The organism is Mesorhizobium sp. B2-6-1 (assembly GCF_006440475.1).
Classification (GTDB): Bacteria; Pseudomonadota; Alphaproteobacteria; order Rhizobiales; family Rhizobiaceae; genus Mesorhizobium.
Genome location: NZ_VFUH01000018.1, coordinates 57,672 through 109,668, shown reverse-complemented (window position 1 = coordinate 109,668; position 51,997 = coordinate 57,672). Strand labels below are relative to the sequence as shown.

The following is a 51,997-nucleotide window of genomic DNA, read 5'->3' as shown; positions in this document are numbered from 1 at the left end:
CGCGCTGATCAGCCCGGCCCATGCCGGAGAGCACGGCGACCAATGCCGTCAGCTACACCACTCCCCGGGACACGATCTCGCTTGGGACGCCCCAAGGAGCAATCATGATGCCTCGATCACGCTCGTTCAGATACTCTTTGGATGGACATCGACGTCCGACCAATTCCTGAAGTCGGTCGCAGAGCGAGTTCACGGTCGTCTTGAACTAGCCGAATGAGCAGGCGAAGCTGCCTATCAGTCACCTTGGAGCACCGCGGCTGCCGCTCAGGGCCAGCGTAGATCAAGCCCAAACACAACCGACGTCCGGTCCCAATGCAACCCAGCAATCTCAGAGATCGCGACCACTCTCGAAAGGTGCCCCGACGCATCGCCTACGATTTAGTCGTCCGACTTTGCCACAAGATCGGCGATACGGGATACATCAGGCACGTAAAGCTCTTTGGCGTGGCGCAGCACGAGTCCGATGTTTTGCAGGTAGCTCAGCTCGCGTGCCACCGCCTCGCGGTGGGTGCCAATGCGGTGGGCCAGATCCGTATGGGTCGGGATAGGAGAAATCCTCGCCGAACCGTCGGCTCCGATGTCTTCAGCGCATAAGCGCAGCAACTCCTTATGCACCCGGGACCGAACGTTGAGCGTCGAAAGCTCAACGATGTGCTCGACAAGCACCTGCTGACGTTCCACCAACAATTGTACAACCGCATGCAGGGCTTCAGGATCCTGCTTGACTATGTCCAGAAAGGCACGACTGCCGATCGAAGCGATAGTGCATGGTCCCGCCGCTTCGACCGAATATGGCATCTGGATGTCGCCGCTCAAGGCAATTCCGTTAACAAGCGAGCCACGATGCGCAGGGGGGAGCGACACAATCTTGCCATTGCGGGTATAAACGAGCGCTCGAAGCTCGCCCTCGAGCAGAAAAAAAAGCCGGTCGACACTTTCGCCGGCCGGGACCAGGACGTCCCCTTCATTGAGATGCAACCAACGACAGCGGCGGTCTATCTCGATCAGCGTGGACGACTTAACATTGCTGAAATGCTCGATATTTTTCAAATCCGGCCCGTGCATATGGTTGGCATCAGCTACGGAGGTGATCTCCCCGTCAGTCTGCGGGCCTGGATATCGAACGGGCGGTTGTTTCATCCTGGGTAGCGCCCCCTTGCAAAGGTTCGCAGCCGCTTCCGTTGCGGCTGCTCCCCAAACTCAAGCAAATCACATCTACTAAAACGGTCCGTCAAGAACCATTACTCGTTGAGTGAGGCGGCACCCATATTTCAATTCCGTATGGCAATCCCTTCATACGGCGTTGTGTTGAGTATGTAGGCGACTTCGGTACGGTTTCTCGCACGAAGTTTTTTCATGACATTCCGAATGTGTACCTTGACCGTACTTTCACACATGTTGAGCTCGTACGCGATGACCTTGTTCGCCTTTCCTCGACGCAATGCCTCGATGACAGACATCTGACGCGAGGTAAAAGTGTTGTCTCCGTGCGGCTGCTGCTTGGTCGCGGACTGACCGTCGGTGACGGCGCGTCCTGAATGAAAGAGAACACTGGGCGGGACGAAAGTTCCGCCCGCCGCGACAAGCTGGATGGCCTTGGCGGCCACCTGCAACCTGACGCTGGTAGGAATATAGCCACGCGCGCCGTTTTCGACCACTTTGAGAATGTCCTCAAAGTTCTCGATATCCGATAGGATGACCACCCCTACCTCGGGCCTGGTCGCTTTCAGATGGCCTATCTGGGAAAGATGATAGTCCGCCTGGGAGTTCGACCACATCACACACATCAGGACCGTCGAAACTCTCTGCGTTTCTTCGGGATCCGCCATGTCGAACGCTTCGACCGACGCGTAATGCTGGATATGAAATGATGGCTCGATGATTTCGAGGCTTCTGCTGAAGCAGTCACACATCAAAGGCCGGCCATCGATGATTGCAATCTCGATTCCCTCTCCCGAGGACGGTGAGAGACGATTGACGTCGAGAATAGATGGATATTGATCAAGATCAGTTTTGTCCGTCCGATCATTCGCAGGCAAAAAACTTGTCATGACTCACCCCCGCGCAAATCTCGCCCCAACGGAGATTTCGCTTTTAAACCCATACCTTAACACTTTAGTAATAGCTTGTGGACCGGAGGTGGTGGTGTGACAAAACGCACAGCGCGGCCAAAATTTCGGTTTCCCCAAGCAATCAAAGTGAAAAAGTCGTGGTTGCAGTATTATAGTTGGCTTCGAAGTCCATGCGCTTACCAATAGGGGGTAGCTACGGAAGTAGCGGTCATCCAGAATCGTTACGACAAAGAGCTGAACAGGGGTGGCTATGTGAGCCGTTGGTCAGACCTTCGCTCAAAACGCGCACACTTTCTCGGCAAAGCGTAAAATTACATTCAGGAGCCGGCATATTCCATATGGCGGACCTGCGGCATGAGACGTCGCAGCCTGCTCCCTTTCCTCGTCGATTGACCGCTTTGGCGAAGGTGGAGGCGAGCTTATTCGAGGCTTTGCCGCAAGTGCTGGCCCAGTCTGATAGCGAGCGCGACAATGGTGAGGGTGGGCATGTCGTTGCCTCCGGTCGGGAAGACCGAGCTGCCGGCGACGAACAGATTTGCGAGGCCGTGCACCTGGCACGAACTATCGACCACGCCGGTTCGCGGGTCGTCGCTCATCCTCGTCGTGCCCATGTGGTGTCGAACCCAGTGATATGGAATGTCTCGCTCCCCCGCCGGGTTTTTGTCCTGGCCTGGATGAATGGCGCTTCTATGCCCCAGCCGCTTCATCTCTTCAGTGATGATCGCCTGGACACGCTCAAGCGTCCGTCGGACGAGAGGCCCCACGTTCCATTGCAGCTTCACACGGGGCAGACTGAACTCGTCGAGCCTTGTATCGAGCGTGACGCGGCTTGCCGGATCCGGTTCTTGTTCCAGTATCGTGTCAAAATGAAAATGCCTTGCACGCCGACGTGAGTGCCAGATCCGTTCGAAACCTGCCGATATTGCTCCCGCCGGATGCATCAGGATAGTTCGGCCGCATTTGATAAGGTCGCGATGCAGCCGGCCTCTCCGCAGCCAGAAGGCAAGATACTGCAAAGCTTCGGAACCATCCATGTGATTGACGCAAGGCCCAGGCTTGATCCATGTGCGGGAATCGAGGAGGCGCTCGCTTGCACGTATTTCGGGCCGCAGCGCCAGTCCGAATGCATCATTGGTGCCGCGGTTTTCAGGCGACAATCCGGTCGTGCGGGTCCAGGGCACGTGGAGGTCTATCATGTTGTCGGGCTGGCTGACTTGCAGGCTTCCCCATTTTACCCGGGGATGCTCCATGAAATAGCGGCCAACCAGGTCATACTGGTTTCCTATGCCATTCGGCGCCTGTCGGTTTGAAACAAGGAGCAGGCGCGCGTTTTCGATACCGCCGCAGGCCAGCACGAAAAATCGCGCACCAATCTGGAATCGTTTGTTCGGCGTACTCGCTACCTCGATGGAGCGAACCCGCCTTCCGCAGTCGTCGGTGTCGAGCCGCAGCGCCGTGGCATGCAGCACGACCTGGACGTTTTTTGCGTCCTTAAGCTTCTTGCGAAGCGTTGCTCCGAGATCCGGAGTGGGACTGAGAAAGCAGCGTTCCGAAAAGAGCGGCCCGTTTTCAGGCATGACCGCGGAAGTCGGCCAATCGGTCAGCAGGTCGTCGATTCCGAGCAGGCGGGCTGCGGTCTCATAATGGGGTAGTAATGATTTATGGGCGACGGGCCAACCACTCAGGGGTATCCAGGGCCGATGCTCGAAATCGCCATGATCCAACATCTTGCACCATCCGCCCCAACCAGCCTTGCCTGTGCTCCCGCCGAACTGACGAAGGCGGCAAAGATCAAGAGCTTCGTAAGGTTGACCCACGGACAGCCCGCGCGACAGCCGTTGGCGCCAGTGCTCGTACGTCATGCCACCGCTTTCGATGACGCATATGCGATGCCGCGTGCCTTCTAGTTGTGATGCTATCGCCAGGCCTGCGGCACCCGCTCCCACGATGCACACATCCGCCTCCAGGCGCATGCCTTGCGGAAAGGCGTTGCAATCTTCAATCATGGCGTCGATCGGGCATGGTGTCGATCGGGACCAGCAATTGCACGCCTGTGAGAATAGCGTGGCCATTTGCGCCTTGCCCCCAGCCCCATTTGGCTGTTGGTCCCGCTGGCATCGGGCGGGCACGTCAAATTTGTGATCCGAAGAAAACAAATGTCACGATACGAGCAACGGCGCGAGGACTGCCGGAGCCTCGCCCTGTGCTCCATTCGGTTAGCCTCTGGAAGTTCGGCCACTGGCATTCCGTTGTCCAAGCCTGATCCTCTTGGCTGCCTCCGAGCGCAACGCAGTTAAATTTGGCGCCACAATCGGATAATCCGGCGGCAAGCCCCATTTCTGGCGATATTGCGCTGGCGTCATGCCGATGGATGTAAGATACCGCTTCAAGGATTTCATGCGGCGCCCGTCCTCCAGGTTGACGATGAAGTCAGGGGTCACCGACTTGCGGATCGGCACGGCTGGAACAGGTTTCGGTTCGGGCTGGTGATCGCCCACGGCAAGCTTTTGCAAGGCACGGCCGACATTCTGGATCAGGTCAACCAGATCGGAAGGCGACGTCCGGTTTTTCCTGACATAGGCCGAAACAATATCAGCGGTTAGCTCAATGTGGTCGGCGGGGTCAGAGTCCATGAGTCCGCTCATTGCCTGAAGAAGGCTATCTTCCGTGGCCGAGGCGCGGAGCACGTTCTGCATCGCTCATTGAAGGATTGCCCACCGTCACAGGAGAATGCTCCTGATGCCCCGCTCCTTGCATGGCCCAATGCCATCCCCAGGTGCCGTTTGTGTCAATTGTCCCTTGGCGGCAGCCGATCCATCCAAAAGTGGTACCGCTTGGCAATCCCGATCCCGTGATGGCAGCGGCGAAACCGGCAGCACCGGCGGCACAGCTAAGCCGGCAAGACCGCACTGATCCGCGCACATGTCGCGTACCGGTATCGACCGTCAAATCGATATCCAGCGCCGCCTCTCTGCGACGACTCGACTTGTTCGCGACGGCTCGACTTGTTCAAGGCTGTCGTGTCTGGAGCTTCATGGCGCGCTTAAAGTCACGATTGTCCACGCGGACAGCGCAAGACATCTCCAGGCCCGTAAGCCTTGAACAATGCTTGCGCCTTGCACTGCGCATGTGCGCTTGGACCTGAGCGGCGCGGCTTGACGAACCGCTCTTTCTACCACTCCGAGCCGGTATAGCCCGCAGCTTCCTTCCACAATGCGAGTGCGATGCTTGGCGAGCGGCCTTTCACTTCAATGTCTTTGCCGCGGTACTTTCCAGCCGCAATCCACACTGTCTTTGAACGCTGATAGATGTTGATGTCGAGGGCGCTGGCTAGAGCTTCCCAGTCCCTGCGTCTCGAAAAATCCATCCGACCCCCATCTCTCCATAATGTGGAGCAGTAACGAACATGGCGGATGAGAGTTCCCAGATCGTGAGGACTTCACCATTGGTTTGCGCAAATGGGTCGCACAGCGGTGAAAACTGCCTCCGCTGGCTACGCCAGCGGAGTATTGAATTGGGCGATATCCCCAGGCTGGAGCTATTTGGCCGCCTTTGCCGTCCTCTCCGCACCCGCCAGACTTGCCAGCGGTTTTTCGCCAGATCCGCTGGTGCCACCCGACCGGCCGGCCTCGGACGGCCCGACCTTTGTCCGGAATCGGCAAAACGGCGAGATGAAAGAAGCCACTGAAGCACTCAGCGAGATTGTCAAAAGAATGTGTTTGATCATGATAAACCTCCAAAAGAGGGCATTGCTTATCCCGTGGAGATGGATAGTTTTTCCCGAAAAAATTGCGTATATCTCGATTAATTCTTTTCACCCTTTAAATGAGATGGGACTCTGCGTGTATGTACCTATTATATAAAGAGAACCCTCACACGCTGATCTTCGTCTTGGCCCCGAACTGCAGACTGGCCATCAATGGATCGGCATGCGGGTAAGGGAAAACGTGATACAAATTGTTGTGAACGCCCGTCCTCGTAAAATGGGTCTACATTCTTGGATGCGCGCGCATAGGTGAGGTCTTTGGCATGGGGCCGTTATCGCGAAGGACGTTTGCACAGGGAACGGTTCTGGGCCTGTTACACTGGCTTGGCTTTACCAACCCTGGCAAAGCGGCCACTCAATCCTCAGCTGGCGTAACGCTTATCGCCCGCGGCAGACCTGCGGCAACGCTCGTTACTTCGGATCAGCCGAGTGGCTCTGTTCACTACGCCGCCACGGAACTCGGCTGGCACATAAAAAAAGCGACCGGCATCCAACCTGCCATCACAACTGAAAACCATGTCTCGCCGGCTGGCCTGCGTAACGCCGCCCATATTTTTCTGGGCGACACCCGGTTCGCCCGGGCAGCCGGAATCACATTCGGCGCATTGGCGCGTGAAACCTGTATCATCCGAACCGTCGGCAACCATCTGTGCATCGCCGGCCTCGATCATCCCGGCAGTGCGCTCGACCAAAACACGTCCGCGGGCACCCTCTTCGGCGTGTACGAGCTCCTTGATCGCTATTTCGGTGTCCGATGGCTATGGCCAGGTGAGCTGGGAACGTTTGTCCCAAAGGCACAGTCCTTGGTGATCCCCGCGCTTGATTACGTCGTTACGCCCCGGTTCATGCAGCGTCGCGTGCGCGCTGGGGCTGGCTTCACGAGCGAAGAACATCCCGAAATGGGTTTCACCGCAGCAGCGGCGAAAGAATATATGAAAGCCCAGGCCACGTTCCTGCGTCGCCACCGAATGGGCCGCAGAGTACCCACGAACTACGGTCACGCTTTCGTCGACTGGTGGCAGCGGTATGGTACCGAGCATCCCGAATGGTTTCAATTGGTCAGAGGCAAACGGGGCCCGGTGAGGCTGGGCGCTCGCTTCTCGATGTGCATTTCCAATCCGGGCTTGCGAGAAGAGATCGTCTCGCAATGGCGTGAGCATCGGAACGCCTCTGCGGGACAGCCAACTTTCGTCAATGCGGTCGAGAACGACATCCCGGGGCAGTGCGAGTGCGAAATATGCAAAGCGCTGGATGGCCCAGAGCCGCCTGACTATCGAAAGTTCATTCCGTCGAAGTCGAAGATCGCCAGCAAGCCTTTCGTATCGGACCGCTATGCGCGTTCATGGCAAGCCATTCAGCGGATAGCCGCGAAAGACGACCCTAACGCGGTCGTGGTGGGATACGCCTATATGAATTACTTCGCGGCACCGACATCGGGAATCAAGTTGAACCCGAATATCCTGATCGGGTTTTGCCCATCGGCCTGGTACTATCCACGCAGCGGCGAAGAGCAGGACTGGATAAAAGACCAGTGGCGCGGATGGGCGGCAACGACTGCCCAGGTGTTCATGCGCACCAACTACTTCCTGGATGGCTACTGCATGCCGCACATATTCGCCGGCCAGTTCGCCGACGAGTTTCAGAACGCGGCGCGAAACGGGATGGTCGGAACCGATTTTGACTCGCTGACAGGCCATTGGGCGACGCAAGGTCCAAATCTCTATTTGTTGATGCGCCTGCAGACACATCCTGAGACTGCCGTGGAGTCATTGTTGTCGGAATATTATTCAGCCTTCGGACCTGCGGCCGACGACGTCAAAAGCTATTTTGATTATTGGCAGGCGTATACTTCGAACGCTCGCGCCCAGCTGCGGGAGGGGTTCGAGGCTCTTGGAGCATCTCGTTGGCGAAGCTGGGCGAAGGCGGCGCACGCTGTCTATCCAGAGGAGAGTTTCGCGCCGGCGGAAGCCTTGCTTGACAGGGCGGTAGCCTCCGCAATCCAAGATCCGGAAGCCTCGATGCGGATGAAGTTTCTTGAGCTGGGATTGCAGCATGCGAAGCTGTGCTCGCGAGCGGCCAGCAAGCTCACGCTCGGCGATCCGCAATCCGCCTATGAGCGCGGAAAGCCGGAACTGGAAGCGTTGCTGCAATTTCGGCGATCATATGAGCATATGTGGATATCCAACATGAATCACTGCGCGTGGGTAGAGAGCCAGAGTTGGATCCTGCCGGGCTTTGCGATTCAATCTCCGGACCTTGATCCGGAATGATCCATCTATTTTGAAAGAAGGTTTGCGGGAAGCTAGCTGGCCGAGCCGCACGATATCGCGCCCTGGCCAGCTAGGGAGAGGTGGTCGGCGTTGTGCCAGGCACTGCCGACTGTGCTCGGTGCAGTTGCGGGAGCGCTTCTGTCCATGAACGGGGGGACTGCGTCAAGACAGGCGACAGACGCGACAATCACCTCGCAATTTTTCCTCAATCGCCGGAGAGGACACGTCGTGCTGCGCGGAAGTCGGTGCCTGGCTCTGGTTTCCCGATGTGAGGCCGAGACTTGCCGGACTGCATTTTTCCTGTCGGCTTTGAGCTGTGTTAACGTTGCCCTTGAACCGGTGGATCGGACCGAGGGGACTAGGGTCCGAAACCCGATTTTCATCCTGTTTGGCTGACACCTCCCATTGTTTTGGGAGTTGTGAACCACCTGGGCATTTCGCGACTCGAAGGCGAACCGTCAACCGCGCACTATTGTTAGGCCCAGGTACTTCCCACCTCCCTTTATAGAACACGGGAAGTCTGTAACCTATGACTGCAAATTGTAAGCTGACAGTTTGGGGCTACTCCGTTCGGATACCGTGTGTTGCCGACGGCAAGGGCCGCGGCACCGATGGCAGCGGCAATGGCCATGCTCAACCGGCGTTCATCGGATCCCCGGTACCCAAGGTCAACGTCACAAGAGTCCGCAAAGTGTAGCCAGGAACATGGAACAACCGCTCTCAGCAGCAGTTGTCCGGTTCAGGAGGCAATATGAGCGCGACGATCGAGTTCTTTCGAACTTGGCTGCAGGAGAATGTCGGAAACCTGGCGACCGACACGCAAGTCAGCGTCGCGGTGTTGGCCCAGCAATTCGAGCAGGATGCGGACGCCGCAGGATACGGGCGCGAGGTTCGCGAAGAAGATATCGGCAACATAGAGGACGCCATCCAGCAGGCCCTCGACAAGGCGAACGCAGCCAACGGCCGGCAACCAGTTCCGGAGGAAGATGGCTCGCTTACGCCGATTATCGAAGGTCTTGAGGCTGCGGAGCCTGAACACTCAGCGTCTGCCGCCGGTGACGGCCGTAAGGAAGGAAGCTGACGAGCGCGTACAGCCGAATACCGGATCGTTAGTCCGGCGTATCGGGCTGGGTCGATCAGCGAGGGAAGTCGCGCACAGGATGATCTTCTTCACGAGCGATACTCATTTCAACGATCCACGCATCCTGCGAATTGATCGGCGGCCGTTCGGCTCGCTGGCAACGCATGACGCGGCGCTGATGAGCCTCTGGAACGAGACCGTCGGCTCGGACGACGAGATCTGGCATCTGGGTGATTTTGCCCGCCCGAAGGCCGGCATCGAAAACATCCTGTCGCAGCTCAATGGGCGCAAGCACCTGATCATCGGCAACAATGACGGAAGCGATGCAACGCTCGCATCTGGCTGGGCCAGCATCCAGCACTATGTGGAACTGGTGGTGGACGGTACCCTCCTCGTCCTGTGCCATTATCCGTTTCGGACCTGGAATCAGATGGGCAAGGGATCGGTGAATTTGCACGGCCATTCGCATGGCAAGCTGAAGCCGCTTACTCGCCAGCGTGATGTCGGCGTTGACGTGTGGAATTTCCGGCCGGTTTCCCTGCCGATCCTGCTCAACAAGCACAACCGTCGATCAGGCTGAGCGTGGCCCGTCGCCACTGACCGCAGTCGTCCTTTATACAGTTCTGGATGTGCTTCGCTCAGCATCAAAGCCGGACAAGAATGAAGATCGATCACGATTTTCCGTTACAGGAACAACAAGGACGGCGCTCCGTTGGGAAAGTGATCGCAACAAGCGATTTAACCAATGGAGGCACTTATGATGAAAACGATCTTGGTCGCATCCGCCCTGTCCTTAGCGCTCGCCACATCCGCCCTGGCCCAAACGAGCGGCTCGGGCAATGCCGGCGGTACCGCAGGCGGCGGCATGAACAACAGCGGCACGAGCGTCAACGGCTCCGGCAGCACCACGGGGACCGTCACAACTGATCCGAATGCGACGAACTCGACCACGACAACACCAAACGGCATGAATGACCGTTGCAAGGACACTGCGGGCAATGACGTCGACACCAATACCGCCAGCGGCACTGCCACCTCGCCGTCCCAAAATTGCAACAAATAGTTCCGCCAGCAGAATTCAGCTCAGGCCCGGCGATGACCGGGCCTGAGACATCATGTCGAATCGCAAGGCTGGGCCTATCGAAAGACGGAGTGCATGACCGCTATAGCGTCTTGGAGCACAAAGTCTTGAGCCTCTCAGTCGCACCCGATCGGCAGCGGTTTCGTTTTGCCGGTCAACCTGGCTCCCAGCGTCAGGCTGTTCGGGAAGCCGCTCACGAACGTGTTCATCGCGGCAGCGGACATGGGATGGGAGGCAAGGCGTGCCAACAAGGCAGCCACGCGAATGCGGGTGGCAAATTGGCTGTTCCAGACCTTCGAATAGCGGCGGCCAACAGCAATCCTCGCCGCCCGGTCCCAACGGCCGAACCTGGCCAGTTCGTTGGCTAGCAACCAGCCTGACTGCAGGGCCATCGATATGCCTTCAGCGATGATGGGATGGGACTCACCGGCGAGGTTGCCCACCCGAAATATGTCGTCGGCAAAACGTGGACGAATGCCAGGCCGTATGGGACCTGTGGCGAGCCATTCGCCATCGAGCGTGGCATTCACGATCGTGGAGGCGACACGGGGACACGAAGCAAGGATATGGGCATGAACAGCTTGGGCTGCCGACGAGACGTTGCCTTTTTCGCGTAGCCTGATCAAGACGTCGCGGCGCATGCAGCACGACAGCGACATCCTGTTCCGGTCGGCCCAGACCATGCCGCCATAGCCGCCCGGAAATGCCAGCAGGGGCATGAGGTCGCGGTCGAGCTCAGCGCCGGTGAAATGAGCCTTGAATCCGAAAAGATCGTGCGGCGCGTTGGTTTTCGGCAGGTTCGTCGGAAGCCTTCCTTGTTCCCACGAGCCATGCGCGGCAATAACGACCGGCGCAACGAGAACTCCCTGATCGTGCTTGCTTTCGATCCGAACCATAGCGTTGTCACCATCGGTGGTGATCTCCGCCGCCCGCCAAGGCTGGAACACGTCGGCTCCGGCATCGCGAGCCGCATCCAAAAGCATGCCATCCAGAACGTCGCGCCCGAGCGCGCGTCCAAATGCATCTCCCGCGGCCCGCGGCATGCCCGCATCCGTGCCGGGACCCGATGCAAAAAGTGCAACCCGCTTGACCTCCGGACCAGCTTTGGCGCGAACCGCGGCGCCTCCGCCCAATCTATCCAATAGATCCAGATTGACCGCAGACATGAATTCCCCGCAAACTTTGCGGCGCGGGAATTCACTTCGCTCGACGATGGCAACGGCGCGCCCCTGGCCGCTCAAAGCCAAGGCCACCGAAGAACCACTTGGCCCGGCGCCTATGACGATGGCGTCGTACATCATGGCAAACCTTCCGAAGCGCGGTCGACGGCAAGGAAGGCATGGGTAAACGGTCCAATTCTGCGTTCTGCACACTGGCGCCTGAAATCCGGGGGCCATAGGCTGGAAAGCTCATCACCCGCAAAACCGGCGCGGACGCTTGCCGCCGCATCGTGCAAAGTCACCTCGTTCGCGCCGATGACATGCAGAAGCGAACAGGCTCTTAAGGCAATGGCGTTTCGGCTCGGCTCGGTGGCGAGAAACACTGGCGCCAGAGGGCGAATCGCCAAAAACAGGCGTTTCAGGGCTGCGTCCGGAAAATGGTGCAGAAACAAGTTGGCCGATACCACATCGAAGGCGCCGGCTCGGGGGCTTTCGATCCATTCGAAGACATCATCGATGATGGTTTCGACCCGCCAACCAAGTGCGTAGAAATCAGCGAACCGCCTGTCTGAAATGAGGTTGAACTGGTCAAGCATGACCAGGTCGACATCTGTCCAGCGCCGGGCGAGGCGCTTTGCGACGGAAAGCATGAATGCTCCATCGCCGGAACCAATTTCCAAAAATCTGGTCGGGCTTTTGCGCACGCTTGCCTTCAACAGGCTGGCCATGATCGCGCTCTGAAACATCAGTGCGTTTATCCAGGCGAGATCACGCCGCGAACCGACGGCCCTTGGATCGTCGGGAGGCAAATTGTCGAGCAGTTCCCGCTCGATCCGACGATGGTCGAGATCATTGGCCATTCAGGTATCGCCGGCTGTGTGGAACATCATCGTCTCGGTCGTCAGGCCAGGTCCGAATGCCATGGCACAACCCACACGGTCTTCCTTTGTGGCCTCGCGCAGCATTCGCTCGAGTACGAACATGACGGTAGCAGAGGACATGTTTCCGTTTTCACGAAGGACCTCGCGGGAGGTCGACAACGCATCGGAACGGAGATTCAGCGCGCGCTCCACTGCGTCGAGAACGGAGCGGCCGCCCGGGTGGACGGCCCAAAGGTCGACGTCTGAAACGCTCCTGTTTCCCAGAATGCTGCCTATGTGTGTGCCGAGTGCATGGTGGATTGCGGCGGGAACCTCTCCCGACAACACCATGTCGAAACCGTCGTCGCGTATGTTCCAGGTCATGAGGTCGCGGCTGCCGCCATCGACGAGCGCGTGAAAACTATCCAGTCCTATGCCAAAAGGACTGGCGCTTACCGACGCAGCCGAGCAGCCATCGCCCCACAGGCAGAACGAGAGCAGCTTTTCAAGGTCGGAGGTCTCCTTGAGGTGAAGCGTACAGAGTTCGATGCTGACCACCAGAACCCGGGCCTCGGGTTCCGACCGGATGATGTGTCGTGCCTGCTTGAGTGCGTTGATCGCTGCATAGCAACCCATGAAGCCGAGGATTGTGCGCTCGATGGAGGTCGGCAGGTTGCACCGGGCAATTATTTCCAGATCCAGGCCGGGGGCGGAAAACCCCGTGCAGGTGGTGACGATCAAATGTGTGATACGGCTCCTGTCCTGACCATGAAGGAGCTTCTCCACGGCCTGTTCAGCCAGAGCGGGCGCTGTGGCCGCGAACATCTCCATGCGCTTTGCCGTGCCTGGAAACGCGCCGCGTTTGAAAACACCCTCCAAATCGACACTTGGGCCTTCAGGATCATCGGCGGGCGCAAAGCACGAATAACGATGCTCTATTCCGCATCTGTCCGCCATGCGATCAAAGATCGCCCGGCGACGGGGATTTGCCGTCAACTGGGAACCGGCAAATTGAAGAAAGAAGCGGTGAACGCCATTCTCCGGAACGGCTGCCGCAATCCGGTTGATGAAAGCTTGAGCGGGCATTTTTTCCTCGGCCTACAGCTTTAGGCTGGTGTACCGCGGGCGGTGACTACGAACCCGACCGGGTCGGGACCAGCCCCTGAGAGGTGGTAAACACCCTCGTAAACGTTCGGGACAGATGAAAGCTTCCCTCGTCCTCGACGATTTCCAAGGTGCCGGCCAATGGCGGCACCAAGCGCAATTGGAGGCATCCTCGGCGGCGCAGGCGGGCGAGCGTCGAATGTGGCACCGTACGCAACGGATGCCGCATTCGCATCAGGATGGATGGCACCGCGGCCGCCATATAGCCAGACGAGTCATCCATTCCTTGACCGGCCAAGGCCTTGGCCAGTCGACCGCGATCTCGGTCGGACCGGCGGGTTCCCCGGACCACCAGGGATCGTCAAGGCGGCTTAGCTATCATGGCAGCGGGGACAAACCGCTGTCGAATGGCCGTGCGCGGAGATACCCTATTTGGCGTTTTTGGCCCCGCCGATCTCCTTGTCCCACTTCTCGAACATGGCAACCAGCGGTTTGGCGTCGAGCGGCGGTTCGATCGGGTTGTCGGCGATCATCGCGGCATATTCGGGCCGGCCGAAACGCTTGATCGTGTCCTGGCTGTCCTGCGGCGCCATCTCTATCGGCACGTCCCTGATCGACGGGCCGGGGTACATGTAGCCGTGATCGTACATGAATGCCTGCTGCTCGGGCTCAAGGATGAAGGCGATCAGTTGCAGGAGAACGCCGAGCTTTTCGTCGGAAACGCCCTTTGGGATAGCCACATAGTTGGCGTCGCTGACCCAGTGGAAGCCCTTCAGGGTCGCAATCTTGTAGTCTTCGGGAACGATGCCGAGATAGCGCGGATTGATGTCCCATCCGGTGGTCGTGGCGATGATGTCGCGCGTGCCGTCACCCAGTTCCTTCATGGTGACGGTCGTGCCGGAGGGATAATAGTCGATGCAGTCGTTCAGTTCCTTGAGATAGGCCCAGGTCTTCTCCCAGCCGTCGATAGGATCCAGCGGATCCTTGTCGCCGAGCAGGTAGGGAAGGCCCATGACGAAGGTTCGGCCGGGGCCGGAATTCGCCGGGCGCGCATACATGAACTTTCCCGGATGCGCCTTGCACCAGGCAAGCAACTCTTCAGCGGTCCCAGGAAGGTCCTTGACCCGATCCGGCGCATATTCCAGGAGCGGGCCTGACGGATACCAGCTATCGACGAAGGCTTGGCCCTTCGCCATCTGCTGCATGGCATAGGCGCCCGGTAGGTAGCGCTCGTCGAGCTTGGGAAACATATCGGCATAGTCAGGCAGGATCTGGGTCCACAATCCCTGGTCGATGCCCGCGGCAAGGGCGTCGTTACCGGTGAGCACGAAATCGATGTCCAACCGGCCTGCCGCCTGCTGGGCCTTGAGCTTGGCGGCAAGTTCGGGCGCGGGCGCCTGCGTGTAAACGAACTTCGAGATCAGTTCCGGATGGGTCTCGGCGAACTTTTCAAGCGCCCGCTGGCTGAGTTGCAGGTCGCCGGCAACGTCGACCACATTGATGACCAGCGGTTCCTTCGGCTTCGGGAACTCCTTGGCAAGCACGAAAACCGGCCTTGCCGCCGCGGCAACGCCAGCACCCAGGATCGTTAGAAGGGCATTGCGTCGGGTTGTCATTGGTGTCTCCTCCCTTTCTAGGTTGCGTGGACGGTTATTCGCCCACGGTGTCCGGCACTTCGCGAAGCAGAGCAGCCGATTGCGGATCGAGAAACAGGTGGCAGTCGGCATGCCTGCGCAAGATACCGGCCGGCACCATCGGCGAGATCGGCGCTTCGACCGTATCGCGCACCGCCTCGGCCTTGCGGCGGTCCGGCACCGCCAGCACGATCAGACCGCTTTTCATGATCTGGTTGACGGTCATGGAGATCGCCCTGTGCGGAACGTCTTCCAGCGTCGGAAACCAGCCTTCGCCGAACTGCTGGCGGCGGCAGCGGTCGTCCAGCGTTACCAGGTGGAACGGTGCGGTCGTCTCGAAGTCCGCGGGCGGATCGTTGAAGGCGAGGTGGCCGTTCTCGCCAATGCCCGCGAAGGTCACATCGATAGGGTGCCGGGCAATCAACGCGCTGATGCGCGCCACCTCGGCACCTGGATCCGGCACGTCCCCGTCGATGAAATGAAAGGCCCCGAGCGACGGCAGCAGCGCGGTGAAGCGCTCCTTGAGATAGTGCCGAAAACTGGCCGGATGCGTATCCGGCATGGCGACATATTCATCGAGGTGAAAGCCGGTGACGCGCGACCAGTCGATGTCATCCCGCTTCACCAGCGCGGCAAGCACCTCGAACTGGCTGGCGCCGGTGGCGACGACGATATTGGCCGCGCCGCGCACCTCGATCGCGGCGCGGATCGACTGCGCCCCCAGTTCAGCGGCAGCGGCGCCCAGCAGCTTTTTGTCCGGTTTCACGTAAATTCGCATGATCACTCCGTGGTTGTAAGTCGATCGAGCCCCGCCGTGGCTCGCTGCGAGCACGGGGCCTGGGTTGTCGCCCTGATGACGAATTCGGTGACGAGATTGATGCGCTTGTGAGCGAGCGGCTTGCCTTGCAGCATAGCGACGAGAAGCTCGACCGCCTGCCTGCCGGCCTCCGCGCAATGAGTTGCGATGGACGTCAGGGGCGGGAAAAGGGTCGGCGCGAGTATGCCGTCGCAGCCGATCACGCTGTAGTCGCCCGGCACCGACAGGCCGCGCGCGGCAAGCCCGGCCATGATGCCTTGCGCCATGACATCGTCGAATGCGAGTACGGCGGTCGCGCCCGTCAGGACGAGTTCATCGACGCAGGCCTGGCCGGCCTCGAAGCTTGGCCGCGAGGTCGGAACCCGTACGATCTCAACCCCAAGCTCGACGGCCCTCCTGGTCACGGTGCCGTAGCGCTGGCTGTTCGACCAGGAGAATGCCGGCCCGGCAACATAGGCGATCGATCTATGGCCCAGCGAAACCAGATGCTCCAGCGCCTGCCCATAGCTTGGCCCGCTATCGACCAGAAGCCGTACCATGCCGGGAATGTCGCGGTTGACGAGGACGCAAGGCCGCCTCCGCGCATGTTCAAGGATCTGTTTCGTGTGCAGGCGCGAAGAGGCGATGATGAAACCTTCTACCTGCGCCGACAGCTTGGTCAGGAGAATGTCTTCCACATCCGGCGTCTCATCAGAATCGCCGATAAACGTCGCATAGCCACATTCGCGGGCCGTCGCCTGCCCCCCACGCATCATCGCCGCGAAGAACGGGTTGGTGATATCGGGCACGATTAGCGCGATGTTGCCCATCCGGCCGGTGCTTAGTGCGCGCGCGGCATGATTGGGGACATAGCCGAGCCGCGCGGCGACCGAGTGAACCCGCGCGACCGTCTCGCGACTGAGAAGTTCCGGCCGGCTGAAAGCACGCGAAACGGTAGCCGAAGAGACGTTGGCAGCGTCCGCCACCTCGCTCAGCGTCGGTGTTGAAGATGAATTGTTCCGCTTTCGGTCAGGCATGCGCGCCCCTATGCAAGCGCTTGCATGAAAGCGCTTGCACGAAGTCGTGTCAAGGATTGATTGGCCTAGAACAGGTCGGATAGTCGGGCTGTCCCCCGAGGCACTCCTCCACAGGCGGAAACCGACCTAATGCCGACCGACGTCAGGGATAGGGCAGGATCGGCGCAGGCGGACCGAAGCCGCGCCGATCACGGTAGGCATTGCCGCGCTGTCAACCCTTCGACTGGAGCGCGTGGATCACGCCGCGCAGTTCCGCCAGACCGCGCAGGCGACCTATCGCCGGATAGCCGGGATTCACCGTTTTTGTGAGATCATCCAGCATGCGGTGGCCGTGGTCGGAGCGGAAGACGATGGTGTCGTGCGGTTCCCGTTTGCCGTCTTCGGCCAACAATTCGCGCAGTACCGCAACCATGTCCACGTCGCCGTCCAGATGCGCCGCTTCATGGAAGGTGCGGCCATCGCCTTCGCGCTTGGTCGCCCGCAAATGTGCGAAGGGGATGCGCGACGCGAAGTGCTTCGCCATCGCCGGAAGATCGTTGTCGGCGCGCACGCCAAGGCTTCCGGTGCAAAAGCACATGCCGACGGCCGGCGACGGAACTGCCTCGAAGAGCGCGTTGTAGTCGGCGGCGGTCGAGGCCACCCGCGGCAGACCAAAGAGCGAGCGGGGCGGATCGTCCGGATGCAGCGCAAGCCGGACGCCGCTGCTCTCTGCGGCGGGCGCGATCGCCGCCAGGAATTCGGTGAGATGGTGGCGCAGCCGGGCGGCATCGATGCCCGCATAACGCTCCAGCCGGTCGCGAAACTGCGGGACCGTCAACGGCTCCGTGGTCGAGCCCGGCAGCGCACTGGCGATGTTGGCGACGAGGGTCGCGGCCTCCTCTTCGCTCATCGCCTCGAAAACAGCTTTCGCCCGCTCGCGGTCCTCGTTCGAATAATCGGCTTCGGCTCCCCTGCGCTGCAGGATGTGGAGGTCGAAGGCTGCAAACCGGTCCTGGTCGAAACGCATCGCGGTCGCGCCGCTTGGCAGTTCGTAATCGAGATCGGTGCGGGTCCAGTCCACCAGGGGCATGAAATTGAAACAGATGATATGGATGCGGTTGGCCGCAACCGCTTCCATGCTGGCGATCCAGGCCTCGATCTCGGCTTTCGCCTCGCCGCCGTGGCGCTTGACAGCGTCAGGGACCGGTATGCTTTCAACGACCGACCAGACAAGCGGCGAGCGGTCGGACGGCGTATCCTCGATCATCGCCTTGCGCGTCGCCACCTCCGCCTTCGTCCAGGCACGCCCGATCGGGACTTCGTGCAACGCCGATACGATATCGGTGGCGCCGGCCTGACGCACGGCATCGAGCGGAACCCCCGCATCCGGCCCAAACCATCTCCATGCCTCGCGCATTCGTCATTTCTCCAACTATTTCAGGGCTGGTCGGCTCAAATAAACCAGTCGGGGTAGGCGTCGCGCAGTTGCTCGACATCGGGAATGACAGCGCCCAGATGGATTCGCATGGCCTCGCAGGCAGCCTTAACGTCATGCGCCGCTATAGCGTTGCGGATGACCGTATGCTCGCCAATCACATGGTCCATGCGGCCGAGCGCGGGCAGCGTCATGCGTCGCGCCCGGTCGATCTGCACCTTGACCGGCTTCAGATAGTTCCAGATGCCGGAATAGCTGGCTATTCCGGCAATCGCCTCGTGAAAGGCCTCGTCGGCCTCGTGAAAGCCGTTCATGTCCTGTCGTTCGGCAAGGAACCGCTGCCGCGCCAATATGTCGTCGAGCTTTCCCACATCGTCGCCGTTTGCGCATTGCGCGGCCTTTTCGACCGTGGCGCCTTCCAGCGCCTTACGGATGACGACGGCTTCAGGAATGAGCGAGATCGGTATCGGCGCGACGAAGGTTCCCGACTGGGGATAGATATTGACCAGCCCGTCCTCGACCAGGCGAATCAACGCCTCGCGAACCGGCGTGCGGCTGACACCGAAACGCTCAGTCAGGACCTTTTCATTCAAGGCGTTGCCGGGCTTAAGCTGCATGGATACGATCGCCTCGTGCAGTTCGCGGTATACTGCGGACGCAGCCGTCGTACGCACGATGCCCGGCCGACGCATCTTCGTTCGAACGGAGACGGCGTCGCGGTCGGAGCCCGCAATGCCCGCATGCGCCTTTGCTGATGTCATTTCTCGATCCCCGATCTTCAATCAGTTGACATATTAATATATTATTCCTTACTGTTCGCCAATATCGGAACGCCGCTTCATCCCAAATTATGATCGCGCGCATTCAATCGCCCCTCCCTTCCGAACGCCGCTTTCGCGGCTCGACCGCAAGGATTTTGCAATGCCGCTCCATCCCGACAGGCTTTTTTCGCCTGATCCTACCGTCCGTTCCATCGCCAGGCGCCTCTATGAAGGCGTGCGTGCCTTGCCGATCATCTCCCCGCACGGCCATACCGAGCCGGATTGGTATGCGTATGACCTGCCGTTCCCGGATCCGGCCACGCTGTTCGTCAAGCCCGACCACTACATTTTGCGCATGTTCTATTCCCAGGGAATGCGCATGGAAGATTTCGGCGTCCCACGACTGGATGGGGGCCCGATCGAAACCGATCCCCGCAAGATCTGGCGCCGCTTCGCCGAGAACTACGCCCTTTTCCGCGGCACGCCGACACGGCTGTGGTTCGAGCATTCGCTGGCAACGGTCTTCGGAATCGAAGAGCGGCTCGGCGCGAAGAATGCCGACCTTCTTTATGATCGCATCGCCGAACAGCTCGAACGGCCGGAGATGCGCCCGCGCGCGCTCTACAAGCGTTTCAACATCGAAGCCATCTCAACGACGGACGCCGCCACCGATGCGCTTGCCGCGCATGATGCGATCAAGGCTTCCGGCTGGGACGGCCAGGTTGTACCAGCCTACCGGCCAGACGCCGTCGTCGACCCTTCGCGCAAGGGTTTCCATGCCGAGGTGGAGCGGTTCCTGGCGTTGGCCGGAACGCCGACCAGCTATCCCGGCTATCTTGAGGCGCACCGCATCCGCCGTGCCTACTTCAAGCAGCGCGGCGCGACGTCCACCGACCACGGCCATCCGAATGCCCGCACCGCCGACCTTTCGAAGGCGGAAGCAACGGCTCTGTTCGACCGGGTGCTGAAGGCCGATGTCTCGCCCGAGGATGCGGACCTGTTCCGCGCACAAATGCTGACCGAAATGGCGCGCATGAGCGTCGAGGACGGCCTGGTCATGCAAATCCATCCCGGCTCTTTCCGCAACCACAACCCGCAGATTTTCGCCGAGTTCGGCTTCGACAAGGGCGCAGACATTCCCACCGGCACCGATTATGTCCACGACCTCAAGCCGCTCCTCGACGCGTTCGGCAACGACACGCGCCTGACATTGATCCTGTTCACACTGGACGAGACGGCCTATGGGCGCGAGCTTGCGCCGCTTGCCGGGCATTATCCGGCGCTGCGCCTCGGCCCGCCCTGGTGGTTTTTCGACAGCCCCGAAGGCATGTACCGGTTTCGCAAGCTTACCACGGAGACAGCTGGCTTCTATAACACGGTGGGCTTCAACGACGACACCCGTGCCTTCTGTTCGATCCCCGCGCGGCACGACATGGCGCGCCGCGTCGACTGCAATTTTCTCGCGGAATTGGTGGCTGACCACCGGCTCGACGAGGACGAGGCGCAGGAAGTGGCGCACGATCTCGCCTACCGCCTGGCCAAGAAAGCCTATAGGCTCTGACCATGGCGCAGCGGCTTTCCAATCGGACCTGGGTGACCTGCCGGCCGGGATCGGGCGCGCGGACCGCAGAGGTCGGCTCGGCTGCCGAACTGGCCGCCGTCTTCCTGCGGCTGAAGCAGGTCCTCGGCACCGATCTCTCGGCCAGCCCCCATCTCGCAAGGCTAGGAACCGCATTGACCGATCTTTTGAACGACGGCGCCGCAACCACCGTGGCATGATTGGCGCAGCGGTTCACGCACGAAGCAGAAAGCGGTTGTTTTTGAGGACTGGTAGATTAATATATCAAAATTGAAATCCTGCCGGACAAGACAGGACCCCAGCGGAGGAGATGAAGATGATCAAGATCACTCGGCGACAGGCGGTCGGCGGACTAGCCGGCATGGCGGCGCTTCCGGTTGCGCGCGCGTTTGCCCAGACCGCCAAGCTGCCGACCGCGCCCGTCACCATCAATATCGTCGATGTCGCCGGCAATCTGGCGCTAACCCAGAAGGCGATCGAGAATTACAAGACGGCCAAGCCGGAACTGATCTCGAACATCGTCTTCACCAAGGCGCCGGCCCCGGAGCTTCCGGGCAAGATCAAGGCGCAGCAAGCGGCGAACCGCGTCGATATCGACCTCGTGCTTACCGGAACGGATGCGCTGTCGGCAGGCCTCGAGATGGACCTGTGGGTCAAGCTGCTTCCTGACGATTCGGGCGCCTTGCCGAAGCTGGCCGATATCTATCAGGAGCCGGCAGCGCGGATGCAGACGCTGGCCAAGGACCACGGCGTCGTCGTCACCTACTACCCGTCCGGGCCGCTGCTCGAATACATGCCCGACAAGGTCAAGACGGTGCCGACCACGGCGGAGGAGCTTCTGGCGTGGGCCAAGGAGAACCCGAACCGGTTCCTCTATGCGCGCCCGGCCAATTCCGGCCCCGGCCGCACCTTCCTGATGGGTCTTCCCTATCTGCTCGGCGACAGCGATCCGAAGGATCCGGTCAAGGGCTGGGACAAGACCTGGGCCTATCTTAAGGAACTGCACAAATACATCGAATATTATCCGACCGGCACCGGTGCGCTGATGAAGGAACTCGGCGAAGGCACGCGCGACATGACTGTGTCGACGACTGGCTGGGACATCAACCCGCGCGTTCTCGGCGTCGTGCCGAAGGAAGCCAAGGTTGGGGCGCTGAAAGGCTTCCATTGGGTCGCCGACGCCCATTACATGTGCGTGCCGAAAGGGGTCAGCGACGAAAAACTGGCCGTGCTCAAGGACCTGATGGCATTCCTGCTGACGCCTAAGCAGCAGGCCTATACCTATGACGAGGGCTATTTCTATCCGGGCCCGGCGGTCAAGGATGTCACCCTCGACATGGCGCCGCAGGAAAGCCAGGATGCGATCGCCGAATTCGGCCGCACCGAATATGCCGACCTGATCGCCAACAATCCGATCGAACTGCCGCTGGAGCCAGCTTCGATGGTCACGGCATTCCGAACCTGGGACGAACAGGTCGCCGCCGCCGCGAAATGACAAACCTTTGAGTTTCAGCGCATAATAGGAACCGGGCATGCCGCCCGGTTCGCCTACAACAATGGGGCTACGAACGGATGCTGCTCGCCTCGTCGAAATTCGACGAACTCCGCCTCGATCATATGAGTCGAAAATTCGGCAGTATGAGCGCGCTGAGTGACGTTTCGCTGACCGTGCGCAAGGGGGAATTCATCGCCCTGCTCGGACCTTCGGGCTGCGGCAAGTCGACCGCCCTGAACTGCATCGCCGGACTGCTTTCCACCACGGGCGGCAGCATCTATCTCGACGACAAGCGTATCGACCAGCTTAAGCCGGAAGACCGCGGCTTCGGCATGGTCTTCCAGAACTATGCGCTGTTCCCGCATATGACCGTCAAAGCCAATATCGGCTTCGGCCTGAAGATGCGCGGCACGCCCAAGACCGAGATCACGCAACGCGTCGACGAGGCGCTGGGACTGGTGCGGCTGGAAACGCAGGGCCACAAGCTGCCGGGTCAACTGTCAGGCGGTCAGCAGCAGCGGGTCGCCATCGCCCGCGCCATCGTCATCGAGCCGCCGCTGGTGCTGATGGACGAGCCGCTCTCCAACCTCGACGCGAAATTGCGCATCGAGATGCGTGCGGAAATCCGGCGCATCCACAACCAGCTCGGGGCCACCACCCTTTATGTGACGCATGACCAGGATGAGGCCTTGTCGCTTGCCGACCGCATAGTCGTGCTGCGCGATGGCCGAATCCGGCAGGTCGGCGCTCCGCGGGACCTCTATGAGAGCCCGGACCATCTCGACGTCGCCGAATTCATGGGCTACCGCAACCGGCTAACCGGCAAGGTCACCCGGCGCGACGGCGACATTGCCACGGTCGAGGTCGGCGGCGTCAGCCTTTCGGGCAGAGTGCGCGACGATCTCGCGGTTGGCGCGCACGCCGTGATCGCCGCCAGGCCGGACGATGTCACCGTGAGCGACAAGGGCGTCGGGACGCTCGATGCGAAGGTCGAAACCATCGAGTATCGCGGCCGGGAATTCGTCGGCACGGCACGCACCGAGGGCGGCCTCGAGCTGATTTTCCATGCCAGCCAGGCCGCGTCGGTCGGGAACACGGTTTCGCTCTCGATCGATTCTGCCCATGCCCTGATCTACGCGGCCTGAGGATGGCGATGTCGACGCTCGATCATACGCCCTCTCCTTCTCTGCGCCAGCGGCTGGCCTTGCACGGGATCGACGGCGTCACCCTTCTGGTGCTTCCGGCCGCCTTGTTTACGCTGGCGATCTTCGTCTATCCCTTTGTCTACGGCCTGCTCCTGTCCTTCCAGCCGAAGGAAGGGGGGCTCCTCGCCAACTACCAGCGTTTCTTCACCGACCCGTTCCTCTACAACACCATTGCCACCACGCTGTGGCTGGCGGTGCCGGTCACCGTTATCAGCCTGGCGCTGGCGCTGCCCATCGCATTTCGCGTTCGCCTGATGACGCACCAGCGCATGCTGACCACCATCCTCGTGCTGCCGGTAACGCTCGGCACGGTGCTGGTAGCGGAAGGCCTGCTCAACTATCTGGGACCGCAGGGCTGGTTCAGCCGCACGCTGATGTTGTTCGGCGTCATCAGCAGTCCCGTGAAACTCACCAACAATTACTGGGGTGTTTTCGCGTCGCTGATCATCACCGGTTTCCCGTTCACGTTCCTTTTGACGCTTTCCTATGTGACAGGCATCGATCCGGCACTGGAACAGGCAGCGGCGACCCACGGCGCGCGCTCCTGGCAGCGGTTCCGCTATGTGTTCCTGCCGCTGCTGATCCCCGGCCTGGCCATCGCCTTCCTGCTTTCATTCGTACAGGCCTTCGCCGTCTTTCCGTCGGCGGTTCTGCTCGGTGCGCCGGCCGGGCCGACCCGGGTCATCTCGATTGCGGCCTACCAGGCCGCCTTCGAGCAATATGACTACTCGATGGCCTCGGCAATCGCGATGATCATGGCCGGTGTGCAGTTGGTCATCGTCGTCGCCATCCTGATGCTGCGCAACCTGTTCTATCGTGGCAGCACCGCAGGCGGAAAGGGCTGACATGATCCGCGACACAACCATCGCCGCCAAGCTCTGGATCACCGCCATCTGGGTGGTGGTGGGTTTCTTCGTACTCAACCTCGCGGCGATGATTGCCACGGTCATCCTGTCGTCCTTCGGCACGCGCTGGCTGGGCACATGGATTCCTGCCGGCTTCACCACCCGCTGGTATTTCGCCGCCTGGGCGGAATTCCAGCTCCACGATATCCTGATCGTAACCTTCCAGATCGCCTTCACCGTGGTCGCGCTTTCAGGCCTGCTCGGCGTGACGGCGGCCTATGCGCTGGCGCGGCGCGATTTTCCCGGCAAGAAGCTGGTCATGCTTCTGTTCCTGCTGCCGCTTCTGGTCCCGCCGATCACCTTCGGCATTCCGCTGGCTACCGTGCTCTACCAATCGGGGGTCGGTGGCACCTTCTGGGGCGTGGTGCTGGCCAATCTCGTGCCGACGGTTCCTTTCGTCATCCTGGTGATGATCCCCTTCATCGAGCAGATCGATCCCAAGATCGAGGCGGCCGCGCGTGTCTTCGGCGCCAACACGTTCCAGCTCTTTCTCCATGTTCTGCTGCCGATGCTGATGCCGGGCATCTTGGCGGCGCTGCTGCTGGTGCTGGTGCGTACCATCGGCATGTTCGAACTGACCTTCCTGACAGCCGGGCCGACCAGCCAGACGCTCGTCGTGGCGCTGTACTATTCGGTCTTCGCCTCGGGCGTTCGCGCGGTGCAGTCGATCGACGCGATGGCGGTGGTGTATATGATAACGACGCTGGTCTGGCTGCTGATCGCATTGCGCTTCGTCAATCCGACGCAGATTGTAGCGCGGGCAAAGCAGCAGCCCGCCTCCGCCTGAAACAGGCTTTTCTTTCCGCCGCATGATGGCGGCGGAAAGCCACTCTCCAGGAATCCTGGAGCGTTCGAGGTTCGAAGGAAGCGCTCTTATACGGGTTGGTTGCTGGCCGGATCCGCACGGATGAGGGCTGCGATCAGGCGCTGTGTCTGGAGCGCCTCCTCACCCGTCACGACCGGATCGCGGTCTTGCGAAATCGCATCGGCGAAATCGTCAATCAGCGCACGATGCGCGTCGTGGGGGAAGTCCATGATGGCTGCGCCGCTGCCTGTCTTCCCCTCCGCCTCGACGCGCTCTTCGCGCCCGTCGAGCCAGTCGACGCTCAGCGCCCCGCCGGTCAGCGTGGCCGTGCCGAGCGAGCCGACAATCTCCATGGTTTCAGGCGAGCCCGGATAGGCCGCCGTCGTGGCGAGCAGCGAGGCCGGTGAGCCGTTGCCGAGCCGCATCAGGGCGGTGACATAATCCTCAGCCTCCATCCGGTGCAGGCCGGTCGTCCGCACCTGCGAAGCCAACACCTCTACCTCTCCCAGCAGAGAGCGGAAAAGGTCGATGGCGTGGATGGCCTGCGACAACAGCACGCCGCCCCCGTCCCGCGCGAAGCTGCCGCGGCCGCCGGTGTCGTAGTAGGCCTGCGGCCGCCACCACGGAACCCGAAGACTGGCCGCCTCCACCGTGCCGATGGCGCCGGAAGCCAGCAGTTGGCGCAGCCGCAGGCTGGCCGGCCGGAAACGGTGCTGCAGGACGACGCCGAGGCGCAGGCCGGCCCCGCGGGCCAGCGTGACCAGCTTCTCGGCGCGCGCCAGCGTCGTTTCGAGCGGCTTTTCGACGAGCACGTGCTTGCCGGCGGCAAGGGCCAGTTCGGCCACCGCCAGATGCGCGTTGGCCGGCGTCAGCACCAGCACCGCCTGAACCTCGGGATCGGTAATCGCGGCCGCAATATCGGTCGTCACGGGAAAGGAAAACTGGTCGGCAAAGGCTTCTGCCGTCGCCTGGCTGCGGCTGGCCGCCCATTTCACCTCGATCCTGCCCGCAAGATCGACGAGGCTCTTCGCATGCGGCAACGCCGCCGGACCCAAGCCGATCATGGCGATACGTAGCCTGCTCATCGCGCGTTCCTTTCCTGCCCCGTCACGACGACCGCCGCCGCCTGCGCCTCGAGCGCCAGCCGGCAGACCGTGAAGACATGCTCCTGCGTCATCGCCGTTTCGGTACGCTCGCGCACGTCGGCAAGCAGGCGCTCGAAATAGGATATCTTTTCGCCCGACGCATCGAAATGGCGCGTGCCCTTGCCATCGACGAGGAATACGTGGTCCGCGCCAGGTTTGCCGGCTATGTCGACATATTTCCTAAGCTCGATCGTGCCCTTGGTGCCGAGCAGGATCAGCCGTCCATCCCCCCAGGTCGGCAGCCCGTCGGCGGTGAACCAGTCGACGCGGATATAACCGCTCGCTTTGTCTCCCCGCAGGAGGATGTCGCCGAAATCCTGAAATGCCGGAATGTCAGAAGCGCCAAAATGGCCGACCGCACTTGAAACGACATTCGCGTCGGCGCAGCCAGTATAGAACAGGAACTGATCAATTTGGTGCGAGGCGATATCGACCAGGATGCCGCCGTAATTCACGGGATCGAAAAACCACGCCGGGCGTAGCGCACGGTTGAGCCGGTGCGGCCCCAGGCCCGTCACATGGATGACTTCGCCGATGGCGCCCTCCATCGCCAGCTGCGTCGCCAGCGTCGAGGCTCGGGTCAGGAGGCGCTCCGAAAAGCAGATCGAAAAGATGCGTCCCGTCTCACGCACGGTCTGCCGCACGGCGGCAAGCTGCTCGAACGTGGTCAGGCCGGGCTTGTCCGCAAGCACGTCCTTGCCATGCCGCATGGCCTCGACGGCAATGGCGGCCCGATCGGAGGGGACAGCCGCGGTAACGACGAGGTCGATGGCGGGATCCTCGATCAGGCGCCGTCGTTCGACCGGCGCGATCCGTGGAAAACGCTCGGCGATGCCGGCGGCAACCTTGGGATCGGTCGTCGCGGGATCGTAGCCGGCGCACTCGGCGCCGGCATCCAGAAGCCCACCGATCAGGTCATAGACGTGACGATGATCGATGCCGATCACGGCAAATCGCATTGGTCCGCTATTTCATCTTGTTGGCACCGACCTCGCGGTCCCATTTCTCGAAGGCGGCGACCAGTGCTTCCGGCTTTAACGGCGCTTCGACCGGGAACTTCCTGATCAGCTCTTCATATTGTGGGCGGCCGAACTCTGCGATGGCGTCCTGGCTTTCCTGCGGCGCGGCGCTGAGCGGTACGCCCTTGACCGCCGGGCCGGGATAGAAATAGCCCTTGTCGTAGGTGTAGGCCTGCTGCGCGGGTTCGAGCATGAAGGCCATGAGCTTGACCAGAACCGCGACCTTTTCCTCGGCGACGCCCTTGGGAATGCACATGAACTGCGTATCGGGCACCCAATGCGTGCCTTCGAGCGCAAACGTCTCGATCTCCTTCGGCACTATGCCCAACACGCGCGGGTTGATGTCCCAGCCGAAGGTGGAAACGATCATGTCGCGGGTGCCCTCGGCCAGCTCCTTCATCGTCACGGTGGTGCCGGAGGGATAGTAATCGATGCCTTCATCCAGCGCCTTCAGATAGGCCCAGGTCTTCTCCCAGCCATTGATGGGATCGGAAGGATTTTTGTCGCCGAGGATGTAGGGCATGGCCATCAGGAAGGTCCAGCCCGGTCCCGAATTGACCGGCCGCGCATAACAGAATTTGCCGGGATTGGCCTTCACCCACGCCAGCAGTTCGTCGGTGTTCCTGGGAATGGTCTTGACCCTGTCCGGCGCATATTCGAAGAGTGGGCCCGACGGCGAATAGACGACGGCGACACCTTCGTTCTGGCCGAAGTTCTTCTGCATCATCAAGGCGCTGTCGAGATAGACGTCCTCAGCCTTGGGCAGCACAGTGGGATATTTCGTCCACACGTCGATCCACAGGCCCTGGGTGATGCCGTCCGACATGGCACCCGGACCCGTCAGCACCAGGTCGATGTCGACCCGGTTGGCCGCCTGCTGCGCGGCGAGCTTGGCCGGCAGTTCGGGGGACGGCGCGCGCGAGAACGTGATCTTGGAGACGAGCCCCGGATTTTCCTTGCCGAATTTCTCGATTGCCGCCTGGGTAAGCTGCAGATTGCCCGCGACGTCAATGATGTTGAGCGCCACCGGCGAAGTGGGCAGGGCAAGCTCGTCGGCGAATGACCTGCCAAAGGGCAGCGCTGCAAACCCCGCCAATGCGCCGAGCGCCTGGCGGCGTGAAATCGTGAACATCGTCGTCCTCCTCATTTATTTTCTTGAAAGAGCGATATCTCCGCACTTTCATCCCGGCTCTCCCAGATGAATGATATATTAGTCTATTAGTATCGAATGCAACACAAATGACGCCCCGCTGCGCTGAAGGTCCCGTCGCGGACAGGCCGCGTCAGGCCAGTGCCTGGCATGCTGCACTATCCTAGTGCCAGCCCTCGACGCGGCCGGCCTTTGGCAAAGCATCAGGATTTCTTTGCGCCGACCAATTCGTCCCACTTTCGGAAGGCGGCGATCATCTTTTCCGGCGGCAGCGGCAGTTCGATGGGGTTATCGGCGATGAGGCTGGCATACTCGTCCCTGCCGAAACGTTTGACGATGTCCTGGCTGTGCTGCGGCGCCATGGAGACAGGCACGTTCTTCACCGCCGGGCCGGGGTAGAGATAGCCCTCATCGTAGGAATAAGCCTGCGCTTCGGGCGTAAGCAAAAATGCCATCAGATCAAGCACCACGGCGAGCTTGTCGTCGGAAATGCCTTTCGGAACGCACATGAAAAAGGCGTCCGAAACCCAATGGAAGCCCTTGAGCGTGCCGATCCTTGCCGATTCCGGCACGATGCCGAGGGCGCGCGGATTGATGTCCCATCCCGTGGTCGAAATGATGATGTCGCGGCTGCCTTCCCCGAATTCCTTCATGGTGACGCCGGTGCCCGCGGGATAATAGTCGATATACTGGCCGATCTCTGCCAGATAACCCCACGTCTTCTCCCAGCCGTCGACGGGATCCTGCGGATCCTTGTCGCCGAGCAGGTAGGGGAGACCCATCATGAATGTGCGGCCAGGGCCGGAATTGGTGGGCCGCGCATACATGAAGCGGCCCGGATTGGCCTTGGCCCAGGCTAGCAGCTCCTCGACCGAGCCGGGAACCTCCTTCACCCGCTCAGGGGCGTATTCGATCAGCGGGCCGGAAGGATAGTAGTTGACGACAACGCCATATCCCGCGCCCTGCTTCTTGTGCAGGGCCAGTGCGGCCGGTTCGTAATTGTCCTCGATTTTGGGAAACTTGTCGTTGAAATCAGGCAGAATCTTGATCCATGTGCCGTTGGCTAGGCCTGCCGCCAGACCGTCGGAGCCGGTCAGCACCATGTCGATATCGACGCGGTTGGCTTCTTGCTGCGCGCGCAGCTTTCCGGCAAGCTCGGTCACCGGCGCCTTGGTGAAGACGATCCGTTCGGTGCGCTCGGGATATTTCTTGGCGTAGTTTTCGAAGGCCGGCTGCGAAAGCGCCAGCGCGCCGCCCACGTCCATCACCGAAATGACGACCGGCGATGCCGGCAATTTGGGTGACTGCGCCCAGGCCCGCGTCGTGCCGGCGAGGAATGTACCGCCAATGCCGCCAAGGATGGTGCGGCGATTCACCTTGAGTTCACGAGCAGTCATGGTTGTCTTCCTTCCCATTTTGTCGTTTGCCGGTCGTATTCGCGTTCTTCTTCTCCGACGCGCGCATGGGTGATGGTCATGTCGGGCGCCCACTCGATCTCGCTGGCGGGCACGCGAAGGCCATGCGCGTCCAGCACCGGCTGCAGCAGCGCCATCACATTTGCCGAGGCCATATCGACAGCCTGTGCGAAACCGGCGATGCCCCAGCGCACCAGGTTGCGCACGGCGTCGTCCAGTCGCAGCGCCGACCCGGCGAGCCCGATGCCGCCAGGAACGCGGACCGAGCCATCGGCGCGGCTCTCGACCCGCATTCCGGCAAATTCGTAAGACCCGTGCGGCGCACCGGCCGCCGAAACGGCATCGGTAACCAGGACCGACCGGTCCAGCCCTTTTGCCCGGACCAGCGATTTCAACGCGCCTGGCGGAACGTGAATCCCGTCGGCGATGAATGTCGCGGCGAGACGGTCTTCGGCCAGTTGGGCAAACAGGGTATTGTCCAGTTTCGGCAAGGTTTGCGGCAGCCCGTTGCCGAGATGGGTGGAAAGGACAGCGCCAGCCGCCGCGGCCTGCGCCACGAGCTCAAAACCGCAAGCCGAGTGGCCGATCGAAACAAGAATGTTGTGCCGGTTCATGGCCCGTATGAAAGCAATGCCACCTTCCACTTCGGGAGCCAGCGTCGTCAAAAGGATCGGGCGCTTGAGCAGCGACTGCAGACGCTCAATGAGCGCAGGATCCGCAGCGGTCATCGCCGAGGCGGGATGGCATCCGGAATAACCCGGGGCGGGATTGAGGAACGGACCTTCCAGATGATAGCCGGGGCACATGAGGGGACCGAGGCGGCTTTCGGAGACAGCCTTGTCGAGAGCGCTGAACCGCGCCGACAATTCGTCCGGCCTTGCCGTGATGATCGTCGGCAGGCACGCTGTCACGCCGCACGCCAGGAGGGCCTCCAGCGCTTCGTCGAGTTCCGCCGCCGTCAGGGTCCCCGAGTTGAAATCGACGCCGGCGAAGCCATTGACCTGCATGTCGACCAGACCGGGAGTAATCATGTTGCGGCCGATCGCCAAGATTCCTTACGCCGAGAGTACACGGCCCGATACCGCTTGCAAGCCATTTTTGAATAATGTTATCCAAAAATGCGAAAGGAAAAGAATCCGGGCATGTCGACGCTCTACACCGCGGATTTCGAGGACGCCCGCCAACGTGACTGCGCACGCGTCATCGCCAGCCTGCACGAAGGCGGCGGCAAATCCCGCGCCGCACTTGCCGCCGAGTTGGACATGACCTCGATGGCGATCTCGCACGCCATCGCCGACCTCGTCGGCAGGGGCATCATCGAGCAAAGCGTCGGCCAGGTGAGCGGCCGTGGCCGCCCACCGGCGCAAATCGTTTTGAACCCCGGTTGCGCGGGCGCGACCGTCCTTCTTGTTTCCAGTCAGGAACTGGTTGGCGTCCTTGTCGATTTCCGCGGAAGTGTCCTCGCCCGGCAAACCGCCCATGTTCCGTCCGACGCCGATTCGGCCCGCATGACCGCGACGATGCGTGACCTTGTCGCCGGTCTGCTCGGCAGCTGCCCGTCTGGCATGCGTCATGTCGGAACGTCCGTTGCCGTTTCCGGCATCGTGGACGTGAAGACCCGGACGTGGATATTGACCTCGCGATGGCCGAACGTTCGCGATTTCGACGTCGGCAAGGCGCTCGACGGCATCACGCCGCACGTGTTCCTGTTTCGCCAACTGGATGTCGAATTGAGCGCCCGATACGCCGTGCCGGGCATGGAACGACTGGAAGGCGCCTTCATTCTTCATTGGGGTTGGGGCATCGGCCTGGCCTATCGCGGCAGCGACGATGCGCCGATGCGCCAGGGCGGCCCCTTCGGCGAAATCGGCCATTGGCGTTTCAACGTGCTCAAGGATCGCCCCTGCGGATGCGGCAACCGGGGCTGTCTCGAAACAGCAGCTTCGCTGTCAGCCCTGTTGCCGGTCATACGGGAGATATATCCGTGGGCTTCAGGGGAGGAGGAACTCCTCTCCAGCCAAATCGAGACGATGGAGCTGACGGATATTCCCGAAATCCGGGTCGCCGTCGATCTTATGGCGCGCGCGCTGGGGAACGCCTGCAGGCTGCTTTTCCCCGAGAAGGTGTTCATCACCGGCCCGTTTACCTGCAATGCCGGACTCTACGAACTTCTACGCTCCCGCTTCGAGGCGGAAGGATTGATCGGCACCTTGCGCCTGCCGACCCTGATCTCCGATCGCCTGGACTACGTCGTCCAAGGCGCCGCGCAACCGCTTCATGAAATCGCCGTTCGCGTGCTGCTCGGCACGCCGCAGGGGAAACCGAATGGCGCAGGGCGGAGCCGGCGGAATGGAAAGCGGCAAAGGCCGATGCCCTGACGCGAAGCATCTGAATGATTGACGCTGCGGGTTCAGATATCCGGGAGCAATCTCGATGCCCCACACCTCTCACGTCCTGTGGAGAATGCTGCGACGCCGCTCGGGCGAAGCTCACTGCCTCGCGGAGGTTTTCGAGCCGGTTCTCACTAACGAGCCGCACAGCGAACAGCCGCATTTAGCATGTCGCCAGCGTTTTCTTCTTTAGGCCAGGAGCGCATTCCCGCGCCGTTCCATCTCTGCCGGATCGAGGTCCTCCCTCCACGACAGGAGCACCCAGACGTGGCCGAAGGGATCGCGCACGGTGGCGGAACTGGCGCCATAGAACATATTCGTGGGTGGCTGAATTTCTTCCGCGCCAGCCTTGACCGCGCGCCGCAGCAAGGTCGCGTTATCATCAGTGAAGATGTGAAGGCCAGCTGTGCAGCGACCAAGTGTCCGCGGCTCGCCGTATAGTCTCTCGTCCGGATCCCCGATCATGATCACGGCTCCGCAGATCAAAATCTCGGCGTGCATGATTTTGCCGCCTGGGTGGGCAATTCGAAACAATTCCATCGCTCCGAATGCCCGCTCGTAGAACGCGATCCCATCCGACGCCCCGTCGACGTAGATATGAGGGACAATCGCATTTCGATATCTCTCCGGTCGTTCAGTCATCTCGGTGTCCTCGCGCCAAATATCAGAGCGCTCGTTTGCGGTGCACAAGCCGGCGAAACACTCTTTACAAGACCCGGCGGAAGGCTCGCCTCAGTTCGCCCACCGCACCGCCGGAGACCATCAACCGTGCGTCGACACGATCCGTTCCGGGTTCCACGCGATCATCTGCTCGATTGCCGCCGAAGCCGGCGCCGGCTCGACTTGAAATTCCTCGAAAATCGAACGGTGCCTCTCTTTTCCAACACGGCAGGTCGGCAAAAATCCAGGCCGACTCCAACCTGGAGACTGTCCTGATATTTCCGGCGATCAGCGGCTGGTGCCAGAAGGCGATATGGTCCTGCAAGCGATGGCCCTGGATAGTCGCCGGCATGAAGCACGGATGGCCGAAGGCGGTCGGAAGTCGAACGCCATCCGCGGCTGCTCGCCCCTAGACGCCGAGATGATGCTGCAGCAGCCCCGGCTGTGTCTTGAGCTCGGCGGCCGGGCCCTCGTGGGCGATATGGCCGTTGTTGATGATATAAACGCGGCTCGCGAGCGCCAGCGTCGCGGCGATGTTCTGTTCCACCAGCACGATTGTCTGCCCTGCCTGGGCCAGTTCGCGGCAGGCGCGCACCAGATCGTGCACAATGACTGGAGCAAGTCCTTCGAAGGGTTCATCAAGCAGAAGGATCTTCGGGTTGCGCACCAATGCACGGGCTATGGCCAACATCTGCTGTTCGCCACCCGAGAGATCCGTGCCCCGGCTGGTGCGCCGTTCCTTCAGCCGTGGGAACATCGTGTAGATACGTTCCAGCGGCCAGCGGTCGTCGGCGGTCAATCCGGCCAGAATGATGTTTTCCTCGACGCTCAGGCTGCCGAAGATGCGCCGATTCTCGTGCACGAGCTGCATGCCTTCCCGAGCGATGCTGTGCGCCTTCCTGCCAACCAGCTCAACCCCGTCGAGCTCAACCGAGCCGGCTCGTGGCGTCACCACGCCCATCAGGCTCTTCAGCGTCGTCGACTTGCCCGCGCCGTTGCGCCCGAGCAGCGCCACGACCTCGTTTTTCTCGACCCTCAATGAGACGTCGAACAGAATGTGACTGTCGCCATAATAGCTGTTCAACGCCCTGACTTCGAGCAGGCTCATGCCACCTCTCCATGTACCCCGCCGAGGTAGGCTTCCTGCACCTTTGCGTTGGTCTTGATCTCAGCGGGCATGCCTTCGACCAGTACCCTGCCCTCCTGCAGGACGGTCACTTTCTCGACCAGCTCGAAGAGCGAATCCATGTCGTGGTCGATGATGATCATCGTGCGTCCACGCGCGATTGACTTGAGCAGCGCCACGGTCTCGACGCGCTCGCGCGGGCTCATGCCGGCAAGCGGCTCGTCAAGCAGGAGCAGGCTCGGCGACGTCGCCAGCGCAAGGCCGATTTCCAGCCGCCGCTTCTCGCCATAGGCCAGTTCCGAAACGGGCCGATCGAGCCGCGCCGTAAGGTTCACCAGCGCCGCCGTTCGCTCGACCTGCTCATTGAGACCGGGAACGCTGTGGATACTCTTGAACAGGTCAAGCCGGAACTTTCCACGCGCCTCGCCCAGCGCGGCAATCATCAGGTTCCGCCGCACCGTCAGGCGGTCGAACAGCTGGTTGATCTGGTAGCTCTTGGTGAGCCCGAGCTGGCACACCTCGGACACGCCCATGCCCGTAATGTCGCGGCCGGCCAGCATGATGCGGCCGGAGGTCGGCGCGATCTCGCAGGTGAGCATCTTGAAGAACGTGGTCTTGCCCGCGCCGTTGGGTCCAATGATGCCCCGTATCTCCCCATGATCGACACTGAAGTCGATGTCGCTGTTGGCTGTGATACCGCCATAGCGTTTGGTTAGGCCCTGCACCTGCAGGATCGGTCCGGATGCTGGCGCAGTGCCATGCCGGCGCGCCGGCATCGGTTCGACGACGGTCACGACGTGCGGCGCACTCTCGACCGCGGGATTGGCCCGTTCGATGCGCTTGCGGCCGCCGGTCAACCCATAGAGATCGACGATCGCACCGACGATGCCGCGCCGCAGGAAGCAGACCAGCAGCACGAAAACGATGCCGAGCACCAACTTCCATGTGGCGCCGAGATGCAATGTGTTCTGGAAAAAGTCGCTCAGATAGAGCCACACCGTCGCGCCCACCAGCGGCCCGAACAGTGTGCCGGCACCGCCGATCGCCGTCTGCATCACGACCTGGCCAGACGTGTCGAACATGAAAGCGTCCGGCGGCATGAAGCCCTGCATGACGCCCAACAGGCCGCCGGCAAAGCCGGCATAGATCGCCGCAACCACGAAGGCCGTGAGCTTGTAGCCGTGTATGTCGTGGCCGAGCGCCGCGGCGCGGAGCGGATTGTCACGGATCGCCGAAAGGATCGCGCCAACCGGCGAGCGTACGATGCGAAGTGCGACGACAATGCCCACGAAATACCAGAACGCCAGGAAGGTATACATCGTCCAGTCGGTGTTGAATTCGAGTACCGTGAAGCCGAGGTTGACGACCGGGGTTGGCACGCCAGGCAAGCCGTTCTCGCCGCCTGTGAATGCCGAGAGCGGATTGAACTCGACAAAGAAGAAGACTTCGGCGATGGCCACCGTGATCATGGCGAAATAGATGCCGGTGCGTCTCAGGGCGATCAGGCCGATCACATAGCCGACGACACCCGACACGACGGCGCCCATGACGATGGCAGCCATGACATAGGAGAAGCCGGTTTCAGTCAGGAGATAGGCGGCGAACATCCCGCCAGTACCGTAGAAGGCCGACTGGCCGAACGACAGCAATCCCGTGTAGCCGAACAGGATGTCGAAGCCGATCCCGAACAGGCCCCATATAAGGATACGATTGATCGTGCTGGGCGAAAAGCCGAGATGGGGCAGCACGAACGGCGCCAGGACGAGCGCCAGCGCCGTCAGAAGCTCGACAAGGAAGGGATGTTTGATGTTCATGGCGACCGCGTCTACTCGCGCCCTGCCGTGCCGAGCAGCCCGTGCGGGCGAAGCACCAGCACCAGAGTCATCGCCACGAACAGCATGACATAGGAATAACCGGGATTGAACATCGAGGTGATGCTGATGATTTCGCCGGCGATGAGGCCGCCGAGGATCGCGCCCGGAAAGGAACCGACGCCGCCGATCACCACGACCACGAAGGTCTGGACCAGTATGGCTTCCCCGACATCGGGCGCGATCGACACCACGGGTGCGTTGACGATGCCGGCGAAGCCGGCCGCCATGGCTCCGATGCCGAAGACGAGCATGAAGATCTTGTAGACGTCGATTCCAAGCGAATCGACCATTACCGAATCCTCGATGCCTGCTCGCACGATCATCCCGATGCGGGTGCGGTAGAGCACGACATAGAGCATCAGCAGCGCCAGGGCGACGATGCCGAGGAGCGCCAATCGGTAGGTGGGATAGACCATGAAGCCCAGATGGGTGATGCCGACCAGCGAGGCGGGCGGCGGCACCGTGCGCGAGAGGCTGCCGAAGAAGAAGCGGATCGTCTCGACGAAAACGATGCCGAGCCCGAACGTAACGAGAAGCTGGTCCTCGAGCGGCCGCATGTAGAAATGGCGAATGATCAGCCGCTCGATCAACACGCCGACGATCATCACGAACAGCGATCCGGCCGCCACTGCGGCCAGGAATGAACCTGTGTAGGTGTAGGCGAGCCAGCCGGCATAGCCTCCGAGCATGAACATCGCGCCGTGGGCAAGGTTCAGGACGCCGAGCGTCCCGTAGATGATGGTCAGCCCGGAGGAGATCAGCGCCAGAAGCGCGCCGAGCACGAGCCCATTGAAGCACTGCGAGATGAAATTTGCCCAGTTGATCACTCTGTGCCCACCTTAATCATGAAAAATATGCCCTGCCCTCGCGCCAGCAAGGGTTTGGTTGACAAGTCGCGAACAATCGACATTCCACCGACCGCCGGGAGACGAACCGTCTGAGTCCAGCCAGAGCCAGTCCCGGTGCGAGCGCCTTCTCCACCCGTGGCGGGCGGAGAAGGCGCTGCGGGATATCAGGTGTAGCTGCCCAGGTTGCAGCCGAACTCGTCAGGCTTCTGCATCAGCGGCGCGCCATCGACCACCTCGACCACGTTCCAGTAGTCGTCGTCGCTCTTCATGTCCTTGGGGTCCTTACCCTGGACGAGTACGACCGGTCGCACGCACTGATGGTCTTCCGGCCGATAGTGAACGTCGCCGACGAGTGAAGGGATGGTCTCACCCTTCTCGTATTGCTTGATGACGTCCGGCGGATAGAAGCTACCGGCCTGCGACACCATGCGCGCCCAATGAGCGAAGCTGACATAGGCATTTTCGGCGCCCCATTCCGGCCGATAACCGAACTTTTTCTGGAACGCGTCCACGAACTGCTTGGCGAGCGGATACTTGTCCTGCAGGGTCCACCAGAAATCGGTAGCGGCAAAAACGCCGGCTGTCAGTTCGGGGCCTACTTCCTTGGCAAGGAAGGGGATCTGGTAGGGGATGACCATCTTCATGCTCGGAGTCAGGCCGAACTGCTTGGCCTGCTGGATCGACAGCACCGCGTCGCGGCCCCAGTTGACGTTGACAATGAATTCGGCGCCCGAATTGGCGATGTTGGTCAGATACTGGCTGAAATCCTGGGTGCCTAGCGGCGAGACCTGGTCCGTCACCATCTCCCATCCACCCTGAGAGGTCAGGTAGTCGTTCACCGACTTGGTGACGGTGTGACCGTAAGTGTAGTCCGGCGTCATGAATGCCGCCTTCTTTCCCTTTCCGTAGGTCTTCAGAAGGATCGGGCCGATCGCGTTGGCTGCGGTCTGGCCGTAGAAGTTCTGGCGGAAGCCGTAGCGGACACAGTCCTTGCCTGTTGTGTCGTTTGAGCCGGAGATGCCCGCGACGTAGAGGATCTTCTCGCGCTGCGCGAATTTGTTGAGCGCAACCGCGACCGCCGATGAAGTCGAGCCAGTCATCAGGATGATGTTGTTTTGGTGGATGAAATTCTGCTCGAGCTCGACGGCCTGGTTCGGCTTGGCCGCGCTGTCGGCGGACAACAGCTCGACCTTCTTGCCGAGCAACCCCTTGTCGACTTTCGGCGCCAACGCCTTCATCAACTCATGGCCGTTGTTGATGTGGTCGACCGCCAGCTGCCAGCCCTTAAGTTCATCAGCACCCTGCACGGCATAGGCACCGGTAAGGGGCACCGCGGCTCCGATGTAGACGGTGTCGCCCGCCGACCCGGCCGGCCAGGTGCCTATCGCGGGCTTGTCGTCGGCTGCAAAAGCCGCAAAGCTGGATAAGGGCAGAACGGCACTACTGAGAAGACCTGCGCCCGCGTGCAGCATGGTGCGGCGGGATATATTGGAAGTATTTTGATCGTCGAGCGGCATCAGCTGTTCCTCCTTAGCGTGGAGCCGTCGGACGGCTCTCATTTGTTGTTCCCGCAAACCGGTTTTTTCCAGCGAAACGCTGAAAATGGCCTATTTGCATGGGCATTCGCAGTGGCGTAGGCCTGCCAGTCAATACAACTTTCGTTTGATAATTCTGTTCATTGATCTGGATTAATAAGCATAGGAAAGTTTCGTTGAAGGTCATGAACATTTGGAGCATGGCATGCCGCTGACCGGCCACCCGATCGTGACCCGACTGACACGTGCAATGAAGCTGGATTCGCTAGACATCAAACGTCTTGAGGCAATCTTCGAGCGCGATCTTACCATTCGGAAACGGGAGGAACTCGTCGTTCACGGCTCCGAGTTCCGAAACCTGTGCTTTGTTAAAGACGGCTACGCGATCCGCTACAGGTTGCTGCGCAGCGGCAGGCGGCAAATCCTGAAGCTCATCCTGCCCGGTGATGTCATTGGATTCCCGGTCAGCTTTTTCGATCGATCCACTTGTTCGGTCGTTGCCGTGAGCGAACTGACCTACGCCGTCTGCTCGTTCGACGCGTACATTCGTCTCTGCTACGAGCAGCCCCAATTCGGTCTGGTGTTAAGTTGGCTCGCCGCCCAAGAGGCAGCGACTTATGCGGAACACATCGTCAATCTAGGTCGGCGCACTCCGATTGAAAGGTTGGCGCACCTTTTGCTGGAGATTCACGCGCGTCTCCTGGAAGTCGAACGCGCCGACGAAGCAAGTTTCGATCTGCCGTTTTCACAGGAAATCATGGCGGACGCGCTCGGGTTGAGCGTGCCCCATCTCAATCGCATCATTCAGCAATTGCGCGCCGAACAGCTTATCACCAGCAACGCGCGCTTCATCGACTTGACTGATCTTGCGGGCCTTCGAAGACTGGCTCAGTACCAGCCGATGTCCCTCGTTCCGATCCCGGTGCTGAAGCAGCGGGAATGAAAAGCGTCCCGTCGATCATATTAGCACCCTGCGTGAATTCCTTCACATACAAATCTCACCCGCGGCGTACAAGAGATGACAGAGCAGGCAATTTAGTCTCTCTTTCGGACAGATCATAAAGAAAATAGCAAAGATCAAGCCCGAAGAGGAAGTTGGTTTTTAAACTAAGCCAATTTCGTTCTCATCACGAATTTTGTGATGCCATCAACCAAAGGGAGAGAAACATGTATAAGATCATTACAGCTGCGTCTGCATTCTTCATCCTCACGGTGCCTTCGTTCGCGATCGACTCGACCTTCGTCCACAGTCTGCGAGCCGACAATGGTGACTTCGAAGCCCCGGGTGACTTGAAGGGTCAACATTCATTGGCTTCAGAAGAAGCGGTGTATGGCTTCCCGACCGGGTCGATCGGATTGCCTGGTGGCGCTTCGAACTCCAAGTGCATGGGGGTCAGCCCACACCAGTACGATCCTGTCAGCCCGGACTGCCGGAATTGATCCAGATAAGAGCGGTGGCTAGCGCCACCGCTCTGCCTCCTTGAGCGGGTACCGACTGACCGACGGACTATTGAGAAAAGGCCCGACCATAGATCGCGCGACAGCCCGTGTTAGGTCCAATCGCCTGGGACGGCGTCAGGATGCTGAACGGAGGTTCCCAGTTCGTCGCCACGACAGGTGGAGGACTATCCCTTCATGCCGATCCGGTCTTCGTTGCGCAATCTAATTTCGCGGCTCTGATGCGCGCCGATTGCGAACGGCGACATCAGTCATCGTCCTGTGACTCGGCGATGTGACGAAGCGCACCGGCGTTCTTTATGCGCAGGCCACCACGCTTGATTGCGATAATCGAACGGTTGCGCCAATCGTTAAGCGTCTTGTTGACGGACTCGCGCGTGGCGCCCAGGAACTCCCCCAGTTCGGACTGGGAGATCGGTATCCAACCTGAGCCATCCGCCATAACGCCGGCCAAAAAGGCCAGTCGCTTTGCCAGCCTGGCCTCAATGCCGAAGAAAGCCTGATCGCCAAGTTCGCCGCTGACCCAACGCAGCCGTGCGCACAAAAGCTCAATCATGGCGCGTGCCAGAGGTGGGTTTTTTTCGATGCGATCGAAGAGCTGCTTCCGACCGAGCGAGGCCAGATCGCAAACGGTCAGGCAAGTGGCGGTTGCGGTGCGCGGGCGCCCGTCGAGCGCGCCGATCTCTCCGACCAAGCTGTGCGAAAGCTCGATATTGGCCACCAGCTTCCGGCCTCCCGGCGAATACATCGAGATCTCCACCGTCCCGCTCGTCACCCCGTAAATACGATCGGATGGATCTTCCTGGACGAAGAGGATCTGGCCCGCCGCGTGGCGTTCAACCTTGCAGCCGCTGAAAAGAAGATCGAACAGGCGCGGATCGATCCGTGCAAGGCGCGGGAGATCATTTCTTTCGTTCGCGCCGCCAAAAGCCATGTCGCCCCCAAGTTGCCGATCGGATACTCCAACGCAGGAGAGTATCTTAGATCTTGTCTTGCCGGCGCCTCAGCTCGGCCGCAATGATCGACTGATCCCTGCGTAACGAGAGGCGCCGTGCAGCCGCGAGTGCTTGCCGCCAAGTAGAGATGGCGCGGTCACCGCGCCCGTCCAGCCAATGGGCCACGCCGACCCACAGCCCATACTGAGCAGTGCCGACAGGAAACGCGCGGCGGTAACGCTTGAGCTCATGCAGCGCTTGGCGCTCCCAGTGGCGCCACTGGTCGTACTCGCGCGAGAGGCCTACCTCCCTGCCGCGCAGAAGCACTTCGCACACGCCGGCAATGCCGGGCAGTGTGCTGTGCACAGTCGGGCGACGCATCTCGCGCAGCAGGCGTAGCGTCTCGACCACAGCCCGAAGGCTCTCAGCATGGAGCCCGACCCGTGCAAGCGCGAGCGCAAGCGACCCTTTGGCGGAGACCAAGTCGGCGAGATCGGCGGATCCGACCATAGCGGACGTGGTCAGCCGAAGGATGTCGACCGCTTCACGGGGGCTATCCGTGTGGAGCACACACAACGACTTGCATCGGAGCGCCCAAATCTCTTGCTGGAGGTTTCCGCTGTTCTGCGCGCGGGAGAGCAGCGCCTGGGCGGTGTACTCCAGCGCACCCGATTCACCGCGGTAGTACATTGACCAGAAGCGCATGGCCTGGGCGTTGCACCAACTTAGTTGATCGCCCGCCTTTAGACACAGCTCTTGAGACTGATCCAGACGACGATCTACCATCAGCCAGTCGCAGCGGCCGATGCGCCAGAGCGCATCGAGATTACACAGGTGGGCATGGACCGCTGGATCGGCGAGCGCAGTCACCACCCGTTCTGCCCTTGCCATGAAGTAGTTGCAAGCGCGCCGGCGCCCCAGAATTCCCAGCCCGCATGCCAGTTGGGCGGACGCGATCACCATCTCCATGGTGAGCCCCGTGCGCTCCGCATGGGCGACAGCCGCGACGGTGTGGGAAAACGCTCGCGAAAAGCGAAGCTCGAAATAGTCCACGACCGCCGCCTGGTTAAGGCAGCGAGCTAGTTCTCGCTCCCAGGAGTCCAGCACACCACCCTGAGTTGACCATAGCGAAGGAGGGAACACTTGTTGGAACGCGAGCCGCATTCCACCCCCAAGCAGCCGCATCAAAAGGGCTGCCGAGGAACGTGGAACCGGCGTGCCCGCCAAGGTGAGGGCGCGCCTCACCGAAATGCCCTGAGCATGGAGGTCGCCACGACTGTAATGGGCCTCGCCGAGCTGCCTGCGCCAACGCACCGACTGAAGTCTTTGCTCAGCACTCCGAGGCTGCTTCGACTCGTATCTCAAGCAGATTTCCAGAAACGCCTCGACCTCTCGAAACGCACCGACCTGCAGCGCCTTGATTGCTGCCAAATTGGCATATCCAACTGCCTTGAAATTGTTTCCGGCGGCCTCAAAATGCTGAACGAGGGCCGCGACATCCGCGCCCATGGCGGCCGACTGGCTCGACTCGATCCAAGCGGCCAGAGCTGCATGAAGTCGCTGTCGCACTTCACTGGGAATTGAGCCATAAACGACGTCTCGGATTTGATCATGACGGAACTCGTAGTTCCCTGATCCAGTGCCCTGACGCACGAGATGCGCCGCCACGAGCGACTCGACAGCTGCACCCACACCGTCGTGATCCAACTCGCCCTCGAGCAACGTCGCCAGGGCCTCGCCGGTAAATGAACGCCCGATCACGGCCGCAGCCCTGAGAACGTGCTGGACTGAGGTCTCCAATCGATCAACGCGCTCCCGAATGACCCGATCGACACCTTCGAAATATCGAAGGCTCTCGAGCGGGCGGATCGGACACCACAAACCATCGCGTATGGCGATGAGCCCCTGGCTCTTTAATGTCAGCGCTATCTCCTCGGCGAAAAACGGATTGCCACCGGCTAAGGCCGAGACCCGGCGCGCCAGTTCGCCATGTGGGGGCACATCCCCGAGCGTGCGGGCGACCAGTTCGCAAATCGACGCCTCGCTGAGTTCCTCAAGATCCAGGATACGACACAGGCGCGCGGGATCGTCAGGTTCCGTTCCGGATGTATTCCTTCTTGTGGCCTCGGCTCGCCTTCGTAGGTTTTTTAACTCCTCCGGAACTTCGTCCGAGCGTACGCACAGGACCAGAAGCAACGAGGACAGAGATGAGAGAACCCACTCGACGAGGCGCCACGATGCCGAATCCAGCCACTGACTGTCCTCCAGGACCAATGCCAACGGGCGCGGTGCCAAGTTATCCATGAGATCACCCAAAAGACGCATGGTGGCATCAGCGCGATGAGGTCCCTCCAGATGTCGCGTCCCGTCGTTTTGGGGAATTTCGATGCTCAGAACATCACCTAGCAAGGGCAGTCGCCCAACGAGCGACGAGTTGCCTTGAACCCGTTGTGTGACGACATCAAGCACCGCAAATCCATCGCTGTCGGACGGTAGGCCGAGAAGGGACACAAGCACCCGCCGCCATGGCAGGAGCGATGTCCGGCGATCGTCACGTTCGGCGCGCGCGGTCAAAACCTCGATTGCGGTTGAGCGCAGTTCGTCCGTGAAAGCTCTGATCAAAGCGGTTTTTCCAATGCCCGACTCACCCAAGACAACGAGCAAACGCCTGCCTCCACGGCGGGTCTCCTCGAACGTACGTTTCAGGAACTCCAGCTCGCTCTGCCGACCAATCAGCGGACTAAGAGGTTGGACCGGGGCGCGCGGATCCATGGGACAAAATACCGTTGCCATGTCCCCAAGTCCGTCCAGTTGCAACGTGCCGTGTTCTTCGAACCAAAACGCCGTCCGGCTGGCTCGCTCTGTTGGTGCATCGCAGAGAACGTTTGCCGATGCCGCCGTCATAAGCCGCGCCGCCCGATTCACGGGCGCGCCGATCACCATCAGCTGGCGCCGGCGTGCGCTTCCGACAACACTAAAAAGCGCATCGCCGGTAGCCACGCCCATCGACGCGGAGAGGCCCAAGCGTTGGGCCGTCAGACGGATCGCGCGAGCAGCATCGACGGCACGGCAAGGATCGTCGCGGTGGAAACTGCCTCGCGCTCCGAACGTCGCAAAGAAAATCAGACCTTTGTCGTCGAAGAGCAACTCGCCGGCCGGCCCACCGCGCGAACGCAGATCCTCCTGGAGGGTCGCGCATAGCAATTGATAGCGCGCAAGCGCCTGAGGTTGACGATGGTCAAGTCCGGCAATTCGCGCGAAAAGGGCGGTGATCGGCCTAATCTCCGCCAGGGCGTCTAAGCGGGCGGTCGTTGGACGATCTTCTTCGGAACGGATGGCAACGGCGCTGTCCGCGGCAACTGAGCGCAAGTCGGCTTCGGACAGCAGGTCCCTGAGCTGCAAAGGCAAAAACCTTGCCAGCCAGCCCGGAGGCGGAGAAGCCAGCGTAGGCCGACTGCGCCGCGATTGAGACGGCTGCGCAAGGGCCAAGTTGGCTTTGTCGGAAAGTACATATTCCCATCGGCGCGCAGCCGCTTGGGACTGAGCGGCCTGCATGATGGCATCTCCCCCTGCAAAGAGCGTCCAGACCGGCTGGCCGCCCAAAGCCGCCGCCCAGAGGGGCCCCGCCCCTACTCCAACATGCAGCGCGGGTGCGATTTCAGCTGTTCCGTCCTCCAAACGCTCGTTCTGGCCGCCGCAGATTGCCTTGGCACAGGCTGTCGCCGCTCGCACCGCGCTTTCAAGTCCGCGGACATCCGCCGACCAGTAGGCTAGCAGTTCGTCGCCAGCGAGGTACAAAATCTCGCCTCCACGATTGTATACTTGCTCTACGCATCGCGCGTAGGAGTGACTAAGCAGGCTCGGGATTCTTTCAAGTCCTTCTTGCCCCCGTCGTGCTAGTTGCTCGACCAAGGCCGTGTATCTGGACACATCGACAAACACCACTGCAGCCGAGAATTCGACGGCTACTGGGCCATCCGCTCGAAGTGCGTGAATTCTACCGAGTAATTCCAGCGGCAGAAAACTCTCAAGTAGCTCGCAAGTACCCTCCATGGGTTCCTTCCCGCAGCCGTGCCCATGGTTTCAGGGCAGAGAAAGGCACCGCCGACCGCGCACTTACTAAAGGGAATGAATATCGCCCCGATAGATTGCGTGACTTCCTGACGTTACACCAAATTTCGTATATGATTGATATCTAAATTAGGGAGGACGCATTGCCTGTACACATCAAGGCAGCGCCGGAGCCGCCACGTGCGACGGCTTGGCTCTCGCACCGACTCGAGACATTGGTCCACGATTTTCCGCAGATCGCCGATAGGGAAAGGACAACCGTCAAGGGCGGATATGACTTTGATGTTGCCATCGTTGGCAGCGGCTATGGCGGCTCGGTGGCTGCCGCCGAATTGAGCGCCTGCAAGGATGTGCAAGGCCAATCTTTAAAAATCTGCGTACTGGAACGCGGCAAGGAGTACCTGGCCGGAATGTTCCCTTCGCGATTGGCCGATCTGGGCGGCCACGTCCGCTTTGCCACCCCCTTTGCGAAACGCCAACGCGGCGTGTTCGATGGTCTTTACGACTTGCGCTGCAGCGACGACGCGGTAGCTCTCGTCGCGTGTGGCTTGGGTGGAGGCTCATTAATTAACGCCGGCGTGATGGAGATGCCGCTGCCGGCGATTTTCCGGGAAGCACGCTGGCCCACCAAAATCCGCAGAGATACGACGCTCACAGAGACGGCTAAACGGCTGGGCGATTGGCTGGGAGCCAAGCCGATACGTGTCACCAAGCCTTTCCTGGCCAAGTCCGAAGCAATTAGAAATTTGGCTGGTGGCAAAGCACGACCCGCTCACATAACCGTCGCTTCCGATTGCCACACCAACCACGCCGGGGTCGCGATGAGCGAATGTCGCCGTTGCGGCGACTGCGCCACTGGTTGCAACTACAATGCCAAAGAATCCCTCGACCTGAATTTGTTGCGGCTGGCTCGACAAAGCGGAGTACGAATCGTCACTGGCGCCACCGTCTTGCGCGTTTTGCGCGCGGGCGAAGGATGGCAGTTGGACGTCAATCACACCGACGGCCATCTACGCGATAACCAGCGGAAGCCGTTCGCGCTGCTGGCGAGGCGCGTGATCCTTGCAGCAGGCACATTCGGCTCGACGGAAATTTTGATGCGCTCGCAAATCCGCGGGATAAAGTTCTCCGATCAGCTGGGAAGCAAGTTCTCCGCCAATGGTGACATGCTCGTCGTTGCCCATGATTTGGCGGCACGGGTGAATGGCGTCGCTGACGAAACCGAGAATCCGGCCCCAAACATCAAAAGCGAGGATTGCGGTCGCGCGGTCGGCCCGACGATAACCGCAATGATCGATCTGCGCGACGGCAACGCGGCTACTGACCTGGTGATCCAGGATCTTGCCGTACCGGGACCGCTGCGCCGCTTATTTGAGGAAAGCGCCACCACATTCGATGTGCTCAATCGCGTCGCCGATGGCGACTGGGCGAAGCATGAGCCGAATCCTTCACGGGCAGACGATGCAGCCGTCAATCCAGCCGCCATCACCAACTCCCTGGTGTTGGCTATGATCGGCCGCGACGACGCGGAGGGAGCACTGGCGCTAGGGCCCTCGATGCAAAACAGCGCCGATGAGAAGCAAGACGATCCTGAAAAAATGCTCGCCGACGGGATGCTCACGGTGCGCTGGCCGGAGTTGCGACTGGACCCCCGGCTGGAGAACCATCATGCGCGCCTTGGCAAGTTGCTTCGAGAGTCTGGATTGGGCGGACGGCTGGTGAACAACCTGTTGTGGCGACCTTTGTCCGACAGGCTCGAAGCCGTGTTCGGTCGCCAACGCGGGCCGCTGCTGACGGTGCATCCCCTTGGGGGCTGCGCCATGGGTGACGACGTTCGCCAAGGCGTGACCGATCATTGCGGCCGCGTGTTCGATGCCGCTGCGGTCGGCCTCAGACGCACTCACGAAGGGTTGATCGTGCTCGATGGCTCGGTCGTGCCCACGTCGCTGGGCATCAATCCCGCCTTGACCATAGCCGTTCTGGCATTGCGAGCGATCACCGAGCTCAAGGAGGAATGGCAACTCAGTGGCGGCCGTTTGATCAATGCACCCTTGCCTGGGAACTCTCGTGGCGAAACGCGGCCGATATATTCCACGCCGCGGACGAACCCTGCGCCTACGCCTACCAGCATCGAACTGACCGAACAGGTGCGCGGCAAGGTCCCTCTGGCTATGCGCGGCAACGGTGTGAAACCACACATGGTCGAACTGACGCTAACCACCAAGCCGGTGGTGCTCACCGATCTCTACGCGCTGCAAACGCCCCGTGGACGGTGTTTGCCGATTGCCCATGGTCGGCTGCGCATTCTGCGTGCAGGAAAGGAGTTCGACCCCATTGCAGATCAGGCCTATGAAAGCCATGTTGCGCTCGAGGCGGAGATCTCGGGATCGCTCCACCTGTTCGATCTGGAAAAATCGCGCCCCGTGCCCCGAATGCTGCGCGCTATCCTTGCGTGGGCGCTCAACCGCGGGATGCGCGACTTTGCTTACCGCTTGGTCCGCCAGGGCCAGGAATGGTTGCGTTTCACGCCGCCTAGCGGAGGGGCATCCCATCTCAGACTGCTCGACATTCTGCACCTGTGCTCGCGTGCGGGCGGGGTCCGCCTGATCGAATACGATTTGCACATCGACAAGGTTGTCGAGCCGGAAGATCTCGGCACGGGCGCGAGGTTCGACAGCTCTCTGTTCACGCAGAAGAAAATCAGAGCGGTGAAGCGGCTCACCTATGCGCGCGGCGCCAGCCCTTGGCAGCAATTGATGGAGATGTCGGTCGAAGTTTTCCCGCAGATGAGCAAGACCGTCATTGGCAAGAAGCTACCGTCGCTAGAGCTAAACAAACGATACCTGGCGCGGCAATCGGTGCCTCTGCTGCGGATAGTGGGGCAGCAAGACCGTGTCGCGGCACTGGCAGATCTGGCCTCTTTCATACTCTACGGTTTTCGCGTCGTGCTTCAGATACATGCACTGAGTTTTCGCCGCCCCGACCCGCCATCTGCGCGTGAACCACAACGGTTGCCCGGGGCGGTGCCGGGCTTACCTGCGCCCCAAATCGACTGGTTGACCTTGAAAGGTCAGCTCAGCCCGCCGATCCGCATTCGCCTGGCCCGCTATGACGGCAGTTCCGCAAAGGTGATCGAGAAGGGCGTCCCGAAACGCCCCGTCTTGCTCATCCATGGTTACAGTGCGAGCGGCACCACATTTGCTCATGCTGCCGTACCCGGCAACCTCGCTCAATCGCTGTGTGATGCTGGGCGCGATGTCTGGGTGCTCGATATGCGATCGAGTTCAGGCCTGACTACCGCCACAGGCGGTTGGTCTTTTGAGGAGATGGCGGAGAATGACATTCCGATCGCCGTCCAACACGTGCTGGCTGCGACAGGGCAGGAAAGGCTCGATGTCGTCTGCCATTGCATGGGCGCGGCAATGTTCAGCATGGCAGTGCTTGGCGAGCATGATCGAAGGAATTTGCACAATAAGATCGGGCGCGTGGTGTTTTCGCAAGTCGGCCCGGCAATGCTGTTGAGTTCGGCAAATGTGCTCGCCGCATATGTGATGCGATATGTACGTTATTTTCTTCAACTTGAAGACTATGTGTTTAGTCCGCATGGCGATATCTCGCTCGCCGGTCAATTGCTCGACAGAGCGCTCTCGGCAATGTGGCTGCCGTCCGACGAGTATCGGCGCGAGAATCCCCTCTGGCCCCCAGGCAAAGCGACGCCTTGGGTCGGCACAAGACATCGGATGGACGCGCTCTATGCACGCACCTTCTCGCTCAACAATCTCTCTGACCTCGTACTCGACCACATCGACGATTTCTTCGGCCCGCTCAGCGTCGAGACAGTCTCGCAGGTCATACATTTTGCTGGCTTCAACACCGTGACCGATCGCGCCGGCATAAATCGCTATGTGCTGCCGGACCGGGTGAGGGATCGACTGAGATTCCCGATGATGTCGATCCATGGAGCGGAAAACGGTTTGGTCGCCCCCTCAACGCTAAGACTGATGCGAAATATGCTCAAAGGGGCCGGCGTGCCGCATTTGAACTCATCTCTGCATGCGGTCGAGGCGGTGCAATCGGAGGAAGAAATCAGGGATCTTATTGACAAAAGCGGCCAGTTCCTGGCGCTCGGCCAACCGTCCTACCTGACCTGGTGCATTGCCGGCCACGGTCATCAGGATTGCCTGATCGGCAAAGACGCCTCGTCGATCTGCGGCGTTATAGCGAAATACCTAGGAATGCCGGATATCTCCGATATGCCGGGGCCCTTGGAGGAAAAGCCATGACGCATTCTCTCCCCTCTGAAGCCAGGGCGCCCGCCTTCGGGGTGCGCGTAGAGGTCGAGGCGGGCAAGATCCTGGTGCAAGCGGCCGATAGCGGAGGGCGGGGCTTGCCTCATGCAGCTTTCATTGTTCCCGTCTACGCAAAGGGCGACCGCCTGCACATGATCGGTCCGCCGGTTACGAGCCGCGGCGACGAGAAAGGACAGAGCGACGATAGCCTCTATAATAGTCTTCCGCATTACTATATTAAGCAACCCGCATCTCCTTACGTATTTGAAGTTCCGCTCCATGAGTGGCCTGAAGCGCAGCAGGTACTGGTCTTGCTGCTGTACGTTCAGGCGCAGGGTATTGGCGGCTTGGCTCGGTTACCGAAACTGCCCGACGCGGCGGGATCACCACCTGAAATCCTCGACACAGGTTCGCATGCCAAGAACGCGGTGAAGAGGGCCGCCGAGGCTATTCGGTATGCGCTCGAGACTGACACATTGGAAGATTTGCGAGGTGGCCTGATCGTCGGCAGGCCTGGAAGGTCGCACAGAAGCCATCGGCACAAGAGCGATGCCCGCGCGGTATCGAACCTTTCATTCGCTCTCGCAAGTTGCCAATACCCCAGTGATTTCCTCGACCACATGCCCGACGGTCAGCATGCGACACGAGGGCCCGCGGATGCGTCTCTGCTCGCGCTCGGCGATCTACTGGGCAAACCCGGCGCCCCAACGTTGCTGCTGCTGGCCGGCGATCAGGTATATATCGACGCTACGGCAGGGCTTTTCGACCCTAAGGTAGTCAACGACCGATTCCGAATACCCTACGAACGCCGGGGCCAGAGCCGCGGTGTGAAGGCGGTGATGCAGCGCTTGGACATGGCGGTTGAAATGATGCTGGACGATCATGAGATTCGCGACAATTGGGCAAAAGACCCTGACCCGGCGATGCGCAAGAATGATATCGTCATAAAGCCTGGGAAGCTGGCTTACTTCAGGTACGAACGTGGCAAGACCGAGGTGCTGGAAAAGCGCCTGCCGGCACACATCTGGCGAGACGATTTAACCCACAACGGTATGCCATTCTTCCTTTGCGACACGCGCACCGAACGTCAAGGACGGACGGTTTCGAACTGGTGCGAAGCGCGGATCATGGGTTCAACGCAATTCGCCAAACTTTGTGAATGGCTTACCAAGCCTGAACACACCGAAATGCCCAAATTTGTTCTCACATCCTCGGCAGTGCTGCCGCGGCGGCGGGAGGTGGCCGAGGCCCCCACTTGTGCCTTGCGTTCGGACGCGTGGGATGGATACCCGTTTTCCTTACATAAACTGCTCAGGTTCGTGTGCAACAAGGAAATAAAGGGACTGGTATTCCTGTCGGGTGACGAGCACGTGAGCAGCCTGGTCACCGCTCGTGTAACAAACAGCAAAACCGGCAAGCAGAGCATCCTGCATTGTATCCACAGTTCGGCGCTGTACGCGCCATATCCGTTTGCGAACGGAACTGCCGACAATTTCCAGGCCAATGAGACTTTTTGCTTTCCCGATCCCGATCCTGAGCAGGGGCCGTATTGTTGCGAGGTGCAGACAAGTTTCGCCCCTGGCGACGGTTTCGCGCTTGTAACGACATGCCGCCGCCGTTCGCATTGGCGTCTGGATGTCAAGTTCCACGACAGCGGGGGGCTCAAGGAGAACGGAACCTTCACGCGCGACCTAGAGTAATAGCTGCGCGTGAAATAAGGCTTCACTCAGTTTTTCTCACTATACCAAGCGGCCCGCGCTCGATCAGGCGCGGCGGCAGCTATTTATCCCGAGATAATCGTCTCTGAGGCCGCATGTCCAAACGATCGCCTGCCCTTTGCATGAGCCTGTGTAGCCGCTCCCCATAAGGAAACGTCGCCATGAAGCGAAAACGCTTGGCCGGCAATCGGTCTCCTCAATCACAATGGTGGCGGACAGGGTCCGCCACCATTGTGATAACAGGCCACGATAGAGGCCTGCCCGGATTATTTCCCGGCGGCAGCCGCATTCTTTACCCAGCCATCGAACTCCGACTGATTTGCGGCAATCCAGTCGTTGGCGATCTTCTTGATCTCGGCGTCGGTCTTGTTGCCGGCCCCCAGATCGCCTTCCCACTGGCTCCAGATGTCCAGCGACCATTTCGCTTGTTCGATGAATTTCTTGGCCGCCGGATTGTCAGCCAGGAACTTCTTGTTGGCGAGCGTGCGCCAGTTCCATGGGCCAACCGCCATGCGGCATGGGTTCTGCCCCCCCGCACAGCCAACCACGTCCTTGACCTCGTGCGTCTTCGGTTTCGATACGCCCTCGGGAAGAGCGTCATACGGGATCGGCAGCCACACCACGTCCTTGCCGGGCTTCAGCCGATAGACGATCCAGGATGGGCTCCAGGTGTAAAGAAGGATCGGCTCTCCTCGGTCGGCCCGTGCAAAGACCTCGCCGATCAGCGGCTCGTATTTGGCGCGGATGGAGCGCACCGTATCGCTCAAGCCGAACTCCTTGACCTGGAAATCGACGACGTCACCGCACTTCCAAGCGGGATCGCAATTCACCAGATTGGCTTTTCCGTCACCGTCGGTGTCGAACAAGGCGGCGATCTTCGGGTCCTTCAGTTGCGAGACATTGGTGATGTTGTTGGCTTCGGCTGTCTTCTTGTCGATCATGTAGCCGTTGATGCCGCCGCCCGCGATCGTGCCTTCATTGATCAGTTCGACCGTATCCGAGATCTGTGCGATGGCGGGCTCGGCCTGCGGCCAGTTGATGTCGCCGGTCATGTCGAGGTCGTCCTGCGAAATGGCCTGCAGGATCGCCGACATGTTCATGGTCGACAACTTTACGTCGTAACCGAGTTTCTCGAGGCCCGCTATCAGGACCTGGTCCTGAATATAGTTGGCGCCCAGGCTGTCGGAGGACGTGAAACGAATGGTCTTGCCTTCGCCAGGCTTATCCTGCGCAAAACTCTGCCCACCCATCATGGTTGCTGCAACAGCCATGGCGCAGGCCAGTCTCAGCCCTTTGCGGTATCGATAATTCGCCGACATGTATTCTCCCCTTGTTGTGA

43 protein-coding genes are annotated in these 51,997 nt (G+C 60.5%); 16 read left to right on the top strand and 27 right to left on the bottom strand.

What is annotated here, in order from left to right:
* Positions 1-378: 378 nt before the first annotated feature.
* The 5 genes from FJ443_RS27780 to FJ443_RS27760 all read right to left on the bottom strand — a co-directional run bounded on the left by FJ443_RS27780 (position 379) and on the right by FJ443_RS27760 (position 5,439).
* Positions 379-1,140 carry a Crp/Fnr family transcriptional regulator gene (locus FJ443_RS27780; protein ID WP_140498452.1) on the bottom strand — a complete coding sequence of 254 codons (762 nt, stop codon included), beginning with the start codon at positions 1,138-1,140 and terminating at the stop codon, positions 379-381.
* Between the two features lie 131 nt (positions 1,141-1,271).
* Positions 1,272-2,051, bottom strand: a complete 780-nt coding sequence (locus tag FJ443_RS27775; RefSeq protein ID WP_140498453.1) for a response regulator transcription factor — start codon at positions 2,049-2,051, stop codon at positions 1,272-1,274.
* A 440-nt stretch (positions 2,052-2,491) separates the two neighbouring features.
* Positions 2,492-4,078 (bottom strand): GMC family oxidoreductase, encoded by a 1,587-nt coding sequence (locus FJ443_RS27770; RefSeq protein ID WP_181175144.1) that lies wholly within the window; start codon positions 4,076-4,078, stop codon positions 2,492-2,494.
* A gap of 210 nt (positions 4,079-4,288) precedes the next feature.
* Positions 4,289-4,768: a MucR family transcriptional regulator gene (locus tag FJ443_RS27765; protein ID WP_318012505.1), complete on the bottom strand. Its 480-nt coding sequence runs from the start codon at positions 4,766-4,768 to the stop codon at positions 4,289-4,291.
* Between the two features lie 476 nt (positions 4,769-5,244).
* Positions 5,245-5,439 carry a hypothetical protein gene (locus tag FJ443_RS27760; RefSeq protein WP_140498455.1) on the bottom strand — a complete coding sequence of 65 codons (195 nt, stop codon included), beginning with the start codon at positions 5,437-5,439 and terminating at the stop codon, positions 5,245-5,247.
* Between the two features lie 91 nt (positions 5,440-5,530).
* Here FJ443_RS27760 and FJ443_RS27755 point away from each other — a divergent pair, with 91 nt between their 5' ends.
* From FJ443_RS27755 to FJ443_RS27735, 5 genes are all read left to right on the top strand, one after another.
* Positions 5,531-5,935, top strand: a complete 405-nt coding sequence (locus FJ443_RS27755) for a hypothetical protein (RefSeq protein WP_140666429.1) — start codon at positions 5,531-5,533, stop codon at positions 5,933-5,935.
* Positions 5,936-6,101: 166 nt separating this feature from the next.
* Entirely contained in the window at positions 6,102-8,108 is a 2,007-nt protein-coding gene (locus tag FJ443_RS27750; protein ID WP_140666427.1) for a DUF4838 domain-containing protein, read from the top strand.
* 751 nt (positions 8,109-8,859) lie between these two features.
* Positions 8,860-9,189, top strand: coding sequence for a DUF768 domain-containing protein (locus FJ443_RS27745; RefSeq protein WP_140498457.1), 330 nt, complete (start codon positions 8,860-8,862; stop codon positions 9,187-9,189).
* Between the two features lie 79 nt (positions 9,190-9,268).
* Positions 9,269-9,769, top strand: a complete 501-nt coding sequence (locus FJ443_RS27740) for a metallophosphoesterase (protein WP_140666425.1) — start codon at positions 9,269-9,271, stop codon at positions 9,767-9,769.
* A gap of 177 nt (positions 9,770-9,946) precedes the next feature.
* Positions 9,947-10,252, top strand: a complete 306-nt coding sequence (locus FJ443_RS27735; protein ID WP_140498458.1) for a hypothetical protein — start codon at positions 9,947-9,949, stop codon at positions 10,250-10,252.
* 134 nt (positions 10,253-10,386) lie between these two features.
* Here FJ443_RS27735 and FJ443_RS27730 read toward each other — a convergent pair whose 3' ends face one another.
* The 8 genes from FJ443_RS27730 to FJ443_RS27695 form a co-directional block, all read right to left on the bottom strand.
* Positions 10,387-11,571, bottom strand: a complete 1,185-nt coding sequence (locus tag FJ443_RS27730; RefSeq protein WP_140658145.1) for an FAD-dependent monooxygenase — start codon at positions 11,569-11,571, stop codon at positions 10,387-10,389.
* On the bottom strand, positions 11,568-12,290 hold the full coding sequence (locus FJ443_RS27725) for a class I SAM-dependent methyltransferase (RefSeq protein WP_140658143.1): 723 nt from the start codon (positions 12,288-12,290) through the stop codon (positions 11,568-11,570). The genes FJ443_RS27730 and FJ443_RS27725 overlap by 4 nt, the downstream gene beginning before the upstream one ends.
* Positions 12,291-13,376 (bottom strand): type III polyketide synthase, encoded by a 1,086-nt coding sequence (locus FJ443_RS27720; RefSeq protein ID WP_140658141.1) that lies wholly within the window; start codon positions 13,374-13,376, stop codon positions 12,291-12,293.
* A 446-nt stretch (positions 13,377-13,822) separates the two neighbouring features.
* Positions 13,823-15,010, bottom strand: a complete 1,188-nt coding sequence (locus FJ443_RS27715) for an extracellular solute-binding protein (protein ID WP_140525310.1) — start codon at positions 15,008-15,010, stop codon at positions 13,823-13,825.
* Between the two features lie 34 nt (positions 15,011-15,044).
* Entirely contained in the window at positions 15,045-15,806 is a 762-nt protein-coding gene (locus FJ443_RS27710) for a glucosamine-6-phosphate deaminase (protein WP_140658139.1), read from the bottom strand.
* Positions 15,807-15,808: 2 nt separating this feature from the next.
* On the bottom strand, positions 15,809-16,861 hold the full coding sequence (locus FJ443_RS27705; RefSeq protein ID WP_140658137.1) for a LacI family DNA-binding transcriptional regulator: 1,053 nt from the start codon (positions 16,859-16,861) through the stop codon (positions 15,809-15,811).
* 211 nt (positions 16,862-17,072) lie between these two features.
* The gene (gene uxuA, locus FJ443_RS27700; RefSeq protein WP_140658135.1) at positions 17,073-18,257 is read right to left on the bottom strand and encodes a mannonate dehydratase; all 1,185 of its coding nucleotides are present in this window, start codon (positions 18,255-18,257) and stop codon (positions 17,073-17,075) included.
* 35 nt (positions 18,258-18,292) lie between these two features.
* The gene (locus FJ443_RS27695; RefSeq protein ID WP_140666439.1) at positions 18,293-18,967 is read right to left on the bottom strand and encodes a GntR family transcriptional regulator; all 675 of its coding nucleotides are present in this window, start codon (positions 18,965-18,967) and stop codon (positions 18,293-18,295) included.
* A gap of 229 nt (positions 18,968-19,196) precedes the next feature.
* Here FJ443_RS27695 and uxaC point away from each other — a divergent pair, with 229 nt between their 5' ends.
* The 6 genes from uxaC (at position 19,197) to FJ443_RS27665 (ending at position 25,007) form a co-directional block, all read left to right on the top strand.
* Positions 19,197-20,597 (top strand): glucuronate isomerase, encoded by a 1,401-nt coding sequence (uxaC, locus tag FJ443_RS27690; RefSeq protein WP_140666423.1) that lies wholly within the window; start codon positions 19,197-19,199, stop codon positions 20,595-20,597.
* Positions 20,598-20,599: 2 nt separating this feature from the next.
* Entirely contained in the window at positions 20,600-20,815 is a 216-nt protein-coding gene (locus FJ443_RS27685; RefSeq protein WP_140561309.1) for a hypothetical protein, read from the top strand.
* Between the two features lie 119 nt (positions 20,816-20,934).
* Positions 20,935-22,110: an extracellular solute-binding protein gene (locus tag FJ443_RS27680; protein WP_140513571.1), complete on the top strand. Its 1,176-nt coding sequence runs from the start codon at positions 20,935-20,937 to the stop codon at positions 22,108-22,110.
* Between the two features lie 77 nt (positions 22,111-22,187).
* Entirely contained in the window at positions 22,188-23,255 is a 1,068-nt protein-coding gene (locus tag FJ443_RS27675) for an ABC transporter ATP-binding protein (RefSeq protein WP_140581311.1), read from the top strand.
* An 8-nt stretch (positions 23,256-23,263) separates the two neighbouring features.
* Positions 23,264-24,160: a sugar ABC transporter permease gene (locus FJ443_RS27670; protein WP_140581312.1), complete on the top strand. Its 897-nt coding sequence runs from the start codon at positions 23,264-23,266 to the stop codon at positions 24,158-24,160.
* A 1-nt stretch (position 24,161) separates the two neighbouring features.
* On the top strand, positions 24,162-25,007 hold the full coding sequence (locus FJ443_RS27665) for an ABC transporter permease subunit (protein ID WP_140498468.1): 846 nt from the start codon (positions 24,162-24,164) through the stop codon (positions 25,005-25,007).
* Between the two features lie 86 nt (positions 25,008-25,093).
* Here FJ443_RS27665 and FJ443_RS27660 read toward each other — a convergent pair whose 3' ends face one another.
* The 5 genes from FJ443_RS27660 to FJ443_RS27640 form a co-directional block, all read right to left on the bottom strand.
* The gene (locus tag FJ443_RS27660) at positions 25,094-26,089 is read right to left on the bottom strand and encodes a Gfo/Idh/MocA family oxidoreductase (protein WP_246681249.1); all 996 of its coding nucleotides are present in this window, start codon (positions 26,087-26,089) and stop codon (positions 25,094-25,096) included.
* A gap of 17 nt (positions 26,090-26,106) precedes the next feature.
* A complete protein-coding gene (locus FJ443_RS27655) occupies positions 26,107-27,129 on the bottom strand; it encodes a Gfo/Idh/MocA family oxidoreductase (protein ID WP_140666420.1) in 1,023 nt (340 codons plus the stop codon).
* Positions 27,130-27,136: 7 nt separating this feature from the next.
* Positions 27,137-28,321 (bottom strand): extracellular solute-binding protein, encoded by a 1,185-nt coding sequence (locus FJ443_RS27650; RefSeq protein ID WP_140558028.1) that lies wholly within the window; start codon positions 28,319-28,321, stop codon positions 27,137-27,139.
* A gap of 221 nt (positions 28,322-28,542) precedes the next feature.
* Positions 28,543-29,736, bottom strand: coding sequence for an extracellular solute-binding protein (locus FJ443_RS27645; protein ID WP_140513465.1), 1,194 nt, complete (start codon positions 29,734-29,736; stop codon positions 28,543-28,545).
* On the bottom strand, positions 29,733-30,785 hold the full coding sequence (locus tag FJ443_RS27640) for an N-acetylglucosamine-6-phosphate deacetylase (protein WP_140513463.1): 1,053 nt from the start codon (positions 30,783-30,785) through the stop codon (positions 29,733-29,735). The genes FJ443_RS27645 and FJ443_RS27640 overlap by 4 nt, the downstream gene beginning before the upstream one ends.
* A gap of 111 nt (positions 30,786-30,896) precedes the next feature.
* On the opposite strand from FJ443_RS27640, the gene FJ443_RS27635 reads away from it, so the two are divergent.
* A complete protein-coding gene (locus FJ443_RS27635) occupies positions 30,897-32,132 on the top strand; it encodes an ROK family transcriptional regulator (RefSeq protein WP_181175143.1) in 1,236 nt (411 codons plus the stop codon).
* 201 nt (positions 32,133-32,333) lie between these two features.
* Here FJ443_RS27635 and FJ443_RS27630 read toward each other — a convergent pair whose 3' ends face one another.
* The 6 genes from FJ443_RS27630 to FJ443_RS27605 form a co-directional block, all read right to left on the bottom strand.
* The gene (locus tag FJ443_RS27630) at positions 32,334-32,786 is read right to left on the bottom strand and encodes a VOC family protein (RefSeq protein ID WP_140498475.1); all 453 of its coding nucleotides are present in this window, start codon (positions 32,784-32,786) and stop codon (positions 32,334-32,336) included.
* Positions 32,787-32,850: 64 nt separating this feature from the next.
* Positions 32,851-33,129, bottom strand: coding sequence for a hypothetical protein (locus FJ443_RS27625; RefSeq protein WP_140650354.1), 279 nt, complete (start codon positions 33,127-33,129; stop codon positions 32,851-32,853).
* 84 nt (positions 33,130-33,213) lie between these two features.
* The gene (locus FJ443_RS27620; protein ID WP_140513459.1) at positions 33,214-33,912 is read right to left on the bottom strand and encodes an ABC transporter ATP-binding protein; all 699 of its coding nucleotides are present in this window, start codon (positions 33,910-33,912) and stop codon (positions 33,214-33,216) included.
* Positions 33,909-35,744 (bottom strand): branched-chain amino acid ABC transporter ATP-binding protein/permease, encoded by a 1,836-nt coding sequence (locus FJ443_RS27615; protein ID WP_140666416.1) that lies wholly within the window; start codon positions 35,742-35,744, stop codon positions 33,909-33,911. The genes FJ443_RS27620 and FJ443_RS27615 overlap by 4 nt, the downstream gene beginning before the upstream one ends.
* 11 nt (positions 35,745-35,755) lie before the next feature.
* Positions 35,756-36,631, bottom strand: coding sequence for a branched-chain amino acid ABC transporter permease (locus FJ443_RS27610; protein WP_140561321.1), 876 nt, complete (start codon positions 36,629-36,631; stop codon positions 35,756-35,758).
* A 185-nt stretch (positions 36,632-36,816) separates the two neighbouring features.
* Positions 36,817-38,169 (bottom strand): substrate-binding protein, encoded by a 1,353-nt coding sequence (locus FJ443_RS27605; RefSeq protein ID WP_140513453.1) that lies wholly within the window; start codon positions 38,167-38,169, stop codon positions 36,817-36,819.
* A gap of 223 nt (positions 38,170-38,392) precedes the next feature.
* Here FJ443_RS27605 and FJ443_RS27600 point away from each other — a divergent pair, with 223 nt between their 5' ends.
* Together FJ443_RS27600 and FJ443_RS27595 are read left to right on the top strand one after the other, a co-directional pair.
* Complete coding sequence (locus FJ443_RS27600) at positions 38,393-39,130, top strand: Crp/Fnr family transcriptional regulator (RefSeq protein WP_140498481.1); 738 nt, start codon at positions 38,393-38,395, stop codon at positions 39,128-39,130.
* Positions 39,131-39,354: 224 nt separating this feature from the next.
* On the top strand, positions 39,355-39,627 hold the full coding sequence (locus FJ443_RS27595; RefSeq protein WP_140498482.1) for a hypothetical protein: 273 nt from the start codon (positions 39,355-39,357) through the stop codon (positions 39,625-39,627).
* A 265-nt stretch (positions 39,628-39,892) separates the two neighbouring features.
* On the opposite strand, the gene FJ443_RS27590 is transcribed toward FJ443_RS27595, so the two are convergent.
* Together FJ443_RS27590 and FJ443_RS27585 are read right to left on the bottom strand one after the other, a co-directional pair.
* Positions 39,893-40,579: a Crp/Fnr family transcriptional regulator gene (locus tag FJ443_RS27590; RefSeq protein WP_140513449.1), complete on the bottom strand. Its 687-nt coding sequence runs from the start codon at positions 40,577-40,579 to the stop codon at positions 39,893-39,895.
* Positions 40,580-40,625: 46 nt separating this feature from the next.
* On the bottom strand, positions 40,626-44,378 hold the full coding sequence (locus tag FJ443_RS27585; RefSeq protein WP_181175142.1) for an adenylate/guanylate cyclase domain-containing protein: 3,753 nt from the start codon (positions 44,376-44,378) through the stop codon (positions 40,626-40,628).
* A 416-nt stretch (positions 44,379-44,794) separates the two neighbouring features.
* On the opposite strand from FJ443_RS27585, the gene FJ443_RS27580 reads away from it, so the two are divergent.
* Positions 44,795-48,934 (top strand): GMC family oxidoreductase N-terminal domain-containing protein, encoded by a 4,140-nt coding sequence (locus tag FJ443_RS27580; RefSeq protein WP_140666412.1) that lies wholly within the window; start codon positions 44,795-44,797, stop codon positions 48,932-48,934.
* Entirely contained in the window at positions 48,931-50,640 is a 1,710-nt protein-coding gene (locus tag FJ443_RS27575; RefSeq protein ID WP_140666411.1) for an alkaline phosphatase D family protein, read from the top strand. Before FJ443_RS27580 ends, FJ443_RS27575 begins: the two co-directional genes overlap by 4 nt.
* A gap of 284 nt (positions 50,641-50,924) precedes the next feature.
* Here the strand turns inward: FJ443_RS27575 and proX are convergent, their stop codons facing one another.
* The gene (proX, locus tag FJ443_RS27570; protein WP_224519139.1) at positions 50,925-51,977 is read right to left on the bottom strand and encodes a glycine betaine/L-proline ABC transporter substrate-binding protein ProX; all 1,053 of its coding nucleotides are present in this window, start codon (positions 51,975-51,977) and stop codon (positions 50,925-50,927) included.
* Between the last annotated feature and the right edge of the window lie 20 nt (positions 51,978-51,997).

What these genes read in the sequence shown, in the direction of transcription:
- FJ443_RS27780 (WP_140498452.1), bottom strand. Translation starts at nt 1,140, where the DNA reads ATGAAACAACCGCCCGTTCGATATCCAGGCCCGCAGACTGACGGGGAG.
- FJ443_RS27775 (WP_140498453.1), bottom strand. Translation starts at nt 2,051, where the DNA reads ATGACAAGTTTTTTGCCTGCGAATGATCGGACGGACAAAACTGATCTT.
- FJ443_RS27770 (WP_181175144.1), bottom strand. Translation starts at nt 4,078, where the DNA reads ATGATTGAAGATTGCAACGCCTTTCCGCAAGGCATGCGCCTGGAGGCG.
- FJ443_RS27765 (WP_318012505.1), bottom strand. Translation starts at nt 4,768, where the DNA reads ATGCAGAACGTGCTCCGCGCCTCGGCCACGGAAGATAGCCTTCTTCAG.
- FJ443_RS27760 (WP_140498455.1), bottom strand. Translation starts at nt 5,439, where the DNA reads ATGGATTTTTCGAGACGCAGGGACTGGGAAGCTCTAGCCAGCGCCCTC.
- FJ443_RS27755 (WP_140666429.1), top strand. Translation starts at nt 5,531, where the DNA reads ATGGGTCGCACAGCGGTGAAAACTGCCTCCGCTGGCTACGCCAGCGGA.
- FJ443_RS27750 (WP_140666427.1), top strand. Translation starts at nt 6,102, where the DNA reads ATGGGGCCGTTATCGCGAAGGACGTTTGCACAGGGAACGGTTCTGGGC.
- FJ443_RS27745 (WP_140498457.1), top strand. Translation starts at nt 8,860, where the DNA reads ATGAGCGCGACGATCGAGTTCTTTCGAACTTGGCTGCAGGAGAATGTC.
- FJ443_RS27740 (WP_140666425.1), top strand. Translation starts at nt 9,269, where the DNA reads ATGATCTTCTTCACGAGCGATACTCATTTCAACGATCCACGCATCCTG.
- FJ443_RS27735 (WP_140498458.1), top strand. Translation starts at nt 9,947, where the DNA reads ATGATGAAAACGATCTTGGTCGCATCCGCCCTGTCCTTAGCGCTCGCC.
- FJ443_RS27730 (WP_140658145.1), bottom strand. Translation starts at nt 11,571, where the DNA reads ATGATGTACGACGCCATCGTCATAGGCGCCGGGCCAAGTGGTTCTTCG.
- FJ443_RS27725 (WP_140658143.1), bottom strand. Translation starts at nt 12,290, where the DNA reads ATGGCCAATGATCTCGACCATCGTCGGATCGAGCGGGAACTGCTCGAC.
- FJ443_RS27720 (WP_140658141.1), bottom strand. Translation starts at nt 13,376, where the DNA reads ATGCCCGCTCAAGCTTTCATCAACCGGATTGCGGCAGCCGTTCCGGAG.
- FJ443_RS27715 (WP_140525310.1), bottom strand. Translation starts at nt 15,010, where the DNA reads ATGACAACCCGACGCAATGCCCTTCTAACGATCCTGGGTGCTGGCGTT.
- FJ443_RS27710 (WP_140658139.1), bottom strand. Translation starts at nt 15,806, where the DNA reads ATGCGAATTTACGTGAAACCGGACAAAAAGCTGCTGGGCGCCGCTGCC.
- FJ443_RS27705 (WP_140658137.1), bottom strand. Translation starts at nt 16,861, where the DNA reads ATGCCTGACCGAAAGCGGAACAATTCATCTTCAACACCGACGCTGAGC.
- uxuA (WP_140658135.1), bottom strand. Translation starts at nt 18,257, where the DNA reads ATGCGCGAGGCATGGAGATGGTTTGGGCCGGATGCGGGGGTTCCGCTC.
- FJ443_RS27695 (WP_140666439.1), bottom strand. Translation starts at nt 18,967, where the DNA reads ATGCGTCGGCCGGGCATCGTGCGTACGACGGCTGCGTCCGCAGTATAC.
- uxaC (WP_140666423.1), top strand. Translation starts at nt 19,197, where the DNA reads ATGCCGCTCCATCCCGACAGGCTTTTTTCGCCTGATCCTACCGTCCGT.
- FJ443_RS27685 (WP_140561309.1), top strand. Translation starts at nt 20,600, where the DNA reads ATGGCGCAGCGGCTTTCCAATCGGACCTGGGTGACCTGCCGGCCGGGA.
- FJ443_RS27675 (WP_140581311.1), top strand. Translation starts at nt 22,188, where the DNA reads ATGCTGCTCGCCTCGTCGAAATTCGACGAACTCCGCCTCGATCATATG.
- FJ443_RS27670 (WP_140581312.1), top strand. Translation starts at nt 23,264, where the DNA reads ATGTCGACGCTCGATCATACGCCCTCTCCTTCTCTGCGCCAGCGGCTG.
- FJ443_RS27665 (WP_140498468.1), top strand. Translation starts at nt 24,162, where the DNA reads ATGATCCGCGACACAACCATCGCCGCCAAGCTCTGGATCACCGCCATC.
- FJ443_RS27660 (WP_246681249.1), bottom strand. Translation starts at nt 26,089, where the DNA reads ATGATCGGCTTGGGTCCGGCGGCGTTGCCGCATGCGAAGAGCCTCGTC.
- FJ443_RS27655 (WP_140666420.1), bottom strand. Translation starts at nt 27,129, where the DNA reads ATGCGATTTGCCGTGATCGGCATCGATCATCGTCACGTCTATGACCTG.
- FJ443_RS27650 (WP_140558028.1), bottom strand. Translation starts at nt 28,321, where the DNA reads ATGTTCACGATTTCACGCCGCCAGGCGCTCGGCGCATTGGCGGGGTTT.
- FJ443_RS27645 (WP_140513465.1), bottom strand. Translation starts at nt 29,736, where the DNA reads ATGACTGCTCGTGAACTCAAGGTGAATCGCCGCACCATCCTTGGCGGC.
- FJ443_RS27640 (WP_140513463.1), bottom strand. Translation starts at nt 30,785, where the DNA reads ATGATTACTCCCGGTCTGGTCGACATGCAGGTCAATGGCTTCGCCGGC.
- FJ443_RS27635 (WP_181175143.1), top strand. Translation starts at nt 30,897, where the DNA reads ATGTCGACGCTCTACACCGCGGATTTCGAGGACGCCCGCCAACGTGAC.
- FJ443_RS27630 (WP_140498475.1), bottom strand. Translation starts at nt 32,786, where the DNA reads ATGACTGAACGACCGGAGAGATATCGAAATGCGATTGTCCCTCATATC.
- FJ443_RS27620 (WP_140513459.1), bottom strand. Translation starts at nt 33,912, where the DNA reads ATGAGCCTGCTCGAAGTCAGGGCGTTGAACAGCTATTATGGCGACAGT.
- FJ443_RS27615 (WP_140666416.1), bottom strand. Translation starts at nt 35,744, where the DNA reads ATGAACATCAAACATCCCTTCCTTGTCGAGCTTCTGACGGCGCTGGCG.
- FJ443_RS27605 (WP_140513453.1), bottom strand. Translation starts at nt 38,169, where the DNA reads ATGCCGCTCGACGATCAAAATACTTCCAATATATCCCGCCGCACCATG.
- FJ443_RS27600 (WP_140498481.1), top strand. Translation starts at nt 38,393, where the DNA reads ATGCCGCTGACCGGCCACCCGATCGTGACCCGACTGACACGTGCAATG.
- FJ443_RS27595 (WP_140498482.1), top strand. Translation starts at nt 39,355, where the DNA reads ATGTATAAGATCATTACAGCTGCGTCTGCATTCTTCATCCTCACGGTG.
- FJ443_RS27590 (WP_140513449.1), bottom strand. Translation starts at nt 40,579, where the DNA reads ATGGCTTTTGGCGGCGCGAACGAAAGAAATGATCTCCCGCGCCTTGCA.
- FJ443_RS27575 (WP_140666411.1), top strand. Translation starts at nt 48,931, where the DNA reads ATGACGCATTCTCTCCCCTCTGAAGCCAGGGCGCCCGCCTTCGGGGTG.
- proX (WP_224519139.1), bottom strand. Translation starts at nt 51,977, where the DNA reads ATGTCGGCGAATTATCGATACCGCAAAGGGCTGAGACTGGCCTGCGCC.